Origin of the sequence: Streptomyces gobitricini, assembly GCF_039532985.1 — a bacterium.
Taxonomy (GTDB): domain Bacteria; phylum Actinomycetota; class Actinomycetes; order Streptomycetales; family Streptomycetaceae; genus Streptomyces; species Streptomyces gobitricini.
On the sequence record NZ_BAAASR010000007.1, the window covers coordinates 12,622 to 70,121 of the forward strand.

The following is a 57,500-nucleotide window of genomic DNA, read 5'->3' on the forward strand; positions in this document are numbered from 1 at the left end:
GCCGCTCCACACTCGTCACGTCCCGTGGCGACGGCACCGGGTGGATCCCGTACCGCGCACGGCTGCGCGGGCGGCCACTCCGGGCCGTTCGGCCCAGTAGGCGGCGGAGGACCGGCGCAGCAGCAGCATGACGCCCACGCCCGTGATCATGATGCCGAGGCCGATGACGAGGGGCGGGCCGAGGCCGAACCAGGAGACGCCGCTGTAGCTCTTCTCGGGTTCCGCCATGTCGATGACGGCCTCGACGAGCAGCCAGGTCAGCAGCAGGGAGCCGGTGACCGGCCCGGCGCCGATGAAGAGGAAACCGGGGAGGCTCCGCGTCAGGTGATGGCGGTAATAGACGGCGCAGGCCACGCCGGTGAGCGCGTAGTAGAACGCGATGAGCAGAGACAGGGCCGTCAGCGAGTCGAAGAGGGCGTTGGCACTGATCCGGTTCACCGCCAGGTACCAGGCAATGGCCACGGCGGCGACCGACCAGGTGCTGGTGTGCGGGGTGCGGAAGCGGGGATGGACGCGGGCGAGAGGGGTCGGCAGAGCCCGGCGGCGGGCCATGGACAGCACGGTGCGCGAGGCGGGGATGATCGTGGTCTGTGTCGAGGCCACCGCGGAGGTGGAGACGGCCAGGAGGACGATCCAGTCCCACCCGCCCATGACGTACCCGGCGAGCAGGGAGAAGACGTATTCCCCTTCGTCGGCGTTGTCGGCCAGAAAGGCGGTTCCGGCGTAGGCCACCACGGCGAAGGCGACCGACACGTACGTCACCAGCAGCACGACGGTCGACCAGACGCCCGCCTTGCCGGGCGCGCCGGTGGGTCCCTTCACCTCCTCGGTGAGGTTGACCGCCGACTCCCAGCCCCAGTAGGTGAACACCCCCAGCAGCAGGCCACCCGTCAGCGCCGCGCCTCCCGCACCGAACGGGTTCAGCCAGCCCGGCGCGGGCGTGAGTGACCCGAGCGTCGCGGTCCCGGCGTACACGCGGTAGAGAGCCACGACCGCGAACGCGAGGAGGCAGGCGACCTGCGCGAGGATGAGGACGTTCTGCACCCTGGCCGAGGCCTCGGTACCGACGACGCACACCCCGGTCATGGTCAGGATGAGCAGCACGGCCAGTCCCTGGCGTACCAGGTCGTTCCCCGCCAGGCCGTCGAGGCCGGCGGTGAGCAGACCGAAGGCCACCGCGACGTCGGCGAGCGACCCGATGACCAGCACACCGGTCATCGCCACGGCCCAGCCGCCGAGCCATCCGGCCCAGGGCCCCATCGCCCGGGTGACCCAGGAGAAGGTGGTGCCGCAGTCCTGGTCGGCCTTGTTGAGGTGGTGGAACGCCGACGCGATCAGGAGCATCGGTACGAAGGAGGCGACGAGGACGCCGGGGGCGTGGACACCCACGAGTGCGACGATCGGGCCGATGACCGCCGCCAGCGAGTAGGCGGGGGAAGTCGAGTTCAGCCCGATGACGAGTGCGTCGGTGAAGCCGATCGCGTCGGGCTTCAGACCGGCGGGCGGGTCGGCGCCCGCGATGTCGTCCTTCATCGTCCCTCGCTTCCGTGGAGTCGGCGCCCGGTGGTCGAATGATCCTCAGTGGGAGTACGCGGGGCACGCCATGGCCCCGGTCCGGCGCGCCGCCCCGTCCGGCGCGGGATTCGGGACAGGGGCTGGAGCGGGGGGGCCGCGTGCTGCCGGGACCGGATTCCGGAGCCGCTCCACGCGCCGTGGGCCACCGTTCCCGAGCGACGGCCGCGTCGGCGGCGGCCTGCCCGGGGGGCGGAGGCCGGTGGGGCGCCATGAGCTGCTGCTCCGTGCAGGGGCCAACCGGCCGTCGTACCGCGCGGGTTGCAGGACCGCCCGCCGCTACCGCGCTGGATCGAACAGGACGTCAAACCGTGACCGGATGTCCTCGGCGCTCCCTGCCCGTACTTTCGTCCTCGTGGCTCCGCGTGACCAGCGGCGCCGCAGGAGGAACGACAAACGGGAGGAAAGAGCGCGAACGGCAAGTCCTACTACGGCAGCTTCTGAGGCGACTTCTACGACCACGCGAAGGACAAGAAGTGGGTGATCCTTCAGGCGAAGTGGAAGAACAAGAACTGGGGTCCCATCCGTACCGCCGCCAACGGTGGCTCGTTCGCGGGCGACTACAGCGGCCTCAACGGCCTCAACTTCCGGGTCTGCCTGACCGGCGGCCACTGCGGCAAGGGGGCGTGGTGACGCCCGCGCCGCGGGTGTGACCGAGCTCCCAGGAGCCTGGCCGAGCACGAGCGCGCGGGGGCCGCAGCACGGTCGCGGTGTCGCGGTCCCGTGCGGCACGCGCCGCAGGCTGCGGACCGGGAGCCGGGCCGTGCTCGGGCTTCTGGTCATGGTCCGCGCGGCACCGGTACCGGCTGGGACGGTGCCGATCGTCCCGGCTCCGGTCGCGTACCGGGGCGGGTCAGCCGAGCAGCAGGACCACGTCCAGCGAGCGCGGGCCGTGGACGCCCTCGACCCGGTCCAGCTCGATGTCGCTGGTGGCCGACGGCCCGGAGGTCCAGGTGAGCGGCCGGGTCACGGAGAGGCGTTCGAGTGCCCGGGGCACGGACGACACGACCTGCGCCGGGACCTCGACCACACAGATGTGGTGGTCGGGGATGAGCGTGATCCGCCTGCGCCCCTGCCCGGGACCGCCGTCCAGCACGATGGTGCCGGTCTCGGCGATGGCGACGGCGCAACCGGTGATGACACTGTCCACCCGGTCGAGGTCGTGCGGCGTGCTGTCCGCGGTGTCCCGCCGCACGATGATGCCTCCCGGCAGCCAGGCGTCGGGCAGACCCGGCGGGACGAGGACGGTGCGGGCGCCCCGGGCGGCCAGCAGTGCCCCGACCGTGTCGGCCACATCGGCCCGTGCGCAGCGGTGCACCCTGGCCCGGTAGTCCGTCAGGTTGCCGGCGAGCAGGTCCACCGTCTCCTCGGCCCCGCGTACGCCGTGCTCCCGCAGGTAGCTGCGCGGGACAGCAGGCTCGTACGGCGCCGGTGCCGGTGCCGGCATCGCGTCCGGAGCAACGCCCAACGCCTGTCGTACGCGGGCCAGGACGAGGTCTCGGCTGTTCGTCACGTCGTGTCCTTTCCGCCGTTCGTGCGCAGCCACCAGTCGCGGAAGGGCTCCGCCGGTACGGGTGGCAGGTCGCGAGTGGCGGTCCAGGCGCGGCCGGGGCCGGGCAGGCGGGCGGGATGGAGTCGCCGGGTGCGGCAGACGAGGCGCTGGCCCGCACGCAGGGCGCCGGGGTGGGTCAGCGCCCAGCGGGCGGCCCGCAGGGCGGCGCGTTCGGCCGCGCGCCCCTTCGCGGGCTTGAGGACGACTTCGGCGCCCGCTCGGGTGGCCGCGCCACCCTGGGCCGTACGTTCCCGCAGATGCACCAGGACCTCGGGGATGTCGATGGCGACGGGGCACACCTCGTAGCAGGCGCCGCACAGCGAGGAGGCGTACGGGAGGGAGGCGTCGATGTCGCTGTCCGTGCCGCGCAGTTGCGGGGTGAGGATCGCGCCGATGGGCCCCGGGTACACCGAGCCGTAGGCGTGCCCGCCGGCCCGCTCGTAGACGGGGCAGACGTTGAGGCACGCCGAGCAGCGGATGCAGCGCAGTGCCTGCCGGCCGACCTCGTCGGCGAGGGTGTCGGTGCGTCCGTTGTCCAGCAGGACGAGGTGGAAGGCGCTCGGGCCGTCGTCGTCGGTCGTCCCCGTCCACATGCTGGTGTAGGGGTTCATCCGTTCGGCGGTGGACGAGCGGGGCAGCGTCTGGAGGAAGACCTCCAGGTCCTGTGCCGTGGGCACGATCTTCTCGATGCCGACGACCGAGATGAGGGTCTCGGGCAGGGTCAGGCACATGCGCCCGTTGCCCTCCGACTCCACGACGACCAGCGTGCCGGTCTCCGCGACCATGAAGTTCGCCCCGGAGACGGCGACCTTGGCGGTCAGGAACTTCTCACGGAGGTGGAGCCGCGCCGCCTCGGCGAGGTCCGCGGGCCGGTCGGAGAGGTCCGCGGGCGCGGGCCTGCCCCAGTGGCCCATCTCGGAGCGGAAGAGGTCGCGGATCTCGCCGCGGTTGCGGTGGATGGCGGGCACGAGGATGTGCGAGGGGCGGTCCTCGCCGAGCTGGACGATGAGTTCGGCGAGGTCCGTCTCGTACGCCCGGATGCCCTCGGTGGCGAGTGCCTCGTTGAGCCCGATCTCCTGCGTGGCCATCGACTTGACCTTGACGACCTCCCGCTCACCGGTGGCCTTCACCAGGTCGGTGACGATGCGGTTGGCCTCCGCCGCGTCCACCGCCCAGTGCACGGTGCCGCCCGCCGCCGTGACGGCCCGCTCCAGCTGCAGCAGGTAGTGGTCGAGGTGGCGCAGCGTGTGGTCCTTGATGCGGCGGCCCGCCTCGCGCAGCTCCGCCCAGTCGGACAGCTCCGCCACCGCCGCGGCGCGCTTGGTGCGGATGGTGCGGGTGGCGTGCCGGAGGTTGCCGCGCAGGGTGGTGTCCCGCACGGCCTCACGGGCAGCCTCGGGGAAGGCCGGCATGCCGACGAAGGTTCCGCTCATGACAGGACCTCACCTTCCGCGCCCGCCGGGACATCGTCCTCCGTGCTCGCCAGGATCTCGGCGATGTGCACCGCCTTCATACCCGCGCCCTGACGGGTCATCGTGCCCCCGATGTGCATCAGGCAGGAGTTGTCCGCCGCGCACAGGACCCGCGCGCCGGTGGCGGCGGCGTTCGCGACCTTGTCGGCGCCCATGGCGGCCGACACGTCGGGGTTCTTCACGGCGAAGGTCCCGCCGAACCCGCAGCACTCGTCCGCGCCCGGCAGTTCGAGCAGCTCCAGCCCCCTGACCGCACGGAGGAGGCGGTAGGGGCGGTCGCCCAGGCCGAGCGAGCGAAGACCGTGACAGGTGGGGTGGTAGGTGACCGTGTGCGGGTAACAGGCCCCGACGTCGGTCCTGCCCAGGACGTCGACCAGGAACTCCGTCAGTTCGTACGTCTTCGGTACGACGGGGGCGACGGCCCGGGCCAGCGCGTCGCCGTGGCCCTCGGCCCGCGCACGCTCTCCCATGCGGGGATACAGCTCCCTGACCATGGCGGCGCAGGAACCGGACGGGGTCACGACGGCATCGTAGCCGCCGAACACCTGCGCGAAACGGCGGGCCAGCGGCTCGGCCTGGTGGCGGTAGCCGGTGTTGTAATGCGCCTGTCCGCAACACGTCTGGGCGGTCGGGAAATCGACGTCGACGCCCAGTCTGGTGAGCAGTTTCACGACGGCGCGCCCGGTGTCCGGATAGAGGGTGTCGTTGACACAGGTGAGGAAGAGGGCGACACGCATCGCGGCTCCTAGCTGTCGGTCGGTGGGCTCCGGGCGGGCGTGGCCGTCAGGTTCCACGCCCACCCGGAGGGTCAGCGCCGGGTGATCCGGCAGGCGGCCGCGTCCCAGGCCGCCCGGTCACCCGTCGGCTCGTAACGCTTGAGCGGCTGTGTCCCGGCGACCAGGCGGCGCATCGAGGCCAGGTCGCCGACCAGACCCCCCGCTCTCGCCTGCACCAGGACGTTACCCAGTGCGGCGGCTTCGGCCGGCCCCGCGACCACGGGCAGGCCGCAGGCGTCGGCGGTGAGCCGGCACAGGAGCGCGTTGCGGGCCCCGCCGCCCACCACGTGCACGGCGTCCACGGGATGGTCCGCGAGCCGCTGCGCGTCCTCGACCGCCCGCCGGTGGGCCAGCGCCAGGGAGTCGAGGATGCAGCGCGTGACCTCCGCGGGGGTGGAGGGCACGGGCTGGCCCGTCGCACGGCACGCGTCCGCGACGCGCCGTGGCATCCGGCCGGGCGCGAGGAACCCCGGGTCGCCCGCGTCGACCACCGACCGCAGCGGCGGCACCCCGGCCGCCTCGCGCAGCAGGGGCGCCAGATCAGGTGAGCCCCAGTCCCGCAGGCACTCCTGGAGCAGCCACAGCCCCATGATGTTGCGCAGGTAGCGGACGGTGCCGTCGAGCCCCAGCTCGTTGGTGAAGTTGGCGGCGCGGCTCGCCTCGGTGAGAACCGGGGCGTCCAGCTCCAGGCCCGCGAGCGACCAGGTGCCCGTGCAGATGTACGCGAACCGCTCCCCGTCCGCCGCGGGTACCGCGGCGACCGCCGAAGCGGTGTCGTGCGAGCCGACGGTGGTCACCGGCACGGGGCCGGCCAGCCCGGTCTCCTCCCGCACATGGGGCAGGAGGGTGCCCGCCGGGTCCCCCGGGCGCCGCAGCGGCGCGAACAGGGAGAGGTCGATGCCCAGCCGGCCGGCCACGTCCCGGGCCCAGTCGCCGGTGCGCGGGTCGATCAGCTGGGTGGTCGAGGCGTTGGTGAGCTCGGTGCCCTGGCGCCCGGTGAGCCAGTACGCGATCAGGTCGGGGATCAGCAGCAGGCGCCGGGCGGCGGTGAACGGCACGGTGCCCCGGGCCGCCACCAGCTGGTAGAGCGTGTTGAACGGCGCGTACTGGAGCCCGGTCGCCGCGTACAGCTCGGCCGCCGGCATCCGCTCCCACACCCGCGCGGCCACGCCCTCGGTGCGGCCGTCCCGGTAGTGCACCGGGTTGCCGAGGAGTGCCCCGTCCGCGTCGAGCAGGCCGTAGTCGACGGCCCAGCTGTCGATACCGATCGAATCGACCGGCCCGGCCGCGCGGAGCCCCGCGACGACCCCGGCGTAGAGCCCGAGAGCGTCCCACCGCAGCCCTTCGGCGAGCCGCACCGGCCGGTTGGGGAAGCGGTGCGCCTCCGTCAGGTCCAGTGACGCGTCCCCGGCGCGGCCGGTCGCGACCCGGCCGACGATGACGCGCCCGCTGGACGCGCCGAGGTCGACGGCCGCGTACGACCGCACCGGACTCCTCGTGCTCATCGCAGGAACGCGGCGGCCACGCCGGCGTCGACCGGGATGTGCAGCCCGGTCGTGTGCGTGAGGTCACCGCCGGTCAGGGCGAACACCGCGCTCGCCACGTGCTCCGGCAGGACCTCGCGCTTCAGCAGGGTCCGCTGGGCGTAGAACTCGCCGAGCCTGTCCTCCTCCACCCCGTACACCGCCGCGCGCTGCGCACCCCAGCCGCCGGCGAAGATGCCCGAACCGCGCACCACACCGTCCGGGTTGACGCCGTTGACGCGGATGCCGTGCTCGCCGAGCTCGGCCGCCAGCAGACGGACCTGATGGGCCTGGTCGGCCTTGGTCGCCGAGTACGCGATGTTGTTGGGCCCCGCGAAGACGGCGTTCTTGGAGGCGATGTACACCAGGTCGCCGCCCAGCCGCTGCGCGATCATGACGCGGGCGGCCTCCCGGGAGACCAGGAAGGAGCCACGCGCCATGATGTCGTGCTGGAGGTCCCAGTCCTTCGCCGTGGTCTCCAGCAGCGGCTTGGAGATGGAGATGCCCGCGTTGTTGACGACCAGGTCCACCCCGCCGAAGGCCAGCACCGCGGCCTTGAACGCCTCGGTGATCTGCTCCTCGGAGGTGACGTCCATGGTGACGGCGACGGCCCGGTCCGGGCCGCCGAGCTCGTCGGCCACCGCCCGCGCGCCGTCGGCGGCGATGTCCGCGATGACGACGCACGCCCCTTCGGCCGCCAGCCGCCGCGCGATGGCCTTGCCGATGCCGCTGCCGGCACCCGTCACCAGCGCCACCCGCGAGGCCAGCGGCTTGGGCCGCGGCATGCGCCGGAGCTTGGCCTCCTCCAGGGCCCAGTACTCGATGCGGAACTTCTCCGCCTCCTCGATCGGGGCGTACGCGGAGACCGCCTCGGCGCCGCGCATGACGTTGATCGCGTTGACGTAGAACTCGCCGGCCACACGCGCCGTCTGCTTGTCCTTGCCGAAGCTGAACATGCCCACACCCGGCACGAGGACGATCGCCGGGTCCGCTCCGCGCATCGCTGGCGAGCCGGGGGTCGCGTGCCGCGCGTAGTAGGCCGAGTACTCCTCGCGGTAGGCGGCGTGCAGTTCCTCCAGGCGCGCCGTCGCCTCCTCCAGCGGGGCTCCGGGAGGCACGTCCAGGACCAGTGGCCTGACCTTCGTGCGGAGGAAGTGGTCGGGGCAGGACGTGCCGAGAGCCGCCAGGCGCGGGTGCTCGGCGCGGGAGAGGAAGTCGAGGACGGTGTCGGAGTCGGTGAAGTGGCCGACCTGCGGCCGGTCTCGCGACGCCACGGCCCGGACGTGGGGCGCGAGCGCCGCGGCCCGTTCCCGGCGCTCGGCCGGCGGCAGCGCCTCGTACCCCTCGATCACCGGACCGAAGGGCTCGGGCCGGCCCTTGTCGGCGAGGAACGCCTCCGCGGTGCGGATGATGTGCAGCGAGTTGCGCTCGCACTCCTCGGACGTCCCGCCCCAGGCGGTGATGCCGTGACCGCCCAGGACGCAGCCGATGGCCCGGGGGTTGGCCGCCTTGACGGCGGCGATGTCGAGGCCGAGCTGGAAGCCGGGGCGGCGCCAGGGCACCCACACCACCGTGTCGCCGAAGCACTCGGCGGTCAGCTTCTCACCGTCGGCCGCGCAGGCGAGGGCGATGCCCGAGTCGGGGTGGAGGTGGTCGACGTGCGGAGCGTCCACCAGGCCGTGCATCGCGGTGTCGATGGAGGGGGCGGCACCGCCCTTGCCGTGCAGGCAGTAGTCGAACGCGGCGACCATCTCGTCCTCGCGCTCCACACCCGGATACACGTCCTTCAGCGCCCGCAGGCGGTCCACACGCAGGACGGCGAGCCCGGACTCGGTGAGCGTGCCGAGGTCGCCGCCCGAGCCCTTGACCCACATCAGCTCGACGTCGCCACCGGTCACGGGGTCCGTGGCGGTCCCCTTCGCGGAGGCGTTGCCGCCGGCGTAGTTGGTGTTGCGGGGGTCCGCGCCCAGGCGGTGCGAGCGCGCCAGGAGCGCCGCGGGCGCGGGATGGAGTGCGGAAGACATGTGGTCCGTCCTTCGAGCGGTGGGGAGGGTAGGGGTGGGGAAGGAGGGTGCGGAGGCGGGAACGCGGGGGAGGGAGCGCGGGGGAGGGGCGCCCGCCCGTGACGAGCGCGCCGCTCAGGCGCCCCAGCCGGCCTGTTCGCCGCCGACGCGTTCCTCGGCGGTCTTCCGCGCCCAGCCCGAGCGGTGGTAGGCGGCGACGGGGTCCGGGTCGAGCCCCGACTCCTCCCGCAGCTCGGCCAGCAGCGGGCGTACGTCCGTGTTGTAGGCGTCCATCAGCACCGCGTTCGCCCCCAGTACGTCGCCGGCCCGCTGAGCCGTGGTCAGCGCCTCGCGGTCCACCAGGAGCGCCTTGGCCGTGGCCTCCTGGACGTTCATCACCGAGCGGATGATGGCGGGGATCTTCGCCTCGATGTTGTGGCACTGGTCGAGCATGAAGGCGACGTCGGACGGGAGGGCCCCGCCCCGGACCACCTCGTACATGATCCGGAACAGCTGGAAGGGGTCCGCAGCGCCCACCATGAGGTCGTCGTCGGCGTAGAAACGGGAGTTGAAGTCGAAGCCGCCGAGCCTCCCCTCGCGCAACAGCGTCGCGACGATGAACTCGATGTTCGTGCCCGGAGCGTGGTGCCCGGTGTCCACCACGACCTGGGCCCGGGGGCCGAGCTTCAGGCAGTGGGCGTAGGCGGTGCCCCAGTCGGGGACGTCGGTGGTGTAGAACGCGGGCTCGAAGAACTTGTACTCCAGCAGCATCCGTCGACCGTCGCCCAGCCGGTCGTACACCTCCCGCAGCGCGTCGGACAGCCGGTCCTGACGCTCGCGGACATCGTCCTGCCCGGGGTAGTTGGTGCCGTCCGCGAACCACAGCTTCAGGTCCCGGGAGCCGGTCGCCTCCATGATGTCCACGCACGCCAGCAGGTGGTCCACGGCCTTGCGACGGACCCTGGCGTCCGGGTGGCACACGCTGCCGAGCCGGTAGTCGTCGTCCTGGAAGGTGTTGGAGTTGATCGTGCCCAGGCGCAGGCCCCGCTCCTCGGCGTAGGCGGCCAGTGCGGCGTAGTCGTCGACGCGGTCCCACGGGATGTGCAACGCGACCGTCGGGGCGGCCCCGGTGTACTCGTGCACCTTCGCCGCGTCGTCGAGTTTCTCCCACGGGGTGCGGGGCACTCCCGGCCGGGCGAACACCTTGAAGCGTGTGCCGGAGTTGCCGTAGGCCCAGGAGGGCGTCTCGACGGCCTGGGCCTTGAGGGCTGCCTTCACGGCCGCCTGCATGTCAGTCATGGTCACCTCGGAGGACCGGGCCGTGGGCGGGTGAGCGCGACAGCGGCAGCGGTGTGAATCGTTTCATTGAAGGGTAGGTTTACGGATGTTCCGTGGTCAAGGCGTCAGCGCCCTGTTCCTGAATGCATTCAATCGTTGCGCGGAGGCTCGCGGAGGCTCACGGAGACCCGTCCGGTCCGCGGTCCGTGGGGGCAGGGCGGGGAACCTCCGGGGGCCTGGGGGCCGCCGCCCCCGTCGAGCGGTTCGCCCACCAGGGACGCGATCCCGCGGGGTGTGGAGACGGAGTCCTCGCCCGGCCGGCCGTCGCCGGTCCCACAGGCACTGGCGCCGCGGCCCCGGGGGCGCGGCCGCTCACCGGCCGCTCACCGCCGCTTCCGGTCACGGCGCCGGCCGGCGGGCAGGGGCCCGGGATCGGCGCCCGGGGCGACGGTGTCGGAGACGGTGCCGATGCCCTCGACGGAGAGGGTGACGGCGTCACCGGGCTCCAGCGGCGGCGGGTTCCGCTCGCCGCCGAGTCCCGTGGTCTTCGGGGATTCCGCTTCGACGGGAGGGCTTCTGTTGAATCGGTAATCCAGATGCGTGGAATGGGCCCGCTCCGGGTTCGGCGAGGTGACGGCTCCGCGGAGCGGTGGGCGGCAGGACGACTGGGTGGCGCGGCCGAGAATGCGCTGGGCGCGGGGCCGTACCTGCTTTTCGGCTTCGGCGATCTGCCGCTGGCTGTATATGCGGCGGCTGTTCGTCGTGCCGTGGATGAGCGTGCCGGAGAGACGGAAGCCGAGGTGGCGTTCGTACCACCGGCGCGTGCGGTTCAGGTGCGGGGGAGTTGAGGACGGCGTGGCTCAGCTTGACCGGGACCGCCTCCTTCTCCTCGATCCTGTGGTGCCGACGGACCCCGGCATCCGCGGAGACCTCGACGGTGCGGCCGGCCGGGATATGCACCGCGTGTCGCATACCGCGTGTGGTGCGCGGCAGCGACGTGCCGCGCACCGCTGAGCGTGACAGCCGGGGCACCCGGGGGGACCTGCCCTTGACCACGGTCCGTCCACCGTCCTGGGGACCGCCACCGGAGCGGCCCGGCCTGTGACGCCCCTTCCGAGGGGAACGTCACGCGTCCCCCGCCCGCCGCCACGCCGCGCGAGGTGGTCCTCGCCATGTGTCCGGGCGCCGACTCGGCTTCCGCCGGCGTCCGGCGCCATCACGCCCTCCCGGCTGCCGTTCCGTACGGTTCCCCGCTGGAGGGCGGCACCGTGGGCTACAGCGCTTGCGGCGGTGAGACGGTGAGATGGTGAGGGGTGGTCAGCGGGAGAAGGCCAGGAGCACCGACAGCGTGGTCACCGCCACCAACCAGGTGATCATGACCGCCAGCACGGCGGGGGCCGTGTCACCGGTGAACGTCCCGGCCGCCCCCTGCCGCGCGGCGGACAGTCGGTCGTCCGCCTCGCCCGCCTGGTCGCTCCGATCACCACAGGACAGCAGGCTGGTGCAGTACGAGCACGCGGGTTCGTCGGCATCGAGCCAGTAGGCCTCGTCCAGTACCGCGTAGTGAGGAGTCCACATGCGTGGTTCAACCCCGTGACCGGGCCTTGAGCAATGCGATGTCGCCACCTCGACACCCAATCGCTACCTTGCCCATACCCCCGGCATAACCAGGTCGCGGGGACGGGGACACGGGCCCTCGGGCGTCGCGGCCCCATGCGCCGCAGCGGTGCCGAGGACGGCTGCCGGGCTCAGCCGCCGCACTCCACACGGACCGGGTGCGAAGGTAACGGGCCGACAGGCGACAGCCGACAGCCGGCAGCGGACGGCCGACCGCCGGAAGCAGCGGCAGCCGCGTCCTGGGCAGGTGTACGGGCCTCCGCCGCCCCTACCGTCCGCCACGTCCGCGTTCCTGGGGCGCTTCGGAGGCAGTCGGCGCGCTTGAAGGGCCGGTCGCAGCGGCGCCGGGCGGCGACGCATGGGCCGCTGTCGCGTTCGGAGCGGTCCGGTGGTCGTGCGTGGTGCGGGTGTTCGACGCGAGGGCGTCGAAGAGGCGACGGCGTCGGCGCAGTTCGATGACGTCGACCGTCCGCAGCCTGCTGGTCGGTGACGGCAAGAAGACGGAGAGCACCGTACAGGTCGATCCGCAGGCAAGCAGAAGCCAGAGTGTCGCGTGCACAACGAGGTCCTTCCCACGCTGGAAAATGTGACAACCAGGCAGGTCACGGCCGGCCCGGTCGACGGGCGAGGTGACAGCGGTCGACCACATAACGCCATGGCATATGCCTGGTAATGGCGGGACCGGACGGCTTGGGCTGGATGGGTGGCGCGGACGCGACCGGGCCCCAAGCACGCGCCTTCGGCGCGTCGATGGGGGAGGGGGCCGGGCAGGCACGACGCCGACGCGCAGCGGAGCCCACCACACCGAAGAACCCGAAGCGGACAGCCCAGAACCCGCCGGGTGACGTCGGCTCGCCGGCCGGGTGCGCTGCCCGCCGGGCGACGGGCGTGCCGACCGCCGACCGGACCGCTGCTCCTGGCGAGCCGTACCCGGCTGCCCGCCCGCGCCGTCGCGGGCCGGCGTACGGGGAACATCCCGATCGGTTGCGTCGTTGACCTCAAGCCCACTGCTGCCGACCGCGAACCGAGGAGTGCGTTGTCCAAGACCTCGTCCACCACCGCCGCCGTGACGCCCCTCCCGCCGCTGGCCGCGCAGGCGGAGCACCTGATCGCTCTCGGGGTGCACGAGTCGGCGGGGATACCCGCCGACGAATTGCGCAGGTTCGCCAAGGAAGCGGGCGGCGATGACGGTGACGCCCTGCTGGCCGTCCACCCGGACCGCGCGCCGGCCTCCGTCCTCGCACCCCTCCTCCGTCATGACGGCAAGCCCGGCTTCGTCGTCACCGACATGCCCGACGTCGACGGCTTCGTCCCCTGCACCGTCGAGCTCTCCGATGCCCCGCTCTACGTCGTCACCGGCCTCGACCGCGGCGACCACATGGCCAACTGGAGCCCGGAGGAGGCGCTGCCCGCCCTCACCGAGCAGAATCGCACCCCGCTGCTGCTCACCGAAGGCATCCACTGGGTGCTCCAGCAGCCGGCGGTACTCGAGCGCAACCGCTGCTTCATGACGATCGGCTCCCGGCTGCGCAAGGCAAACGGCGCACTCGACGCCCGCACTCCGGCGATCTGGATCAGCAACGGCACGGGACGGGACGGCCGCGAACGACGCAACGCCCCGAAGGTCGGTTGGTGCTGGTGGGGTAACCGCCACACCTGGCTGGGGTTCGCCTCCGCCGGGGGCCGCGGGTAGGGCTCCCCGGCGGAGGGCGTCCGTCCTCGGGGCGGGGCGGGGCGGGGCGGGGCGGGGCGGGGCGGGGCGGGGGGGGCGGTCCGGCGCCCCGCCCCACGTGTCGGCGAGCCCTGCCGCCGCGGCCGCCCTCCCCGTGGCGCGGTCCCGGAACCCTGCCACGGTCGCAACGGAGCGGCCGGTGGGGTGGGGCCGGCCGGAGCCGGTGGATTCACGAGGGCGGGCGTTCCTCGTGTGGGGGTACGAACGGTGAGTAGGGGCCGGGGGCGGGGGCGGGGGCGGAGGAGCGTCCAGCACGGTGGCGGGGCAGTGCCTTACGGGGCGGTTTGGTGAGAGTGATGGAGCGGGCCAGCTGCTGGAAGCACGTCAGTGACGCCGCGGTGGGCAAGGTGGCCGCCGCTACGCCGGCGTAAGTCCGGTCGGCCTGTGCCGCGCAGAGCAGTATCGCCATGAACGAGAAGAACAGAATGACGAGCCAGGAGTGCGTGGCGCGGCGCCGCTGGAAGGCGGCACGCAGGACGGACAGGGACGCCGCGACCCAAGGTCCGTAGACGAGAAGCGGCCACCATGCCACCGTGCTGTCAGGGGCCCTGTTCTCGGCGATACGCAGCAGAGGGTCGTACGCGATCACACCGCTGAAAACGCTGACACCGCAGGCGAGCCCCGCCCCGAGCGAGGTCACGACAGAGCCTGCCACCCGCGCCCAGGGCAGCGCGGTGTGACGAGCCTTGCGGTGACCGTTCCGAGCGGGACGCGCAGGTGGCGGGCCGGCTGTGACGTCGGCGAGTCCTTCGGCGCGCGGGGAGCGGTGTGCGCGGTTATCGCTGTCCGGCGACGGAACGGGTGAGGGCGCCGGACCGGCCCGCATGGCCTCCTGGAGGAGGAAACCAAGCTCTTCGGCCGGGTCCCACCCGGCCACCGGCGACCCGTCCGGGGCGTCCGGCGAATGGGAAGCGCCCTGTGGCACCGACCGCACCGCGGACCGGTCCCAAGGCCGGTCCTCCGCCTGGTGATGGAAGCCACGAGCCGGGCCCGGCGCTTGTCCGGCCCGCCGTTCACGCATGACCGCGGTCCGTTCGCCCCGGGGTCAGTATCGGAAGGCCGGCCTCCCGCCAAGCGCTGAGGAACTCTCGCTCCAGGTGAGCCATGGCGGCCACGAACTCCTCCAGAGCCGGCGCCGAGCACGTCAGGGCGACCGCCCCGCCGGTCCCCCGGAGACTCCCGTTGGTCCCCCCGGAAGGCGAGGAACCCGGCACGAAGAGAAAGTGCCCCATGGCGACGGAATCATCTGCCCATGAAGGGACATTGTCCGGCTTGCGGGTGATGTGGTCCGGAGGACGCTTGGCTGTCATATCCGGGCTAACGGATATCCGAATCCCCCGGATGTGAGGCATCCGGGTGGCCGTGACCCTCCATCCGGGGGACCCTTGGGCGTTTTATCGGTTCTGCACGTCCCTCCGTGTGCAACCGGAAAACGCGCTCTGCGCGACAACCCCCGGCAAATGCGACAGGGTTTGTCGACTCATGGACTTGTTCACTTCAGAGGTGGCCCGTGACGATCACCGGGCCTCGGTTCGGTGCTCTCTCCGGCGGAGGTAAGTGGACCACCCTTGTCGACGGCCACCCTTGGTGAGCGAGTCGGCGCTCCGCTCATCGCCGCGCCGCTGGCCGGCTCGCGCACCGTCCGCTGCCCCCGTCCGCCCGGCGGAGCCTCCTGCCGGCTTGCCGCCGCGGCTCCGGGCCGGGGTCGGCCCCGCGGTGCCCGCTCCATGCCCCGGCGCGGCCCCGTGGTGACACTGGGAACGACCCGTCGCCCTGCCACTCCCTCGCTCGATGGAGACGGAGACCCGTTTAGGCGCACCACCGGTGATGGCCGGGTCACCGGCGTCTCGGCGGCATCAGGAAGCATGTCAGGAGCGATCCTGAAATCCTCCCCGCCCCCGAATCCTGAGATCTTGAATTCGCCACAGGTGAATGGAAAGGGGGGGCCGTGCGAATGGCGTGAAAAAGGACTCCGGGCCGACTCGTCCTCCGTCACCAGGACGAAGGCCGGGGCTCTCGCGCGGCGGGCCCGGCGAGGATCTCGTCGCCCCAGGGGCCCTGCGCCGAGTCATTCCGTATCCATGCCGTCGGCAGCGCCACTGAGCCCGAGGGCATTCCCCGATGCCGAACGGCCGGGCGGCCTCGGGGAGTGTGGCTCCGGCGAACGGGGGCGAGGTGCGGCACGAACTGCGTGAGAGTGGGGGGCATGGGTGTGGGGAGCCTGGGTAGGCGCGGCTCATCGGCTTGTCGGGGGACGACGGCGGAGGTCGAGAAATGTGGGAGGGAAGCATGACGGTGATGTCGACGACTCAGCACGTGAAAGCCCCTGGGAGCCGTACCGCGGCCCTGCCGGAGATCCCGAACCCGCGGCGGGTGGCCCCCAAGGACGCCCGGGCGCTGTCGAAGGCGTTCTTCGATCGGCTCGCCGTGCTGGAGGAGGGCACTGCCGAGTACCAGGACGTCCGCAACACGCTGATCGAGATGAACATGTCCCTCGTCCGGTACGCGGCCGGCCGGTTCCGGAGCCGCGGCGCGGACGAGATGGAGGACATCGTCCAGGTCGGCATGATCGGCCTGATCAAGGCGATCGACCGTTTCGAGCTGACGCGCGAGGTGGAGTTCACCACCTTCGCCGTGCCGTACATCGTCGGCGAGATCAAGCGGTTCTTCCGTGACACCTCCTGGGCCGTGCACGTGCCCCGGCGCCTTCAGGAAGCGCGCGTCGAGCTGGCCCGCGCCACCGAGGAACTGCGGACCCGGCTGGGACGCACGCCCACGGTCAAGGAGCTGGCGACCCTGATGAACCTCACGGAGGAAGAGGTCGTCGAAGCCCGCCTGGCTTCCAACGGCTACAACTCCAGCTCGCTGGACGCCGCCATCAACAGCGACAGCGACGACGGAGAAGCCGCCCTCGCGAACTTCATCGGCGCCGAGGACCCCGCCATGGAACTCGTGGAGGACTTCCACGCCCTGGCCCCGTTGCTCGCCGAGCTGGACGACCGTGACCGGCAGATCATCCACATGCGGTTCGTCGAGGAGCTCACCCAGTCCCAGATCGGCGAGCGTCTCGGTTGCTCGCAGATGCATGTGTCCCGGCTCCTGTCCCGCACGCTGAAGCGGCTGCGCGAAGGAATGCTCACCACCCGCTGAACCGTTCCGCGCCGACGAGGGCATAGCGCCCGGCAGTGCGGCGTGACGAGGGTGGCGGTGTCGTCGACGTCCGGCCTTGGAGAGCGTGTTGTTCTCTCCAAGGCCGTCGCGCGTCGTCGGCTGGCGCGCCCGCCGACGACAGCCGGGGCGGACAGCGGTCAGGGGCGCGATGGCGCCGGGAGTCCGGCGGAGACGGACGCTTGACCTCAAGCGGACTTGAGGGTCCACGGTTGAGCCATGACCACACATGACGACGGAATTCTCCTCTTCCGCAACACCATGCGCATCACCGACGGCCACCTGGAAGGCTTCCGCGGTGCCATCGCGCGGGCGGTGGAGTTCGCGCGACAGCACGGGCCGCAGCTGATGGTGCAGACCTTCATCGACGAGGAGCGGATGCTCGCGCACAGCTTCCAGCTGTTTCGGGACTCCGACGCGGTACGCGCGCACTGGAGGCTCGCCGACCCGCACATCCAGGAAGTGATGGAGCACTGCGCGGTGGAGCGCTTCGAGGTGTTCGGCGAGCCGGACGCCGAAGTGGCGGCAGCCGTGCGCTCGGCGGTCGGCGAGCAGTGCTCGCTCACGATCTCCCCCCGTGCCGCCGGCTTCGTCCGCTTCGCCACGGGAACCGCGGCGTAGCCACCTCGGTCCGCCGGCGGCACCGCCCACCTTCCAGGGCGCGCGTCAGCCGCCCCTGGCCGTCACGCCCCTCCGGCCCGTTCCGCCCGTTCCGCCCGTTCCGCCCGTTCCGCCCGTTCGCTCGTTCCGCGTGGTGGCGCTCCCGGGCCGCGGGGGCCCGCCGCCGTCCCCCGACGCTGCCGAGCAGACCGAGCAGGAACGCCACGGGCAGCGATACCAGGACGACCGTCTGGAGGGGGAACCAGTCGAAGTGCCGGTCCGGGAAGAGCGCCGCGGCCGAGCCGGAGAACACCGGGCTGGAGAGCTGGAGCCCGACGGCGCACCCCAGGCCGCCGTACAGGGACCACAGCAGCCCGGTGCGGTTGAAGCCCCGCCAGAACAGCGAGTACACCAGCGCCGGCAGCAGGCTGGAGGCCGCCACCGCCAGCGAGAGGACCGACAGGAACTGCACGTTCCACCCCTGTACCGCGACCGCCAGGGCGATGCTCAGCGCCCCCACCCCGGCGGACGACCAGCGGGCGGCGGCCACCTCGCGACCTTCCGTGGTGCGCCCCTGGCGCAGCGCCTGCGTGTACAGGTCGTGCGCGATGGCCCCGGCAGCCGCGAGGGTGACGCTCGCGACCACGGCCAGGGTGGTGAGGAAGACCGCGGAGGAGACCAGCGCGACGAGCAGCGCGCCGCTCGTGCCGGTGGCCGAGCCGCCGGCGAGTACCGCCGTGAGCAGCAACAGCGCACTGTTGCCGCCGGGATCGGCCTCCACGATGGCAGGCGCGCCGACCAGCGCGGCGGCCCCGAGCCCCATCAGGACCGCGGCGACGCAGAAGGCGCCGACGATGCCGATGGTGTGGCGCACGGTGCGGCGCGCGGCCGCCGCGTCGCGGGCCGCGCCGAGCTGCATCGTCACGTGGGGCAGGCAGGCCACCCCCAGCACGATGGTGACCATCAGACCGATGAGGTCCAGCGTGCCCTGCGGACCGGAGCCGGTGGCGAACCGCAGGCCGGGGCGCAGGTAGGCGTCGGGTCGGCCGCTGCCCTGAGCGGCGGCGCCGATCAGGGAGTCGGTGTCCCAGCCGAAGCGGTGCAGGAGCACGGCCGTCAAGGCCGCCGCGGCGCCCAGCAGCACCACCGTCTTGATCACCTGGATGACGATGGTGCCCCGCATACCGCCGAAGACGGTGGCGCAGACGACGAGCGCACCGATCATGACGATGGCCGTCTGTTCGACGCCGGGGCCGGACAGGCCCAGCAGGGCCGTGGTGGTCACCCCGGCACCCGAGAGCTGGACGACCAGGTAGGGGACGCAGATGCTCAGGGTGACGACGGCGACCGCGATCCGGACCGCGGGCCCGGGGGCGCGCAGGGCGAGCGTGTCGCCCAGGGTGTAGCCGGCGCGCCGGCGCAGGGGAGCGGCCAGCAGGAGGAGCACTCCGAGGGACAGCACGGTGCACAGGGCGATGAGCAGGCCGTCGTAGCCGTAGACCGCGACGCTTCCGGTGGTGCCCAGCACCGTGGCCGCGGACAGGTAGACGCCCGCGAGGACGAGCGCCCCGCGCAAAGGCCGCAGTGTGCGGCCCGCCGTGTAGAAGTCGTCGACACGGTCCCGCTCGGTTCCGCTGAGGACACAGATGAACAGGATGGGGACGATGAAGGCCAGGAAGCTGATGAGAACCAGCTCGCGCGCGTCCCGGTCGAGGGCGCCGGACGCGGCGAGGAGGAGCTCCGTGTCCGGACGCGTGGGTGAGTTCATCGGTCGTACCGCACCGCCGTCCACACCAGCAGGAGGACCTGGAGGAACAGCACCGGCACGCCGGCGGGGGTCTCGCCCGAGACACGAGTGGCCAGGACGCCGGGGGCGGCGCAGGCGAGGACCAGGTGGACGGTGAACGCGGCCGCGTTGACGACGGCGAAGACCGTGCCGGGGCGGTGGCGCCGCTCTTGGGCGGGCGGGTGGGCATGCGGGTACGGGTCGGCCATGGCGTCTCCTGGCGGGGGAGGGGCTGCGAGCGGGGCGGCTCCGGGGCGGACCGCCCTTCGGTGCGGCCCCCAGAGCAGCCGACGTGGCCCCGCCCGTCCAGATGTCCGGCCGACGGCGTTGCACGGTCACAACGCCGGGCGGTTCCCGCTGTGCTGACTCCCAAGCAGGTCGGCGGCCGGCCCGAGGAGCCGGTGGGGCGTCGGGCGCGAGCGTCGGGCGCGACAGGCCGCGGCGGGCGGGGGGCGGGTCAGCGACGGCGTCCCCCGCCCAGCGCGTCCGGCGGCGGAAGCCCCGGCCCGGCCGGGTGCTCGGGCCGGGGACCACGTGGACGGCCGGGCCGGTCTCGCCCGCCGCCCGGCCGTTCGCGCCCCCGCTGGTACTCCGGTGTACCCGCCGGGGTGAGGCCGAGCCGAAGACGCCGGCCGGGGCGGGGGCGGCCGGTGCCGCTCCATCGCCGCGACCGCCTCCGCCATGTCCCCCGCCCGGCCTCCCGTCACGCGCTTGCCCGGAAGGCCTTCCATGGCCGGGCCGGGCGGCTCCACCAGTGCGGGAGGTCATGGAAGACGGCAAGGGGTGCGCGGCGCGAAGCCGTTGGCTCAGGTATCGAGCGGGTGCCCGGTCGTCGCATCCACGTGGTCCGGGATCTCTTCGTGGCGATCGCCCACGGTCGGTGTCCCGGCGGGCTCGAACATGAGGATCGCGGAGCCGGCCGGAGCGTACGGCTTGTGCTCCGTGCCCCGGGGGACGGTGAAGACCGCCCCCTGTGGGAGCCGGACCGTGCGCTCCCCGCCGGACTCCCGCAAGGAGATGTGCAGTTCTCCGTCGAGCACCAGGAAGAACTCGTCGGTGTCGTCGTGGACGTGCCAGACATGTTCGCCCTCGACCCTGGCGACGCGGACGTCGTAGTCGTTGACGCGCGTGACGATACGGGGGCTCCACAGGCCGTCGCAGGAGGCCAGAGCCTTGCTGAGGGGGATGGGTTCGTTGCTCATGGGCTCATCCTGGGCCGTTTCGCACGGCCGGTGTGAGTGCTAGGAATTGCACATGGCGAAAGAATCATCGCACGCGACGTGCGCGGCCCACACGGAACACGCGCGTCACCCGGCGGGCGCGGTGGGCGCGCACCGGGTCGTCGTGATCGTGGACGAGAACTCCAACCCCTTCGAACTCGGCTGCGCGACCGAGGTCTTCGGCCTGCGCCGACCCGAGATCGGCCGTGATCTCTACGACTTCAGGCTCTGCTCCCCCGAGCCCCGCACCCTGATGCGCGACGGATTCTTCACGCTCACGGGAGTCGCCGGCCTGGAAGCGGCCGATGCGGCGGACACCCTGATCGTCCCCAACCGCCCGGACATCGAGGCGCCCCGCTCTCTCGCCGTGCTCGATGCCGTCCGGCGGGCGCACGCCCGCGGTGCGCGCCTGGTCGGCTTCTGCAGCGGCGCCTTCACCCTGGCCGAGGCCGGAGTCCTCGACGGACGCAGGGCCACCGCACACTGGCAGTGGGCGGATTCCTTCCGGGCCCGCTTCCCCTCCGTCACGCTCGAATCAGATGTGCTGTTCGTCGATGACGGTGACATCCTCACCGCCGCCGGGAGCGCGGCTGCGCTCGATCTCGGATTGCATGTGGTCCGCCGCGACTACGGCGCGGAGGTCGCCAACTCCGTGAGCCGGCGCTTGGTCTTCGCGGCACACCGGGACGGTGGGCAGCGGCAGTTTGTGGAGCGCCCCATGCCCGACCCGCCGGACGAGTCTCTGGCGTCCGTCCTGGCCTGGGCCGAGGAACGGCTGGACTCACCGCTGACTGTGTCCGACCTCGCGGCGCGTGCGGTGGTCAGCCCGGCGACGCTGCATCGCCGCTTCCGGGCACAACTGGGCACGACGCCGTTGGCGTGGCTCACGGGGCGGCGTCTAGCCCTGGCGTGCCGGTTGATAGAGCGCGGTGAGCCCCGTTTCGAGGTGGTCGCGCGGCGCAGTGGGCTTGGCACCGCCGCCAATTTGCGCGCGTTGATGCGCCGCGAGACCGGCATCACCCCGTCGGCGTACAAGCGCCGGTTCGGGCCGGAAGTGAACTGACCGCGGACATCCCTTCCGGTGAACCACGGGAAGTGTTTCGCCTGCGGCCACCCGCGAGCGCGCTGCGGGTGATCAGCGCCTGATCCGGCCCCGGAATCATGATCAGTACCAGCGAGGCGGCCGCGAAGGTCAGCACGGCCGGTCTGCTCACGATGGTGGGCGGCGTCCTCGGCCTGGTCGTCCACGTCGCGGCCGCCGTACTCGGCATCTCGGCCGTGCTGCTCGCCTCGTCGACGGCGTTCACCGTGCTGAAGGTCGTCGGAGCGGTGTACCTGGTGTGGATGGGCGTCGCGACACCGCGCGGCGCCCGCCGGACGCTGCGCGAACGCCCCGAGGGGGAAGGTTCGCATCCGGACGCTGCCGTCGGCAGGTACGTCCGGTACGGCTTCCTCTCCAACGCCCTCAATCCGAAGGTCGCGCTGTTCTTCGTGACGTTCCTGCCGCAGTTCCTGCCCACGGCGGGCAACGTACTGCCGCGGGCGATGGCGCTGTCGGTGGTCTTCGCCGCGTTGTACCTGTCCTGGTTCGGTCTGTACGTCGTCACGGTGGACCGGCTCGGGAAGGCGCTGCGCCGGCCCGGGTGCGGGCCCGCATCGAACAGGTCACCGGCGTGCTGCTGATCGGCTTCGCGGTACGGCTGGCCCTCCAGCCCTCCTGAACGGGCCCGCCCGGCCCGGTCCTCCACCGGCCGCAGGCGCCCGGGATGACCCTCCGCACCACGCCCGCGGTCCGGCCGCGCCTTCGACGGCCGTCCACCGCCATCGCCCCGCCCGCCGCCCCGGCCACGTACCCGACGCCGCCCCCCGTCCCGGCACCGTCCCTCAACCCGTAGGCTCCCGTGCGGCGTTCCCGGTGGCACGGGGCGCCGCCGGAGTGCCCGCTCCACGCCTCCCGCCCACGGCCGCGACCCACCGGCCCCCGCTCCGGCGACCGAACCGGTCGGGCGCCCCGCCCCGCGCGGCGCCCGCCGCCTCGCCCCAAGCCCCCAACACCCCTGGCCACCCCGCTCTCCTCCCGTCCGCGCGAGACGGACCGGGAGGAGCGAAAGTGCGGCCGGGGCACGTGCCACAGCGGTGGAAACCCGATGGCGGCGGTGTCAGTGGGGCCGCTTATGCTGCACCGGACTCATAGGCGGGACCAGGGAGGACGCGGCGATGTTCGGCAAGCTGTTCGGCAGGGATGCCCAGAGACCGGCGGCGGATCCGCACGCCCTTCCCGTCCCGCGCAGGCGGAAGAACGGCGTGTACACGTTGCGCGCGCTCGGGGACACGCGGGTGCTCGCGCTGGTGGAGGCGGTCGACGCGGGTGACTGGGAGGCGGCGAGGACGGCGCTGGCCCCCTTCGACCTCGGCCGCGACCACCTGGTCCTGGACGAGCTCGCCGACGTGGACGGCGTGCAGGACTGGATCGGCCGGGTCATCGAGGAGGACAAGGAGAACCGGGCGACGGCCCTGCTGATATCCGGGACGCGCCACGTCATGTGGGGCTGGGAGGCGCGCACCGCCGCGCGTGCCGTCGACGTCACGCAGGAGCAGTGGCGGGTCTTCCACGAGCGGCTCCACATCGCCGAGGAGCACCTGCTCGAGGCCGCCGAGCTGCGGCCGGAATGGGTCACGCCGTGGCGCCGCCTCCTCACCTCCGGCCGCGGCATGTCGCTGGGCCCCGCCGTCAACGAGACCCGGCTCGACGCCGCCCTGCGCCGCGACCCGCTGGACCTGGAGACCCACGTGGAGTGGGTGTCGCAGTCGCAGCCCCGCTGGGGCGGCGAGCCCGGCCAGGCCCTGGCGTTCGCCCGTGACGCGCTCGCCCGCGCCCCGCAGGGCCACCGGCTCGGCTGCGTGATCGCCATGGCCCACATCGAGGACTGGGTCGAGTCCGACCGTGGGGACTGCCTCGTGGACCCGGCGATCCAGGCCGAGTTGCGGGACGCGGCCGACCACACCATCCTCCACCCCGCCTACGTACGGCGCCCGGGCTGGCAGCACGACTTCAACATGTTCGCCATGGCGCTGTCGCTGGCGGGGGAGCGGCACACGGTCCGGCGGGTCTTCCAGGCGCTCGACGGGGCCTGCACCAGCTGGCCCTGGACCTACTTCGCGGACCCCGAGGGCGAGTTCGCCCGCCACCACCGCCGCGCCTGAGCGCACCGCGAACCCGCCCCCGGCACCACCCGCCACGTCCCTCTCACCCCGGACTGCACGATGACTCTCCCCGACCCCGCCGTGAAACCGGCCGGCGGCGACCGCACCTTCCAGGTGGATCTGCGCGGCCTCGTCGACCTCCTCTCCCACCACCTGTACTCCAGCCCCCGCGTCTACCTGCGAGAACTCCTGCAGAACGCGGTGGACGCGCTGACCGCCCGGCACGGCCTCGAACCGACCGCCCCCGCCGACACCTTCGGCATCCGCCTGTACGCCGACGGTTCGGTGGTACGCGTCGAGGACGACGGCGTCGGTCTCACCGAAGCCGACGTGCACACCTTCCTCGCCACGATCGGCCGCAGCAGCAAGCGTGCCGACCGGATCGCCGAACAACGCGGCGACTTCATCGGCCAGTTCGGCATCGGCCTGCTCTCCTGCTTCCTGGTCGCCGACGAGATCCACGTCCTGAGCCGCTCCGCCCGCACCCCCGGCGCACCCGTCGTGGAGTGGCGGGGACGCGGCGACGGCAGCTACACCGTCCGCACCCTGCCCGCGTCCGCCCGACCCCGCCCCGGCACCACCGTCACGCTGACGCCACGCGCCGACGCGGACGAGTGGACCCGTCCGGCGCGGGTGCACGTCCTGGCCCGGCACTTCGGCTCCCTGCTGCGCCACCCGGTGACCTTCGACGACGGCACGGGCGGCCCGGGTGCCCCCGTCAACCCCGAGCCCGCCCCCTGGGCGCGTACGTACCCCACACCCGGGGCCCGTTCCCGCGCGCTGGCCGCGTACGGCGAGGAGGTTTTCGGCTTCACCCCCCTGGACACCATCGAGCTGAACCTGCCGGCCGTGGGCCTGAAGGGCATCGCGTGCGTACTGCCCGAGGCGGTTCCGGCCGGGCGCCGCCACGGCCACCGCGTGCACGTCAAGGGCATGCTGCTGTCCGAGCAGGCCGAGGAGATCCTGCCCGAGTGGGCGTTCTTCGTCCGCTGCGTCGTCGACGCCGAGAGTCTGCGCCCGACGGCCTCCCGCGAGTCGCTGTACGAGGACGACACCCTCGCCGCAGTCCGCGACGCCCTCGCCGAGCGGCTGCGCGCGTGGATCGCCCGGGCCGCCGCCAGCGACCCGGACCTGCTCGCCCGCTTCCTCCAGGCCCACCACCTGGCCGTGAAGTCACTCGCGGTGCACGACGACGAGATCCTGCGGATGCTGCTGCCCTGGCTGCCGTTCGAGACCACCGACGGGCACAGCACCCTCGACGAGTTCGCGCGCACCCACCGCACGGTGCTCGTGACGTCGAGCGTCGAGGAGTTCCGGCAGGTCGCGGCGATCGCCTCGGCCGCCGGGCTCGGCGTCGTCAACGGCGGCTACACCTACGACCGCGAACTGGTCCACCGGCTGCCCGAGATCAGGCCGGAGAACAGCGTCGCCGACCTCGACCCGGCGACCCTCACCGCCCACCTCGACCCCGTCGACCGGGAGACGGAACTGGCCGCCGCGGCCTACCTCGCCCTCGCCCGCGACGCCCTCGCCGTCTTCGACTGCGACGTCGCGCTGCGCACCTTCCAGCCCGGCTCCGCCCCCGCCCTCCTCATCGACAGCCGCGAGGCCCGGCACGAGCGCACCCGCTCCCAGCTCGCCCGCGAGCAGGAGGGCGGTCTGTGGGGCGACATCCTCGGCGCCCTGCGCCAGGAGGCACCACGGGCCCAGCTGATCCTCAACCAGCTCAACCCGCTGGTCCGCACCGCCGTCGCCATCGACGAGCCCGAGCTGGCCCGCACCAGCGCCGAAGCCCTCTACGGCCAGGCCGCGCTGCTGTCCCGGCGCCCGCTGAGGCCCGCCGAATCAAGCCTCATCAACCGCTCGTTCCTCGACCTTCTCGCCCACGCCCTCCGCAAGGACAGCTGACGATGCCCACCGCACCCCACCCCCAGAGCACGGACGAGCTGTACCGGGCGCTCCAGGAGAACGACCGGCGCCCCTACGGCCGCACCCGCACCGTCGCCGCCGAGGAACTGGCCGCCGCCGCCGAGCAGTTCGAGGAGCCCGTCCCTCTCGTCCACGCGCTTTTCGAACTCCAGGAGGCCTATACCTACGGCTCCGAACCCCGTAAGTCTCCCGTCGTCTTCGCCCGCCTGCTCACCCTCTTCGACGAGCAGCCCGACGTCTTCGACGAGCGCCTTCGCCACATGCTGTTCTGGCGGTTCAAGTGGGTGTCCAACGCCCTGCGCGCGCTGCCCGAGATACCCCTGACCAGCCTGCGCCAGTGGCTCACCGAGATGCGCGACCGGTACGAGAGGGCCGGGTTCGGCCTCCAGCCCTACTACGGGCAGGCGTACCAGCTCGCCGCCCACCTCGGCGAGGACACGACCCTCGCCTACGAGCTGTGGGCGGCCCGCACCCGCACCCGGCTGAGCGACTGCGAGGCCTGCGAGATCTGCGAGCGAGCCCTGTACCACCTCGTGGCGGGTGACGACGAACGGGCGCTGCGCACCTGGGAGCCCGTACTGGCCGGGAAGGAGTCCTGCCAGGAGGAACCGGCCCGCTCCGTCTCGTACGCGCTGCTGCCCCTGCTGCGCACCGGCCGCACCGACCGTGCCCGCGAGCTGCACCTCGCCGGCTACCGCGCCTGTCGCCGCAACCCCTCGATGTCCGGGGAGGTCGGCCGGCACCTGGAGTTCTCCGCGCTGACCGGCAACGAGGCACGCGGCCTGGAACTGCTCGCCGAGAACCGGAACCTGTTCGACGAGGTGGACTCGCCGCTGGACCTGCTCGACTTCCTCACCGGCGTGGAGGTCCTCCTGCGGCGCGTCGAGTTCCTCGGCCACGGCGACCTGCCGGCCGCCGGATACGCGGGCCGCACCTGGACGGTGGCCGGCCTGCGCGCCGAGGTGCGGGGCCGTGCCGACGACCTCGCCGCCCGGTTCGACGCCCGCAACGGAACCACCGCCCACACCGACCGCCGCAGGGAGCGCCTCGACCGTGCCCCGCTCCTGGACGCGCTGGAACTGACCCTGCGCACCCGCGGCCTCGACGACGTCGCCCCGGCCACCCCGGTGGCCGCGCCGACCGCCCGCACGGCCACCGCGGTGCCCGAACCGCTGCCCGAACTCATCCTCCGGGCAAGGGAACTGGACGCCGAGGGGCACCCGGACGCGCAGGCCTGCTGGGCACGCCTGCGCACCCTCGTCGCCGCCCGCGACTACGTCCACCCCGACGACCCGGCCGTCGGCCCGCTCGTGCGGCTCCGTGCCGACCTGCTGGCCGACGAGGCGAGTCGGGCGGGAGACGACGAGTACGCCGTCGCCGCCGGCCTCTACGAGGAGGCCGCGGGGCTGTACGACGACGCCGGGGAGCCGGGTCACGCGGCGCTCGCCGGCGCCTGCGCCCTGCTCGCCGCCGCCGAGACCCCCGCGGAGGGCGCCGACGGACCCGAGACGAAGGCGGCCGCGCTCACCGCCGCCCACGCGGCCATGGTCCGACTGCACGAGGAGACGCCCGGCCTCGCCCCGTACCAGGAAGCCCGCCTGCTGCGCATGCGGGCGACCGCGCTCGGCCTGCGTCTCCAGACGTCGGGCAGCGAGGAGCACGTCGCGCCGGTCCTCGCCGAGGTGGACCTGCTCGACGCGTTCGCCACCCGGCACGACGTCGCCGGACAGATCTCCGGCGCCCTGCTGCTGCGGGCGAGCACCTACGCCATCTCCGGCGACCTGCCCGCCGCGGTCACCGAGGCCGACGCCCTCCTCGACCGGCTGAAGGCGCACGGCCCCGCCTGGCATCTGCCCCGCACGCTCGGGCTGCGCGGCCGGCTCCGGCTCGGCCTCCAGGACGCCCCGGCCGCGCACGCGGACCTGTCCGAGGCCCTGCGCCTGGCCGCCGACTGGCCGGCGGAGGCGGTCGACACCGTCCGCCTCCACGGTGATCTGGCCGAGGCCTGCATGCACCTCGGGCGCCCCGACGAGGCGCTGCGGCACCTGACGCGCTCGGCGGAACTGGACCTCCGCCGCGGCAACCGGACGGACGCGTTCTGCACCTACAGCAACGCGGCCCAGCTCAGCCTCGACCTCGGCCGGGTCGAGGACTGCATCGCCCTGCTCGACTCCCTCCTGGCCGAACCGGACGCCGTCGCGGGCGAGCTGGACGACCGGCTCGTCGCCCAACTGCGCCTGACCCGCGCCCGCGCACTGCACACGGGGGAGGACCTCAAGGCCGCCACGGCCGAGTTCGTCGCCCTCGCCTCCGAGTCGGCCGCCTGGGACGACGACCCGGGAAGCCACGCCATGATCGCGGCCGAGACGGCCGTACTCCTCGGGGAAGCCGGTGACTTCGGCCGGGCCCGCGAGGCCGCGGACCAGGCACTCGCCGCCCACGCCCGCGCCCCGCGCTACGAGCAGCTGAGCAACTGCGTGCGCGAACTCGCCCGCCTCCAGGCACAGCAGCAGGGCCCCGACGGCCTGCCCGGCGCCCTCGCCTACCTCGCCGACGCCGGCCGGATCGCCGACGAGGCCCGCGCCGCGGAGTACCGGGCACATGGCCGCTCCCTGGACACCGCGCTGGCCTACGAACACGGACGGGTGAACGCCTACGCCGGTGAGTACGAGGACGCCCTGGCCGCCCTGGAGAAAGCCCTCGCCCTGCTCGGCGAGCCCGGACCGGGGGAGGATCACGCGGGCGAGTGGGCCGAGTGCGTCCGTCTCGCGGGCGCCGTGGAGGGGATCTACCTGGAACGCCCCGCCCCCGCCCTGACCCGCCTCGACGCCGCGGTCTCCCGCCTGACCGCCCTGGGCCACACCGAGGAGGCCGAGCCGCTGGTCTCCCTGGCCGCCCGGCTGCGCGACGAGGAGTGACGAGGCGGGCCGCGGTGCCGGACTCTCCGGCACCGCGGAGGCGTACGCCGCGCCCCGGCCCTCCCCGGCTCCCTCCCAGCCGCCGGCGGGGCGCCCCCGCCACCCGGCCCCGTCCAGCCGCCGGCCGGGCGCCGCGAGCGCACCCGGGGACGGGGGCACGGCGGACGGCCGCACGAGACCGTGGCGCCCGCACGCCACGCCACGCCACGCCTCGCCGCCGAAGCCGGCCGGCCTCCGGCGCGTCCCGATTCAGACGGCGACCCTCGGTCGGCCGCCGTGGATGTGGTCCCGGACGGGGCCGGCCCCCACCCTGGTCGGCAGCCGGCGCGGACGACTCGCGTCCCTTGGGTGATTGGAGGATCACCCGACGAACTTCTCTGTGTCATCCGCCAGTACGGTGGCCCGGCAGGGCGGGGGAGACTGCCTGCTACGACAGCGACCCGGCGGTCCTCCGCATCCGGAGGGGCCCGGCGTGGCCACGTACAGGACGAAGCAGGAGGGGGCGCACATGAGCGTGCAGCAGTACGACCGGATCGGCGAGGCGTTCGAGGGGTTCAAGTCCTTGCCGCTGATGCGTTACGGGGAGGTGCCGAGCTTCCTGGACATGGTCGGGGACGTCAACGGCAAGTCGATCATCGATCTTGCGTGCGGAACCGGCTTCTACAGCAGGGAGTTCAAGCGGCGCGGAGCCGCGGACGTCTTCGGTGTCGACATCTCCGTCGAGATGATCGCCGCCGCGCGGGAGTTCGAGCAGCGAGACCCGATGGGTGTGCGCTACGAGGTCGGTGACGTGGCGGAGCTGCGGCCCCTCGACCGGCGTTTCGACATCGCGCTGGGGGCGCAGTGCCTCAACTACGCGGAGGACGTCGCGGCGATGGAGCGGATGTGCCGCAACATCCACCGCAGCCTGGTGCCGGGCGGTGAGTTCTTCGTGCTCGCCCAGAAGCCCGACTACCGGTTCGACTGTCAGTCCCTGGACAAGTACGGGTTCCTCTGCGAGCCGACCGGCGAGGAGACCGAGACGGGTCCGCGGGCGCGGGTCACTGCCCTTCTCGACCCGCAGCCGATCAGCATCGTCGTCTCGGCCCCGCGCCGCGAGGTCTACGAGGAGTGCCTGCGGGCGGCCGGGTTCGGTGAGGTGAAGTGGGTTCCGCTGCAGGTGTCCGACGCCGGTATCCGCGAGTTCGGCGAGGACTTCTGGGCGGACCTCCTCGCGCATCCGCCGCTGGAGATGATGCGCTGCCGCGCCTGACCGGCCGCCTGGCCGGGCCCTGAGTGCGGCTCCGCCCCGCCGCCGGTCCGCCGCTGCCCTGCCGGCGGCCTCCGCCCCTGCGGTCGGCGGGGCCTGCCCGCGCGCCGCCCCGCTTCTGCCCGGGGGGCGCTGCCGTGCCGGCGCCTCCCGCGGGTGGGGCGGGAGGCCGCCGTCCTCCTGGCCGCTGCCGGTCCCGGGGCCGTACCGCCGGCCGTCGTTGTCTCGGCCTCCGGTCACTTCCACCGGTCCGCCTGTGGTTTCCCGCCCCCCCCCGCGTCCCGCCGCCGCGTCCCGCGCAGGGGCGGCCGGGGCGGCGGGAGATCACCCCCGTCACGACCCCGGCCGGGCTGCCGGCTCGTCGTCGACGGGGATGCCCAGTCGCTGGGCCACGGTGGTAAGGGCCGTACCCAGGGGGAGCGCGACCCTGGGGAGGGCGTGCGGGTCGCCCCGGGTCGGGGCCTGGTTGACGATCAGGACCGGTTTTCCCGCCTGGGCTGCCTGGCGGACGAAACGGAGCCCGGACATCACCGTCAACGAGGAGCCCAGGACCAGCAGCGCGCCCGCCTCGCGGACCAGCCCGCGACAGTGCTCGATCCGCCGCGGTGGAACGGCTTCCCCGAAGAACACCACGTCCGGTTTGAGGATGCCGCCGCAGACCGTGCACGGCACCACACGGAAATCACCGACCTGCTCGTCGGTGAGGTCGGCGTCACCGTCCGGATTGACGCCGGCGGCCACCGGCTCGAAGCCCTGGTTGGCCTCCTCCAGCCGTCGGGCCAGTTCGCGGCGTGAACCCGAGGCGCCGCAGGAAAGGCAGACGACCCGCCCCAGGCTCCCGTGCAGTTCCACGACGCCCTCGCTGCCGGCGGCCTGGTGCAGCCCGTCGACGTTCTGCGTGATCACACCCGAGAGCAGCCCGTGACGCCCGAACGCGGCCACGGCCCGGTGCCCGGCGTTCGGCAGCGCACGGCCGAAGGTGCGCCAGCCGAGGTGGCTGCGCGCCCAGTACCGGCGCCGCGCCCGGGCGTCGGCTGTGAAGTCCTGGTAGGTCATGGGGGTGTGCCGGCTCAGGCTCCCGCCCACGCCCCGGTAGTCGGGGATGCCCGACTCCGTGGAGATACCCGCGCCGCTGAGCACCAGCACACCGCCGGCGCCGAGCGCGTCCGCGACCGGCCGCAGATCCGTGGTGGACGACGGCCAGTCGTCGGTAGGGGTCCAGCTCAAGGTGGGGCGCACGCGCATGCCGCCAGGGTACGGAACCGCGTCAGCGAGCCGAGGATCGGCCGGGACCAGGCGGTGGCCGGCGTCCTGGTTCCCGTCGCCGTCGCCGTCGCCGTTGCCGTCGTCGCGGATACTGGTGGGGTGACGGACATCGAACGGCAGATGGACCGGCGCCTGGAACGAGCCATCCTGGAGCTGCTGGAGCGCCGTGGCCCGGCCGCGACGATCTGTCCCTCCGACGCCGCGCGAGCGGTGTACGGAGGGGACGACGACGGCTGGCGCGCGCTCATGGAACCCGCCCGCCGCGCGGCCCGGCGGCTGGTCACGGCCGGAGAGGTGGAAATCACCCAGGGCGGCCGCCCCGTCGAGCCGGCGGAGGCCCGTGGTCCGATCCGGGTCCGCCGCGCCCGCTGACGCACCTCGGCAGGGTCCGCAGCGGTGGGACGACCGGGCCGGCGGGCGCGGTGGCCGCCGTGTAACCAGCGGCAGGAGCGCCGCCGGGGGCCCGCCGTAGCGGACGGCGACGGCGTCCACCACACCGTGGCACGCGCGGCACCGCCCGCCTGCGCGGCCTCGCCCCGGTCGGGTGACGAGGGATCCGACGATCCCCCCGGCCCGTCGTAGATCATTCACGGGAGGGCCCCGGCTGCCGGGCGTTGGCCTCACCCGTTCCACATGCTGCCGGGGGCGCGATGCCGGACACTCCTCTATAGAGGCCGACCTGTTTCACCTGGGCCGAAGTGAGGGTGTTCGGTGTGCTTGAGGTCCCGCTGTGGCTGTGGGGGGCGTTCGCCGCGACGGTGGTCGTGTCGCTGGCGGTGGACCTGCTGTCCCACCGGACCGCGCACGTCATCCGCTTCAAGGAGGCAGCCGCCTGGAGCGGCCTGTGGGTGAGCCTCGCTCTGGTCTTCGGCGCGGTCGTCTTCCTGGTCCTCGGGACCACCGCCGGCACGGAGTACACGACGGCCTGGCTGCTGGAGAAAAGCCTGTCGGTCGACAACCTGTTCGTTTTCGCCGTGATCTTCTCGTACTTCAAGGTGCCCCGCGCCTACCAGCACCGGGTGCTGTTCCTCGGCGTCATCGGCGCGCTCGTCTTCCGTGGGATCTTCCTCTCCCTGGGCGTGGCCGTGGTGAGCCGTTTCACCGCGGTGCTGTTCGGCTTCGCGGCCGTGCTCTTCTACAGCACCTACAAGCTCCTCAGGGACGAGGAGGAGAGCTTCGACCCGGGCAAGAGCTTCGCGGTGAGGATGCTCCGCAGGGTCATCCCGGTCCGGGACGAATACGCGGGGACGAAGTTCTTCGTCAGGGAAGCGGGCAGGAGGACGGCGACCCCGCTGCTCGCGGTGGTCGCCGCGATCGAAGCCGCCGACCTGATCTTCGCCGTTGACAGTGTCCCCGCCGTGCTCGCGGTCAGCGACGACGCGTTCATCGTCTATACGAGCAACGCGTTCGCCATCCTCGGCCTGCGGGCCCTCTATTTCATGCTCGCCGGCCTCCTGGACCGCTTCCACTATCTGAGCAAGGGCCTGGCGATCATTCTCGCCTTCATCGGCGTCAAGCTCATCCTCCAGGCTTCCCACAAGATGATCAGCCCTGCCGTGCCGGAAATCCCCTCACCGGTCAGCCTCGCGGTCATCGTCATCGTCCTGACGCTTTCCGTGGTGCTCAGTCTCAGGAGGCCGGCTCCGCCAGGCGCTCCGGAAGGGAGCGACGAACAGAAGGACACCTCGGCCGCCGGACTCGTCGAGGAGCCGGGCGGCCGTACGCCCACGCCGGGCGGCCTGCCCCCGCCGGCGATGGAGGACCCCAAGCCCCCCACCGGCTCACCGGGTCGCGACGGTGAAGTCAGCTCGGTGCCGGGCCGGCCGGGAGACAGCGCCCTTCCCGACCCGCCAGTAGGGGCATATCGTAAAAAAATGGTCAAGATGAAGCGTGAGTCCGAGACGTACGTATGTCCGACCTGCCAGGAGTCCGTGCCCGTCGCGCTGCACCGGCACAAGACCCTCGGGGTGTTCGTCCCCGTGCGGGGCCCGGGGGCGTGCCAGAACCGCGACTGTCCCGACTACCGGCTGGAACCCGACCGCAAACCACCTCGGTCCCGGTAGCGGGACCGGCAGCGCCCGGAACAGCCACTCGCCCGTACCGCTGGGGCGGCCCGCCCGCACCCGCGGCGGTCCTCCCGCGCAGCAGCAGCCGGCCGTATCGCCAGGGCGCCCAGGACGCTCGGCCGCGCCCACGGCCGCCTCTCCCACTCCGGACCCGGCTCTCACCACGCGCGGCACCCCCACGCTGCCTGCCCCTGCCCCTGCCCCTGCTCCTGCCGACCGGGCCCCGGCCGGGCACGGCCGCGGTCCGCGCCACCGGGCAGTGGCCGCGCGTCGGCCGCCGCACCGGGCGGACCCAGTTCGTGAACGCCTGTCTCCCCCGGCACTGCGCCTCACGAGGGCGCGGCGGCGTCGATCACCTGCCGGGTGGACGGGCCCCCTCCGGGCTGGCCGTGCCAGTGCCAGTGCCAGTGCCAGTGCCCGTGCCAGTGCCCGTGCCCGTGCTGTGCCCGTGTCCCATGGGCCCCGGGACGGCGGTGTTCGGCGCGTGTGGTGCCCTCGATCAGGGGGATCACAGGACCGGTCGTCCCAGGGGAGTCCGCACCGCGCCGGGCTGCGACGGCCCCCTGGCTGGTGACATCTCCCGGGCTGTGGCGCCCCCGGGTGGCGTGCGTGCGGACCGCCGGCGCCGGGGGCCTCAGTCGGAAACGTCGCCCCCGTCCCGGTGCGGTGCCATGCCGTCCAGCAGGTGGCCGAGCGCGCTCACCACCAGGCGGCTCACCTCGTCCGCGTCCGCGTCCGCCAAGGGCTGCTTTCCGACGACCACCCGCATGAGGCCGATGCCGACGAGCCAGGACAGGGCGAGGTCCGCGCGGAGTGCGCTGTCGTCGGCGTCGCTCAAGGTGGCCAGGGCGCGGGCGTAGTCGTCCCCGAGCGCGGTGACCGCCGCGGACACCTCGTCCCCCGCCCCCACCGACCGCAGCAGCGTCTCAAGGGAGCGGCTGGAACCGGCGCTGCCGCCGCTGACCGCGGGCGGGGCGAGCATGCTCGCCAGTACCGTCTCCACCAGCCGTTCCGGGGGGGTGTTCCGCAGTTGTTCCGTTCCGTCGCGTGACACCACCTCCCCGAACAGGGCCCGTTTCGAGCCGAAGTGACGGAAGAGGAGCGCCTGGTTGACCTGGGCCCGGGCGGCGATGTCCCGTACGGTGGCCCGCTCGTACCCGCGCTCCGCGAACAGATAGGACGCCGCCGCGAGCAGCCGCTCCCGGGTCGACGCGCCGTCCCGTACTCCGTCACCGTCCTGGGCCGGCGGAGGAGCCGACCGCGCCGGCGGTCGTCCGTGAGACGGCCCTGCCTCGGCGTCCGTCTTCCTGGCCACCACCCGCCACCCCCTGTTCGTCCGGCGCACCGCTCCAAGTCCGCGCGAGGCGCCGTTGACCCGCCGGAAGCCCAACTCTAGGTTGGTAAGCAGACGCTTACACCAGGGAGGTTTCCCATGACCGCCACGCATGAACAGGCGCCGCTGACCTACCCGTTCAACGAACCCGAGGGGCTCGGGCTGGCCGACGCCTACGCCCAGGCGCTGGAGCACCCCGGGCTCTTACGCGTACGCATGGCCTACGGCGAGCCCGCCTGGCTGGCCACCCGGTACGCCGACGCCCGGCTCGTCCTCGGTGACCGGCGCTTCAGCCGGGCCGACGCGCTGGAGCACGACGAGCCCCGCCAGTCCGAAGGGCAGCAGGACGCCGGCATCCTCAGCATGGACCCGCCCGAGCACACCCGGCTGCGCACTCTCGTGGCCAAGGCCTTCACCGTGCACCAGGTGGAGAGGCAGCGCCCCCAGGTGCGGGAACTGGCGAACGGATTCCTCGACCGGATGGAGGCCATGGGGCCGCCGGTCGATCTCGTGGAGCACTACGCGCTGCCCATTCCGGTGGCCGTGATCTGCCGGATGCTGGGCGTGCCGGAGGAGGACCGACCGAAGTTCCGGGTCTGGAGCGACGCCGCCCTGTCGACCAGCTCCCTGAGCGCCGAGGAAGCGGTCCGCAACCGCGAGGAACTCCGCGCCTACATGAGCGAGTTGATCAAGGACCACCGGGGCCGCCCCCGCCCCGACCTGATGACCGGCCTGATCGAGGCCCGTGACACGGGTGACCGGCTGACCGAGCGGGAACTGGTCGACCTGTGCGTGGGGATCCTCGTCGCCGGCCACGAGACCACGGCGAGCCAGATCCCCAACTTCCTGTACGCCCTGCTCGACCACCCCGACCAGCTGGCCCTGCTGCGCGAACGGCCGGAGCTCATCGCCGGTGCCGTCGAGGAGCTGCTGCGCTTCGTGCCGCTGGGCAGCGCGGCCGCCTTCCCCCGTTACGCCAAGGAGGACGTCGAGGTGGGCGGTACCTTGGTACGCGCCGGGGAGCCGGTGCTCGTCGCGGTCGGAGCCGCCAACCGCGACGCGCTGAAGTTCGGCGCGCCGGGCACGCTCGACATCACGCGCACCGGAGTGCAGCACCTCGGATTCGGCCACGGCGTCCACCACTGCCTCGGCGCGCCTCTCGCTCGTCTCGAACTCCAGGAGGCGCTGAGCGCCCTGATCGCCCGGTTCCCGACGCTCCACCTCGCCGGTGACGTGGTGTGGAAGAACCAGATGCTGGTCCGGGGACCGCGCGAGATGCCGGTGGGGTGGTGACCGCGATGTCGTGGACGACCCGGATCGATCAGGCGCAGTGCCTGGGCTCGGGGATGTGCGCCGCTCTCGCCCCCGACCTGTACCGCCTGGAGGGGGAGCGCGCCGAACCGGTGCGTGAGGAGATCGGTGCGGACGAGCGCGCCCTCGACGCCGCCGACTCCTGCCCGGCGTCGGCCATCACCGTGCTCGACGGGGCGCGCACCATCGGGCCCCGTCCCTAGCGGGCCCCGTCCCTAGCGGGCCCCGTCCCTAGCGGGTCCCAGGATGCCGGTCCTTCGAGCCGAGGAGCCTGCCAGGTCCGGGCCGCCGGGCGTCTCGGCGCCGGTGCCGGACCGGGCGGGCTCGACGGGCGCCCCGGCAGCGGCGCCAAGCGCCGTCCCGGGTGCGGCGGCAGGGCGCCGGTCCTTCCGGGCTGTCGGAGGGCAGGAAGGCGTTACGCGCCTGACGGGTTCCCGCTGCTCACGTCCTCCGGCGTGGAAAGGTCGAGCGGCTCGTCCCCCGTGGTGCCGGGGGAGCCCCCCGGCCTGCCGGGACAGCCGTGTCGCGGGGGACCGGCCGTCGGGATGCGCCACCGCTCGGCAGCGCCGGTCAGCGCCCTGCTGGTGCCTCCCGCGCCGAGCGGTGCCGTGGCAGGACACCGGCCCCACCCCGGCCCTGCCTCCCCGATCCGATCCTTCACCTCGTCAGGACCAGCGGCCTCGGCGCCGAAGGCGGTGCCTGGCCGGATCCGCTGTTGGCCTCGCCGGCCGGTTGCCGTCGCCCTCGCGAAGGCCGGAACGGCCACGGCAGCCCAGAGGAGGGGAAGCGACGGAGACGTCGGCCACGGCAACACCGGCGGCTGACACTGCGCGGGCGGAGCCGTGCACGAACGGAAGCCGCCGTCCGGAGAACAACCGACCGCTCCCCGGCGTGTGATCAGCGAGGGGCTGGGCCGTCGCGCAGCCAGGCCAGGTCTTCCTCGGCGGCCCGCAGACGGGGGTGCCCGGGGCCGTAGATGCGGTGGTAATCGCGTACACAGCGGTCGAGCAGCTCCGTGGCCTCCGCGTGCCGGCCCACGTCGATCAGCACGTTGGCGAGGTTGTTCCGGGTGCCGACCGTCGTCGGGTGCTCGTCGCCGTGGAGTGCGACGTGGCCGTCCAGGACCGCCCGCAGGATGGGCACGGCGTCCTCGTAGCGCTGCATGGCGTGCAGGACGGCGGCGAGGTTGTTGCGCGCGGTGAAGGTGGAATCGTGGTGCGGCCCCACCGTCGCCTCCAGCGACTGCACGACGGCACGGATGTGCTCTTCCGCCTCGGCGTGCCGGTCCAGCCGGACCAGGACGGCGCCGAGGTTGCTCCGGGTCGCGATCGTGGCCTCGTGATCGCGACCGTACCGGTTCTCCAGCCGGGGCACGAGGGCGCGTAAAGAGTGTTCCGCCTCGCTGTGGCGGCCGCACTTGAGCAGCGAGGCGGCGTGGGCGTTGGCGGAGGAGAGGGCGTCGGGGTGGTCGCGGCCGAGCAGCCGGACACGGCGCTCCAGGACGTCCCGCAGCAGCGGCTCGGCCTCGGGGGCACGGCCGAGGTCCTCCAGGACCGCGGCGAGCCCGGCGGCGCTGCGCAGTGCGTCGGGATGGTCGCGGCCGAGCGTGTCCGCCTGGGCGCGGAAGGTGTCGCGCCACGCCGTCTCGGAGAGGCGCAGCTGACCGGTGTCGCGGAGGACGCCGGCCAGTTCGGCAGAGGTGCGCAGGGTTTCCTCGTGACGGTCACCGAGCACGGCCCACTGGGTGCGCGCCACGTGCTGGTAGAGCTCGACGGCTTCCTCGCCCCGCCCCGGGGCCGACGCGAGGACCCGGGCGAGTTCGCGCATGGCGGTGAGGGCGTCGGGATGCTCGGGGCCCAGCCTGGCGATGGCGGACCGGGCCCGCAGGGCGTGGGCCTCTTCGGGGGAGATCTCGACGCTGACGATCTCCTGCTCCGGCCGGCCCTCCGTCACCTCCGTGATGGTGATGCGTCCCCCGGCCGGCCGCCAGGTGTTCCCGGATCCCGCTGAGGGCGGCGGCGCGTGCGGGTCCGGCCGGGACCGCCCGTCCGCGGGCTCCGGTTGTTCCCAACGGCTCTCCTGCTCCCGCCGGCTCCCCTCTTCCTGTCGGGGCGCCGGCTGCGCGTCGGCTCCCCGCCCGTCCCGCCCGGCTCGTCGCCGCCACCATCGGGTCATCGTCTCCGCCTCCTCGTCGCTGCCGGTGTCGTGTCGTCAGGCGCCCGCGTGCACATGCGCCGCCCACAGGCTGGGACTGGCCCGGAAGGCGGCGCGGCACCGCAGGACCGCCTGGTGCAGGGCGTCGGCCGTCCTCGTCTCGTCCAGCTCCGGTATGCCGCCGGCTCCGTCGGTGCACAGCTCCCGGTAGAGGAGGCGTGTGACGCGGACGGCCACCGCGTCGTGCACCGGCCAGAGTGTTCCGACGGCGTTGGGGTAGCCCGCGAGCTGGAAGGCGGAGGTGATGTGGATCGCCTCGTCGGCCAGTTCCCCGCCTCCCCGCGCCGTCTCGCAGGCGGACAGCACCGCGAGCCGCGCCGCCGGCAGTTCCAGGCGGGAGATCTCCCGGACCGTCAGCGGCCGGGCCCTATGGTCGTGCACCAGGAGCCGGCCGCTCGAGGGGTCAGCGGGCTCGCTGACCCCGTGGCAGGCGAAGTGCACGCAGGGGTGACGAGGCAGGGCGTCCATCACCTGCTCGAAGGTGGCCTGCTCCCCGTACAGCACCTCGGTCGGCAGCAGGCCGCGCAGCATCTCCACCTCGCGCCGCGCGCCACCGAGCGGCCGGGCACCGGGAGTGTCGGGTAGCGCCACGGCGAGCAGCGCGCCGCGCGGCCGGGGGGCGGCGGCCCGGGCCCGGGCGTACCGGAGAGCTCCGACCGTCGGCGTGTACGAGGAGACCACCCGGTCCAGCACCGTCCGGGGCCCCGGCCCGGCCGCCGCCGGGGCGGGTACGGCTCCGTCGTCCGGTACCGCGCCCGTGGTCCCGCCGTGGTGACCGGCCGCGTGCAGCGGCAGAGAGGCCAGCGCGCCCCCCGGCGACCACCACAGCCGGTGCCGCCCACCGGCGGGCGTGGGCCCGTACAGCCCCAGCCGGTCGAGCACCGGGCCCGTGACGTGGTCCCAGGTCCAGGCCAGTATCTCGCTGATCGTCTGCTGGGCCGCCCGGTCGCGGACGGGGTCGGCCGCGTCGGCGAGCGCCCGCTCGAGGCGGTCCGCCTGCTCGCCGACCGCCCGCGGGGTGGCACCCGGCAGTGGGACGAGGAGGACCCCGCCGTCCCGCAGCACCAGGGCGTCACTGCGGTACGCGCTGCAGTAGGCGAGCACCACCGGGCCCCTGTCGGCACAGGCCAGCAGCGCCTCGATGGCCGGCGCGCCCAGGAAGTCGGCGAAGCCGGGCTGTGCGCGGACCTCGGCCACCAGGCGCTCCAGCTCGGCCGCGAGGGTGTGGCGCAGGTCGGTGGTGTCGGCCGGCCGCCGGCCCTGAGCGGTGTCCGCGGCGCCGGCGGCCTCGAGCGCGTCGAGCCTTTCCCGCAGGCGGGCGAAGCGCTCGGCTAGAGCGGGGTGAGCGCCGCGCAGCCGTCCCAGCCCGTCGCGGGTGGCCATGGTGCGGCTCAGCAGGACGCCCCGGCCCTGTTCCAGCAGGAGCACCGCGCGCTCCGGCCGCCCGGCGTTGACCGCGCACGCGGCGGCCTCGGCGGCCAGGCCCCTCACCCGGGACAGGCCGCGTTCCTGGTCGCTGCGGTCCAGCCGGCCGGACGCGGCGAACGGCAGCAACTCCAGGGCCAGTTCGTAACCCGGCAGGGCCTCGTCCCAACGGTCGCCGTCCGCGGCGGCGGCGCCCCATTCCCAGGCCGCGAGGACCCGTTCGTAGGCGGGCAGGGCGGTGGTTTCGGCGGCCTGCCGATAGGCGTCCTCCGCGGCGCGGAGCACTCCGGGGTCGCCGTCCCGGTGGTGGATGGCGCGCAGCGCGTCGCCGTACCCCTTCAGATAGGTGCCGTGGGACGAGGTCCGCTCGGTGACCGCCCACACGGCACGGCCCAGTTCACTGACGGCTTGCTCCAGCTCGCCGGGCGCTCCGGTGGCGTGGTGCTTGGTGAGCCGGGCGGAGCCGAGGTTGGAGAGGACCAGCGCGAGCGCCGGATCCCCGTAGGGGAGCTGCCGGGCGGCTTCCTCCAGCAGTCCGACGGCCTCGTCGAGGTCCGCCACGTCGGCGGTGGCCCCGAACCGGGCCCGCAGGGCGTTGGCCAGGTGGTTCAGCCGGTCGGCGCGCGGCAGTCCGGCCGCGGGAGCCAGAGCGAGGGCCTGACGGGCCGCGTCGATCGCCTCGTCGGCGGCCGCGGTGTCCCCGGTCGCGCCGTGCCAGCTCTGCAGGACCACTCCCAGGTTGCCGAGCCGCACGACCTGGGCGGCGGGAGATGCCTGTGAGGCGTGGAGCGCTTCCCTGGCCAGTCGGGCGGCCTCCCGCAGGGAGGTCAGATCGTCGGTCTGAAGGGCACGTTCGCGCAGGGTGACGGCGAGGTTGACCAGGGTCCCGGCGTACGTGTCCGTACCCGGTGCGTGCTCGGCGAGAGCGGCGCGCAGGGTGGCGACGGCCTCGTCCAGCAGCGCTGGGTCACCGGTCCACTGCCCCAGCCTGTGCAGGGTGTTCCCGAGGCTGTTCATCCCCATGGCGCGCTCCGGGGCGCCGGGGCGGAACCGTGTCAGGGCCTCGCGCAGCGTGGCAGCGGACTCCTCGAGCAGCACCAGCTCGTCGGTGGCTTCGGCGACCAGCCGCAGAGCGACGCCGAGCCCGGCGAGCAGCTTGGCGCGGTCCGGATGGCCGTGCGGGCATTCGGCCAGGGCCATGCGGTGGATCCGCAGCATCTCCGACCGATCGGGCTCGCCGGGTGTGTGCTCGTGCCATTGGCGCAGCATCTGGGCGAGGTTCCCCAGGACGACCTGGCGGCCGGGGCTGCCCGGGGGGACGGCTTCCAGCGCGGCCCGGCACAGGTCGAGTGCCTCGCGCAGCGCGCCGACGTCCCCGTCGAACAGGTACGCGCTGTGCCGGAGCGAGGCGAGGTTGCTCAGGAAGCCGGGCCGGTCGTCCGATCCGCCGGGCAGCACGTGGAGCGCGCGCCGTTGGGCGTCCGTCGCGCGACGGAGGTCCTCCGCGGGGCCGTCGGCGCCCCCGGCCCGGGACTCCGTGGCCCGGGCCCCCGGCCGGGCCGTGCCGTGGCCGACGGCGATCTTGTGCCGCAGGTGCAGCACCTCCCCGAGTGAGCCCAGCGACTGCGCCGTGGTCTCGGCCTCCTGGGGGAGGAGGGCCGCCCGCTCGAACGTCTCCGCCGCCCGGTCGAGGTCGCCGGGCTCCCCGCGCAGCTCGAACCTCTGCTGGTACGCGAGGGCCAGGAGCCGTACGTCCTGTGGGCGGACCGGTTCGCGGGCCGCCCGCTCACGGCCCAGGCCGACCAGTGCCTCCAAGTCGTCCGGGCACCCCAGTGATTGGTAACGGGTCTGGAGGGCGACCATCAGGTTGCCGGCCCGGGCGGCAGCCGGTGCGGCGTCCGGCGTCGCCGTTGAGGCGAGTACCTGCCGGTAGAGGGCGATCGCCTGGTCGAGGGCCTGCCGGTCGCCCGTGCGGAGGTGGTGGACCAGGAGACGGTCGGCGCGCGATCCCGCGTCCGGTCCGTCCGCCGCTCGCGCCTTGAACACGCCCACCCCCCGGTGTAACGCCGCAGCGACCGCGGCGCGGCCCCTCGGCACCGCGCGGCCCGTGCCCACGATAGCGAACGCGCCGTCGGACCGCCGACGGACAGCGGATCACGGCCGGGGCGGAGGGGCACACGTCCTACGTCCCACGGCATACGGCTGACGCTGACGGAATCCGAGGCAGGCCGAGGCAGTTGGACACAGGCGGAACCCAGGGAGACACGGGCGTACGGGGACGCGGGCGGACGTACAATCGCGGCGAACCGACATCCGGCGTCCGAGGGGGAACGGTGGAGATCGAGACCGGTGGGCGAAGCGGGCCGCGAGGCGGACACGCCCGGCTGGGGCAGCTTTGCCGGCGGCTGGCGGACGCCTCCGGATCGTTGGCTCTCGGTGAACGGGGACTGCGGCTCGTCGAGTCCGTCACCTGCGAACTGCGTGCCGGCCGGGCCCCCGAGGAACTCGACGACACCTTCGACGAGTTGGAGGAGGAGCTCCTCGCAGCCGGGCACAGCGCCGGCCTGGGCTCCTACCGCACCACACCGACGCCGCCCACGCCCGGTTACCCGCAACTCCCGGTCGCCGGGCCGGTCCACCCGCCGCTGCGTGTGCTGGCCTGTCCGCGGGGTCACTGCGGGCGTGTGGAGGCGCCCGACGACGATGCCCCGCACCCCGGCTGCCGGATCTTCGACCAGCCGCTGCGCACGGTCCCCCTCCGGTGACCAGCGCCTTTCTCAGCGCGCTGGGTGGCCGGATCGCCGAGCGGTGGCTGACCCTGCTGGCCCTGCCGGGGTTGCTCTTCCTCGCCGCCCTCACCACGGCCACGGTCCTCGGCCACGAACACTGGTCCGACATCGAGCGGTTGCGGGCCTGGCTCGACACGCTCGCCGCCTCCCCGGCGTCCCGCAGCGCCGGCACCGTCGCCCTGGTGGCGCTGGGCGTGCTGGCCGGTGCCGCCGTGACCGGGGCGGCCGCCCAGTCCCTGGGCGCGGGCGTGGAACTGCTGTGGTACGCGGAGCCGCACGGGCCGCTGCTGCGGTACCTCGCCGACCGCCGGTTGCGCCGCTGGCGCGCGGCCGACGCGGTCCTCCGCACCGCGCTGGTGGCGGCGGGCCGGGCCCGTATCGAGGGAGCGGACGACGCCGATCGGCTGGTCGCCGTCGCGGAGCGCCACCACGCCGACCGCGGCCGCATCGCCGCGGCGGTGCCCCGTCACCCCTTCGGGATGGGGGACCGTCTCGCCGCGCCCGGACAACGGCTCTGGCGCGCCCACCGGTTGGAGCTGGGAGCCGCCTGGCCCCATCTGTGGCTCCTGGCCGGCGACGGCACGCGTGCCGAACTGCAGGCCGCCCGCCTCAGGTTGAGCGCGTCGGCGCGGCTGTGCGCCTGGGGCGGTGGGTACCTGGTGCTCGGGCTCTGGTGGTGGCCGGCGGCACTCGTCGGCGGCGTCGCCGTGGCCTCGGGCGTGCGGCGCGGGCGGGCGGCCGCGGAGGCCTTCGCCGAACTCACCGAGGCCCTGGCCGACCTGCACGTGCGTGACCTGGCGGCCGCGCTGGGAGTCCAGTGCGAGGGGGGCGTCGACCGGGTGGTCGGCGAACGCATCACACGGGTGCTGCGGAAGGAGACGGAAGTGGCGTAGCGCGGTTCCTGCTACGCCGCCGCTGCTGTCCGGCGTCCCGCCGTGTGGCGCCGCTTCTGGCCCAGTGCTCCCGCCATGCCGTGGGCCGCCTCCTTAGCGCCCGCCCCGCCCCGTCCCGTCCCGGTCTCCGGCTCCGCCGCGCCGCCGTCGGCCGCACCCTCGCCTCGGTGACGCCGGCACAGCTTCCGGCACCTGCGGAGGCAGACAAGTGGCTCTCATCGATGTAGGAAAATCTGTCTCGGCGAGAGTAGACATGGTTGGTGTGAGGGTCTATGGTTTTGCTCGAAGCTACGAGATCGAGCGACGCGGCAGAGGACGAACTGCCGTGCATGCACGTCAGAGCAGGAGCGGCACGGCGGCGGAGTGGTGGGGCCGGAAGTACACGGGGTCCCCTCACTGGCCGCCGGGCCGGGCGGCCCGCGGGGCCGTGAGCAGTACCGCAGTTCCAGCAGCACGAAGAAAGAGGAGGCAGACGCCATCAGAGGATCGCCCGGGTGAGGAAGCCGTACCGCCCGGGTACCGCAAGACCCCGGATTGGAAGGTGGTCCCCGGTCAAGCAACCGCGATCCCCGCGATCCCGGCCTCCCAGGCCGAGCCGCGGAACAAGAAGGCCGGCCGAGCAGTAAGCCGGCAGATGGTGTTGTAATCCCTCGGGGCCCTGGTAGCCGCACGGCGACCAGGGCCCCTCGACCGCGTTCTTAAGGAAGGTGCAGATGACCGAACAAGACCCGCTCGACCGTCTCAACGACGACGACTACCCCGCCTACACCATGGGCCGCGCCGCCGAACTCCTCGGCACCACACCCGCCTTCTTGCGAGCCATCGGCGAAGCCCGCCTGATCACCCCGCTCCGCTCCGAAGGCGGACACCGCCGCTTCTCCCGCTACCAGCTGCGTATCGCCGCCCGCGCCCGCGAGCTGGTCGACCAGGGAACCCCCGTCGAAGCCGCCTGCCGCATCGTCATCCTCGAGGACCAGCTCGAAGAAGCCCAGCGCATCAACGAGGAACTGCGTCACGCCGCGGCCCGCCAGCACCATCACACCGCCGACGCCTGAGGCCCACGGCCTGCCGACGGATCCGGCGGCAGGCCGGACCGACCACCGGCCGGCCGCGAGCCCTCCGCCTCCGTCTCCACGGACATACCAAAGGCCTTTGCCTGTCGCCGACCCGTAGAGCGGCCGGTGTCCTCCCGCCCCACCGCCGCGCCGACGACACCGCCCACACAAGCCCTGGCCCAGCACCGGACGCTTCACCCCGCCCCACTCAAGCGGCCAGGCAACCGCTGCCGGCCTCCACGCTGAGGGGCCCGTCAACCGACGAAGTCGCCGCTCCGCGGGGTGATGGCGGGGCGGAGCGCTCGCTGATTTCTGAGGCGACCCGCGGGCGTGGAAGTCGGTTCCGGTGCGCGACTCGACGGCGTCGCCGACATCAGGGCGGCCACGGCCCCGCCGCGCATCGCCCTCGACGCGGGCACGCGGGTGCCCTCAGTCCGTCGGGTGGGAGCCCGGCGTGTGGCCGAAGGTGCGGCGGAAGACGTCGATGAAGGCGCTGGCGGACGACCAGCCGCATTGGTGTGCCACCGCAGTCACCGGCGTCCGTCCGGTCAGGAGGACCAGTGCGTGGTGGAGGCGGAGCTGTGTGCGCCACTGCGGGAAGGTCATGCCGAGATCACTGCGGAACAGCCGGGACAGGGTGCGGTCGCTCGCCCCGACCTGGCGGCCGAGTTCGGCGAGCGTACGGCCATCGCCCGGATCGGCTCGCAGGATGCCGCACAGGGTGCGCAGCAGGGGGGCGGTGGGGGTGGGCAGGTGCAGCGGCTGCTGGGTAGAGGCCCGCAGCTGGTCGAGGAGCACCGCGCGAAGGCGGGCCCGTTCGGGACTGTCGTCGTCCTCGGCGCGTGTGTAAGCGATGATCAGCTCGCGGAGCAGCGGGCTGACGGCCAGCACGGTCGGCGCGTTGAGTCCGAGCGGGTTCTCGGTGGCGGGCAGCCCCACCAGGTGCAGGTCGAGTTCGCCGTAGGCCCGGTGCGCGTGGACGGTGCCGGCGGGCACCCAGATGGCGCGCGTGCCCGGGGCGACCCACGATCCCTCGCTGGTCGTGATGGCCAGCACCCCGCGGCCTGCGTAGACGATCTGGTGGTCGTCGTGCCGGTGGGCGTCGATCGAGCCGCCGGATGCCAGCCATTGGGTGCGGGTCGGGGCTACGGGATCGTGGCGGCTTTCCGTCATCATGTGGGCAGTTTATCGGAAGCGCGACAGAGCGCCAGGCTCGGAACATGACGGGATGCGAAGGAACACATCGATCGTTCTTCTGTCCGTGGGCCATGCCTGTGTCGACATCTACCAAGGCGCGGTGGCGGCCCTGGTGCCGTTCTTCATCGCCGAGCGTGCCTACTCCTTCGCGGTCGCCTCGGGGGTCGTACTGGCCGCCTCGCTGCTCTCCTCGGTGGTGCAACCGGTGTTCGGCGCACTCACCGACCGCCATGCCATGCCCTGGCTGCTGCCGGTCAGCACGCTGCTCGGCGGTGTCGGCATCGCGCTGAGCGGCCTGAGCGGCTCCTACCCGCTCACTCTTGTGTTCGTCGCGATATCGGGGATCGGCGTGGCCGCCTACCACCCCGAATCCGCCCGTGTCGCCCGCATCGCCGGCCAGGGCAGCCACCGGGCCATGGGGTGGTTCTCCACGGGCGGCAATATCGGCTTCGCGCTGGCCCCGTCCATGGTCGCCGCCGTGGTGGGCGCCGGAGGACTGCGCTGGACACCGCTGCTGGTGCTGCCGGCCCTCGCCGGTGCCGTGTTGTGCCTGCCCGTGGTGCGCGGCCTGCAGCGGATGGAGGCCGCCGCACCCCGTAGGACGGTGCCGGCCGGGAGCGACGACACCGCCGCTTTCCTGAAGCTGTCGCTGGCTGTGGTCTTCCGGTCGATCGCGTTCATCGGTCTGAGCACCTTCATCTCGCTGTACGCCCGGCAGCGTCTGGGCGGCAGCCAGGCCGCGGGCACCGCGGCTCTGTCCGTGCTCTACCTCGGCGGTGCGATCGGCTCGGTACTCGGCGGGTCCCTGGCCACCCGGTGGGACCGGGTGACGGTCTCGCGCTGGTCATACCTGATCACGACCACGGCCATCGCGGGCGTGGTGTGGGTACCGGGCCCCGTCATCTACCTTTTCGTGGCGCTGACCTCGGTCGGCTTGTACGTGCCCTTCTCGCTGCAGGTCACGCTCGGCCAGGACTGCCCTCCCGTGTCGGCACCGCCGGCGGGGTCACCCTCGGCCTCACCGTCGGCATCGGCGGCCTGGCCGGCCCCGCCATCGGCGGCCTCGCCGACGCCACCTCCCTGCGCACCGCCCTGGCGCCTCTCGTGCTGATGCCCGTGATGAGTTGGCTGCTCTTCCGCACCCTGCCCGAACCGAGCGTGCCGCGACCCGAGTTCGCGGTGCCTGCGAGGGGAGACGGCACCAGGTCCGCCTCCGGCCCCGCCCACGCCGATCCCCGATGACCAGTCCCCCCGACGGGGCGGTCGTACTGTCGCTGTGGTGACCCCGCGGCCTCGGATGCCCAGGACCGCTGTCCGGGCCGCCCTGCATCCAACTGCCGGACTCCACGAGGCAATTCTTCCGAGATGATCAGTTGGGCGACGTGAGGACTTCGGCCCCGGACTCGGTGATCGCGATCGTGTGCTCACTGTGGGCCGTCCGGCAGCCTGTCGCGCTGCGGAGCGTCCATCCGTCGGCGTCCGTGACGAGTTGGTCGGTGTCCGCCATCACCCACGGTTCCAGGGCGAGCAGTAGCCCGGCGCGCAGTCTGTACCCACGGCCCGGCCGTCCGGTGTTCGGAACATGAGGATCCTGGTGCATCGTCGATCCGATGCCATGACCTCCGAACTCCGTGTTGATCACGTACCCCGCCTCGCTGAGGACCGTACCGATGGCGTGGGAGAGGTCGCCGATCCGAGCTCCGGGCCCGGCGGCGGCGATCCCCGCGGCCAGCGCACGTTCGGTGGTTTCGATCATCGCGACGCTCTCCGGAGCCTTGGTGTCGCCGACGATGAAACTGATGGCGGCGTCCGCGGCGACTCCCCTCTTGGAGACGGCGAGGTCGAGCGTCAGCAGATCTCCGTCGGCGAGTGCGTAGTCGTGGGGCAGTCCGTGGAGCACCGCGTCGTTGACGGCCGTGCAGATGTAGTGGCCGAACGGGCCGCGCCCGAAGGAGGGCGCGTAGTCGACGTAGCAGGACTGTGCTCCCGCCTCGGCGATCATCTTCTCCGCCCACCGGTCGATGTCGAGCAGGTTCGTACCGACGACGGTGCGGCTCTTCAGCGTGTGCAGGATGTCCGCGACCAGGGCGCCTGAGTCCTTTGCGCGGGCCAGCAGGGTGGGGTTCAGAATCTCGATCACGCGCAGCTCTTCTCGTCGTCCAATAACTATGCCGGTCAAACTATCCCGGTCAAACTATACCGGTCTAGAATCGGGGGCATGGTCAGGTTGCCGCTCACCCCCGCTGAAGTCGCACGCGGTCAGCGCCTCGGCGCCCTCCTGCGTCGGGCCCGGGGGGAACGTTCGATGCTCGAGGTCGCGCTCGACGCCCACGTCTCACCCGAGACACTCAGGAAGATCGAGTCCGGCCGCGTGGCCACCCCCGCCTTCCCGACCATCGCGGCGATCGCCGGTACCCTCGGCCTCTCCCTCGATGCGGTGTGGGCCGAGATCAGCCGGCCCGATCACGGCGCAGGGCCGGCGACCGGTCGCGGCGCACGTGAACGGCTCAGTGCTTGATTGATCGTTTCGGATCGAGCCGGCTCGTGGGGTTTGGCAGGGATGGCTGCGGGACGGCCGGGTGCCGGAGGATGTCATGCCTGATACCTGTGGGGACGCATGCCCCCGTTGCCGCTGCCTCGGCCGCCGAGGCACCGGAGGTGCCCGGGCCGGTCGCCCGTGGACGACCGGGCTGCCCTGCGGGGGACCGTTCACGTGCTGTGCTGCGCTGTGCTGCGCGAGGGCGCGAGCCGGGCGGATGTGCCCGCGGAGAGGAGCGGCTGCGGTGGTGTGACCGCCTGGTGGGGGCTGAGCGACCGGACGGAGGCCGACGTCCGGCCCCGGCATCCGTCACGACGGTTCAGCGGAGCAGCGCTGCGCGCAGGGTGATGCCGTGCCGCGTAGCAGCCGCCGCAGTTCCCACATCGCCATGGCGGTGACGGTCAGCGGGGCCCCCAGGACGAAGACCACGCGCACTGCGAACGGCACCCCTTCGTAGGCGCCCCGGAACAGGTCGAAGAGGGCGACTTCCCAGACGAGCAGCGTCGCGAGCAGTGGTGGGAGCGTCTCGTGGAGGTCCGCTGCCCGGAAGACGTGCACGAGTGACTGCGCGATGCCGTAGAGGGCGAAGGGGGCGAGCCACAGCAGGAAGGCGGCCAGGGCGAACAGCAGCACCACCGGCCCTGCCGATGCCGTCCAGTTCGTCTCCTCGTCCACGTAACCCAGCCCCGTGACCAGCCGTGGCGCGGCGAGCGTGACGACCAGTGCGAGCAGCGCTCCGGCGGGCTTGCCCACGCGGCGCAGGAACAGGCGCCGGTTGGGCGGGCGGGCCGCCGCGATGAAGGCGGCGACGGCGACCGGGAGCGTCACCCCCAACGTGATGAGGGTGGTACGGATCTGGCCGAAGCGGTCGTCCACCACGGCGTCGGCGTCCGGTGCCAGCCCGTAGGACAGGAGCAACCACGTGACAGCGACCAGGCCGACGACCGTCCGGAGGACCTGCACCCTCTTCACCACCGGGTCGTGCACACGGTCCGGCCGGGACGGCGTGAACACCACACGCCCCACAGCGATCGGATTGAACAGGCGCCCGAAGGTCAGGCGGCGCGCCGGATCCGGCGGCCAGGCGCTCGCCGGCGGCACGGGTGGCGAACCCGGCCCCGGTGCCTGCCCTCCCTCGTACGGATTCCACGGCGCCCCGCCCCCGTCCGCGCTCATCCTCGTCCCCTCACTGTCATCGTTTCGGACGTCACAGGGAGAATCGCAGATCTCAGCACGTGAGAACGCCTGGTTCCCCAAGCAGTCGCACCGCGGTCGTGTGCCACCGGCCACCGACCACCTGCCGCCGGGCCGCCACCTGCCGCCGGGGCACTCGGACGTACCACGCTTCGGCTCACCGACTGCCGCCGTCTCCACCGACGTTACGAGCACAAGGCCGACGGGCATGCCCGGCTCTCCGGCCGATCGCCGGCGCGGCGGCCAGGCACGCGCACAGCCGGCGTCGTACGCGGTGGGGAAGCCGCCGGTGAGGGGCGGGCGAGGCGAACGAGGCCGCGCCGGGCTGAGGGGGCGTGGGCGCTTGTGCCGTCGGCGACGAGTTGTGTCCCCCGGCGGGGGAGCCGACGGAGTCCCCGCGCACACGTCTCGCTTCACCGTCGTCACAGCTCCTACACTCACCGTCACATACGCGCTGACGCGAGGGGGATCAGGTGGCGGGGGACGGATCGCCTGAACAGGGGCACGCCGCCGCACCGGGGCCGACGCTGGAGCGTCTGCTGTCGGTGATGGGGGCCGGTGCGCTGGAACTGTGCGTGGCTCCAGGTGGCCTGGGAGGCACGGTCGAGGGCGTGACGGTGCTGGACCCTCTGGACCCGGGGCTGCCAAGGGGACAAGTGCTGCTGGCGGTGGGTGTCGATCCACGGTCGGCTGCCGCCGTCGACGTCATGCGCGATGCCGCCGGATCGGGAGCGGTGGCGGTGGTCTTCGGGCAGGGCGGGACGGGTCGGGCGCCCGAAGCGTTGCGGGCGGCTGCCGAGGGCGCGGGCACGGCGCTGCTCTTCCGGACGGCGTGGTTCGGGTGGACGGAGCTGGTCGGCGCGTTGCGGGCGGGCCTGGTTCTGTCCGGCGTTCCCGCCGATCCGGCTGTGGCGGCTGTGACGTTGGGCGACCTGAACGGGCTGGCCGACGCGGTGGCGGTGCTGGTCGGCGGCGCGGTGACGATCGAGGACGTGGAGTCCCGGGTCCTGGCGTACTCGTCCACGCAGGACGACGTGGACGAGGTGCGTCGACTGACCATCCTCGGCCGTCGGGTGCCGGAATGGCGGGTTGCCGCGATGCGGGAGGCAGGGTTCTTCCGGGCGCTGTGGGGCACGGGGGACGTCCTCCACCGGCCGGCGCACGGGGAGAATCCCGAGCGCCTGGTGGTGGCTGTCCGGGCGGGCGGAGAGATCCTGGGGTCGATCTGGGTGGCGGCCGCGGGCCGCTCCCTGGCACCACATGCCTCCGAGGCGCTGCGGTCGGCGGCGCGGGTGGCCGCTGCGCACCTGGTCCACCACCGGTCGCACCGGACACACGCTCGGTTGGTCGAGGACGCGGCCCGTGCGCTGCTCGACGGGCGGGGGTCCGCCGAGATGCTCGGGGAACGCGCCGGGATTCCGACGCACGGACACTGCGCTGTCCTGGCGGTACGCCCCGGGGCCGGGGCGTTTGAGGGTGGCGGTGAAAGCGGGAAGCTGCGTGGCCTGCTGGCGGTGCGTTGCGGCACGTTCGGCCTCACATCGGTGGTGCTGCCGGTCGACCGGGGGGCCTTGGTGCTGCTGGGCGCTCTGCACCGGAACAGGCAGCGGGCCGTCGAGCAGGTCGCACAACTGGGCAATGCGCTGGTCCGGCAGGTGGCCGACGCGTCCGGGCCGGGAGCGAGAATCGGCCTGGGCACGGTGGCCGGGACTCTGGCGGACCTGCCCGCGTCACGCCGGTCGGCCGACTTGGCACTCAGAGCCCTGCTCTCCCCGGGAGAGCACCGCGCCGTCGCGTTCGCGAGCGAGGTGGCCGAGACGGTCGCCCTGAACCAGATCATGGACGCGCTGACGGGTCTGGTCCTGGCGCCGGAGACTCCGGTGGCACGCCTGGTGGCCCACGACGCCGGGCACGGCGGGGGCACCATGGTGCAGACGTTGAGGGCGTACCTCGACCACTTCGGCCACGTGCCGGCCACCGCCAAGGCGCTCGGAGTGCACCCGAACAGCCTGAGGCACCGGATCGGCCGGCTCACCGAAGTGTCCGGACTCGACCTCCGCAGCCCGGAGGGCCGGCTCCTCGCCCAGCTGCAACTGCGCCTCCTCGAACACGACGGCCGGGAGGCGTGAGCTTTCGGGCGCCGCCACGAAGAGATGGCGGCGCCTTCGTGCACCGGCACAACGGGGGCGGTGTCCAACCCGCCGGCCCACCCCCCGGCGAGAACCACGCGCCGCAACACCGGAACTCGCGACGAAGACACCACCACCGCCCCGGCGGGAGCCTGGTGGTCCGCCCCACGGCATCCGGGGGCGGCCGAGACCCCGGCTCCGGGAAGGTGCACGATGCGTGGTTATGGCAAGGAGCGGCGCGAGCGGATCCTGCGAGCAGCCGTACGGCAGGGACTCCTGCAGCCCGAGACGGCCGTCCTGGCAGGTTTCGTCGACCTGGACGGCGTCGGCGAGACCGTCGCGTCCCTGCGGGGCGCGTTCCCCGACTCGCTCCGCGTCCTGCACGCGTTCGCGGCCAAGGCGAACTGTCTCGTCCCCGTACTGGAGGAACTCCGGCGCAGCGGCATGGGCTGCGAGGTCGCCAGCGCCGGTGAACTCGCCCAGGCGCTGGACGCGGACTTCGAGCCCGCACAGATCGTTTTCGACTCCCCGGCCAAGACACGGGCCGAACTGGCCCTGGCCCTGGAGCTGGGGATCACGGTGAACGTGGACGGCTTCCAGGAACTCGCGCGGCTGGACGAGATCCTGAAGACCCGCCGCTCCGGCTCGAGGATCGGCATCCGCGTCAACCCGCAGGTCGGCGCGGGCGCGATCACCGCGATGAGCACGGCCACCGCCACGTCGAAGTTCGGCATCCCCCTCGGGGACGAGGGCAACCGGCGGCGGCTGCTCCAGGCGTACCGGGACCGTCCCTGGCTCACCTGGGTGCACACGCACGTCGGTTCGCAGGGCTGCCCCCTGGACCTGATCGCCCGGGGCATCGCGGAGGCAGTGGCCTTCGCCGAGGAGGTCAACGCCCGCCTCGGCCGCCGGCAGGTGACCGGCATCGACATCGGTGGAGGGCTGCCCGTCAACTTCGCCAGCGACGAGACGACCCCCGGCTTCGACACCTACGTGGCCCGTCTGCGCGAGTACGCGCCGGCTCTGTTCTCCGGCGAGTACGAGATCATCACCGAGTTCGGGCGCTCCGTCCTGGCCAAGAACGGGTTCACCGCCGCCTACGTCGAGTACACCAAGACCGTCGGCGGCCGGCCCATCGCGATCACCCACGCCGGCGCCCAGGTCGCCACACGGACGGTGTTCGCCCCCGACGCATGGCCGCTGCGGATCGAAACCCACGACCCGCAGGGCCGCGCCAAGCACGGCCGGCCCGTACGGCAGGACGTCGCGGGCCCGTGCTGCTTCGCCGGCGACCTGCTGGCACGCGACCGGGCGCTGCCCCGCCTCGACGCCGGTGACATCGTCGTCGTTCCCGACACCGGCGCCTACTACTTCTCCACCCCCTTCCACTACAACAGCCTTCCGGAACCCGCCGTCCACGGCGCCCGCGTCGACGCCGACGGCCGGGTCACCTTCCAGCTGCTCCGCCCCGCGCGGGGCGTGCAGCCGGTCCCGGCCCTTGCCGAGAGGTGATCCCGCTCTCCGGTACGACCGGCCCTCGGCCCGAACCGCCGGGGACGCCGACCGCTGACCAAGGCCAGGGCGGCCCGAGCGGAGAACGCCTGGGCGCCTGGAGAGAACCACATCGCGAAGGAAGCAGGTATGACCGCCATGAAAGCAGGGCGCGCCCGGTCGGGGTGCTCCATGGAGAAGACGACGGCCCCGGCCCGACGGGGAACCATCGCACGACGGCTGTCGGCCGTCGGAGCAGGCTGCGGTCGGACGGCGCGTGATTACGCGCGCTGGATCTCACGGCGCCGGCGGGTCGCGGCCGACCAGTTCCTGCGGGGCGCCTGCTACGGGGCGGGCACGGCAGCGGCGGGCCTGCTGGTGGTGTGGGCGCAGACCCGTTGAGCGAACGCCACCAGCCCGGCGACCGCCCGGCCTGCCGGGCCCGGGGTGGGTGAACCCTGTTCCCGTGGATGTCGGACCGCGTCCAGGACCTACGTCCAGGACCTCCACGACCTATGTCCAGAACCTGCGTCCACGACGTGCGTCCACGACGTGCGTCGACGCGTGCGGTCCGGCGCCATCGCGGCAGCGAACGAGCACGGCCGGCCCGGAGACGCGGGGTCCTGATGCCGTCGCTATTCGGACAACTTCCCACACCCCGGAACCGTCCATCGCCGGCCGCCCGTCTGCCCCAACGGTGTGTCACAGGGGCGGACTTGTCACGGGGAGCGTGAGGTCGTGCTGCGTATCGGCTTCGGCACGGACGACCTGAACCGGCTGCGGGTGGCGGCGGGCGGTGACTTCATGTGGGAGGTGGTCCTCAGCCTGCAACTGCTCCAGAACCGGCACGCGGCCCTGGTCTTCGACCCATGGCGGAGGCAGGTGCGCGAGGGGCTCGCGCGAGCGGGGCTGATCCGGACGACCCGGGCACTGATGGAGGTGAGCCCGTTCGCCTCCTACTTCCCGGACTTCCTCACCCCCGGACTCGGCAGCCCCGACCCGGACACCGGACTGGACGCGGTGCTCTCCACACCCCGCAGACGCTTACGGCACGAACTCGCCCGGCTCTACCGGGACCGACCGATGCCGCCGGGCGCCCGACGGCTCGCCGAGGGAGGCAGCGAGGTGCTGCACCGGCTGGGGACGGCGGTGCGCGCTTATCACGCGGTGGCTGTGGCGCCGTACAAGACGGTCATCGACCGGGCCGTCGGCGCGGACCTGGCCAGACGCGCCGACTCGGCGCTGACGGCGGGCGCGGAGGGGCTGCTGGGCAGCTACCAGCCGGAGCTGCTGTCGTGGCGGGACGGCCGGCTCGAATGCGGCTACCCCTTCGACCGGGACCTTGAGCTGGACGGCCGCCCGCTGACCCTGATCCCGTGCTTCTTCTGCACCCGGCAGCCTGTTGCCCTCGCCGCCCGCGAACTGCCTCCCGTACTGGTGTATCCGCTTCCGCTCCCTCCGGGCTGCCTGACGGTGGCCGGGCCCGGCGGCGCACCCGGCTCGGGCCCGGGCTCTGCGGAGCATCTGTACCGGCTGCTGGGCCCCACCCGGGCCCGAGTACTGGAGCTGCTCGGCCGCCCGATGTCCACCAGCGGCATCGCCGCCGCTCTCCACCTGTCCCCAGCCAACGCCAGCCGCCATGCCGCGGTACTGCGGGAGGCGGGGCTGGTCGGTTCGTTCCGGGACGGGCACCGGGTGCTGCATCGGCGGACGGGGCTGGGGGAGGCGTTGCTGAACGGGAAGTGAGGGACGCGGGGGCGCGGGCAGGTGCGGTGGCGAGTCACGCGGGAGAGCGCCCGCCTCCGCCGAGGTGCGGCCGTGAGGCGGGCGCTGTGTGGTGCGGCGCGTGGGTCAGCAGTTCTTGATTTTCCAGATCGGGTCCCAGTTCCACCCCGAGGGGGCTGTGCTGCGCGCGATCGAGGTGTGGACGGCTGTGCCGCTCGAGTTGTAGAACCTGGCCACCGTGCCGTCGGTCTGGTAGTTGTAGAAGCCACCGCGGCCGCCCCAGTAGGACAGCGAGTAGGTGTTGCAGTAGTACAGGTCGAACACCTTGTACGTGCTGCGGGTCGGATCCCACACGCGGGCGCACAACCGTCCGGTCGGGCAGCTGTAGGTGGTGCCGGATATGTACCTGACGCGTTCGGCGGCCGGCGAGATCCCCGGCGAGTTCGCCAGCACACCCGCCTCCGCGTGCGCGCCCACCTGCTGCTCAGTGGAACCGACTGCCCGGGGAGCCGGGTCTGCCGCCTGCGCCGGCGCCGCGCCCAGCAGCGTGGTGAGCATCAGACCCGCCCCCGCGACGAGTCCCGCCGGCTTTCGAGTTCTCAGATGTGTCCTAGGTGACTGCATCGTGCTGTCCTCCGTGTCCCGTTTCCGTCCTGGTTCCGCTCTGCGAAGCGAAGGGTCATCCGCTCGCGCCCCATGGTGGGACGGTTCGCGCCGGGCGGACGGAACATTCGACGGATACGCAATCAAGGCGGCGGACACGTGGCGGACCCGAGGTCGTCGAGGACGGTGTGTTCCGGTTTCCGACCCGTTGTCGGGGCTCCGCGAGATGCCGTGGATCGGGGCGCATCCGGTGCTGGACCTCGGCAACACCGTTGTGTTCGGCGCCGGACCCGCCCGAGGGGACGTCGACCCGCCGGCCGATCCTGAGCCGCGGGCGTCCTGGCGCGGCCACGCCGCCGACCGGGCACTGGCGGACCTGTCTCTGGAGGAACTGACGGAACTGCGAGATCCGGTCAGGGCCGTACTGGACGCGGCTGCGCGACAGACGCCCCTGCCCGAGGCCGCGCGGAGACGGCTCAACGACCTCGCCGCTTGGCGCCCCTGCCACCTTCCAAGTGGGGGAGAACGGCCGGCTCGTGGAGAGGGAGGCAGCGGTCCAGCCGCCGGCGCGACGACCCGGCAGGCCCTCGTCCTGGCCGCCGGTCCGGAGCGGAGCACGCTGCGGCGCTGTCCCGCGCCCGGCTGCGGCATGTTCTTCCTGCCGCGCCGTCGTGATCAGACATGGTGCTCGACCAGCTGCGGCGACAGGGCTTCGCCAGCCCGGCGCCAGCACCCGCGCACGGACTGACGAGGGAACTCTTGGGCGACGGTGCGGTCCTGCGTACCTGCAAGGACACCAGCTGGACGGACAGGTGAGGGCTCGACCGGGCGGGCGGGGCTGTTCAGGACGGCCCGGGAGTGGTCATCACACCACACCCCGCGAGATCTTTCTCGCGTCACCGGGTGTCCCGTGCACTGCGGCGCTGGATGGTCTCACCGGACCTTGAGCGCCGGGGTGGCGGCCGCTCCTCACAGGCTCCGGCGGTCTGAGTCAGTCGAAGAGGGAAACGAGTCCGTACACCCAGACCGCGAGGAACACAAGGGCCGCCGCCAGGCAGCCGACGCCCGCCAGCACATCGCTGACCGTCCACGGCTCGGAGGGCGCCACGCCCTCCCCTTCCGGCTCGTCCCGGTAGGAGGCGGGGTCGTCCCAGTCGACGGGGTGCCCCAACTCCTCGGCGCAGGCGGTCCGCACCGCGACCAGCTGCGCCTCCGCGAAGGCGGTGGCGGCCTTCGCCTCGGGGCCGTGCCAGGCGAGGGCCCTCATCCGCCACCCGAAAGACCCGTACCGCGCCTCGAAGGCGGCGGTCTCGTCGGCGTTCCGGTCCTCTTCGAGGTACATCCAGCGTCCCGCCTCGGCGGCGTCGCCGTACAGCCGGTACACCTCGGCCAGACGACGGCGGAGCGTCAGATCGTGCGGAAAGGACGAGACGAGACCGCGCAGCCTCTGGCGCGCGACGGGAACCCGGCCGGCGGCCAGGTCGGCATCGACTCGGGCAAGGGTTTCTGTCGGGGGCATGAACACATGATCGGGTACCGCGCTGACCTACGTCGACCTGGTTTCATGCCCTCCGACGAGCCGCGCCGGGGGACGCGTTCGCCCGGTGGCGGACGGTTCGCCTGGCGGTGGACGGTTCGCCTGGCGGTGGACGGCCTCGGTCCGCTCCCGCCGTCGTCCGTACGCGGCCGCTGGAGAGCCGCGACGGGGAGTGCTGGACACCCGGCGCCCGCCCGGAGCCCGCTGTGCGTGGGCTCCGGCCGCCCCTTCTCCGGTCAGGTCATGGTGCTCTCCCCCACGTTCTCCATCCGCGCGTAGAGGACCACCTCGTTCACCTCCAGGTTGTTGATCAGTCGTAGGCAGGCAACGATGCCGTGGCCGACGAATTCGTCGGCGACCTCGCCGTACTCGACCTGGAACAGCGTGTTCGGAGCCTGTTCGTCGTGCGCGGCGCCACGAGGGTCGCGCCATGTGCCGCCGGCGCCGATCTCGGTGGCGGTACGCAGCACGGAGGCAATCGCGTGGGCCTTGTGCCTCGGCATGGTCAGCATGGGCAACTCCCGTTCGGCGCGCTCCAGTCGGACGCGAGGGTTTCGTCACCGAACAACAGGGCGTAGAGGAGGTCCTTCGCCTCAGTCAGCAGCGCCTCGCCTTCCGGTGAGCTGTCAGCGGTGTGCCGGGCCGAGCGTCCTGGCGCCTTTCTCGGGTGGGTCCAGGACCAAGCCGCGGTCGACCAGGACGTCCCGGTCGAGCGCGCGGTACTCCTCGACGTAGCGCCGCAGGACATCCGGATCGAGCGCCAGGGCACACACGCGACCGGCCCGTGCCCCTCGATCCTCCTGCGTATCCTCCGCGGGCGCACAGGCGCCCGCGGGCGCTCAGGCGCCGTTGGACATTGCCGGATCGCCCCCACGCCGGGGACGACGAGCCGGGCGACGGCAGCAGTCACGCGACCGACCCGCCGGGCGCCGCCCAGTGGCCGGTCGTGAGCGGCGAGGACCACGAAGCCCGGTCGCGCCATGACTGTGAGGATGTGGAGGCGCCGCCCCGGGTGGTGGTCTCGCCCGCGACACGACGTGCCCCGGTTCCGGCCACCGCGGCGCCGGGTCGGCCATGGTCCGCGTCTTGCACGTTTGCCCGGGGAGCGCGGTGGAAGAGTTGACCCCGACGACC

45 protein-coding genes and 4 pseudogenes are annotated in these 57,500 nt (G+C 73.0%); 24 read left to right on the forward strand and 25 right to left on the reverse strand.

The genetic code is table 11. The features are described from left to right. Nucleotides 1-15: 15 nt before the first annotated feature. Nucleotides 16-1,533, reverse strand: a complete 1,518-nt coding sequence (locus tag ABD347_RS07255) for an APC family permease (protein ID WP_344357954.1) — start codon at nucleotides 1,531-1,533, stop codon at nucleotides 16-18. Between the two features lie 519 nt (nucleotides 1,534-2,052). Between ABD347_RS07255 and ABD347_RS07260 the strand changes: the two genes are divergently transcribed. Further along, the gene (locus tag ABD347_RS07260; RefSeq protein ID WP_344357957.1) at nucleotides 2,053-2,205 is read left to right on the forward strand and encodes a hypothetical protein; all 153 of its coding nucleotides are present in this window, start codon (nucleotides 2,053-2,055) and stop codon (nucleotides 2,203-2,205) included. Nucleotides 2,206-2,425: 220 nt separating this feature from the next. On the opposite strand, the gene ABD347_RS07265 is transcribed toward ABD347_RS07260, so the two are convergent. The 9 genes and pseudogenes from ABD347_RS07265 to ABD347_RS07305 form a co-directional block, all read right to left on the reverse strand. Further along, the gene (locus ABD347_RS07265; RefSeq protein ID WP_344358263.1) at nucleotides 2,426-3,019 is read right to left on the reverse strand and encodes a LutC/YkgG family protein; all 594 of its coding nucleotides are present in this window, start codon (nucleotides 3,017-3,019) and stop codon (nucleotides 2,426-2,428) included. Nucleotides 3,020-3,081: 62 nt separating this feature from the next. Beyond that, complete coding sequence (locus tag ABD347_RS07270; protein ID WP_344357960.1) at nucleotides 3,082-4,557, reverse strand: lactate utilization protein B; 1,476 nt, start codon at nucleotides 4,555-4,557, stop codon at nucleotides 3,082-3,084. Further along, nucleotides 4,554-5,333: a (Fe-S)-binding protein gene (locus ABD347_RS07275; RefSeq protein ID WP_344357963.1), complete on the reverse strand. Its 780-nt coding sequence runs from the start codon at nucleotides 5,331-5,333 to the stop codon at nucleotides 4,554-4,556. The genes ABD347_RS07270 and ABD347_RS07275 overlap by 4 nt, the downstream gene beginning before the upstream one ends. Before the next feature lie 71 nt (nucleotides 5,334-5,404). Continuing rightward, on the reverse strand, nucleotides 5,405-6,877 hold the full coding sequence (locus tag ABD347_RS07280) for a rhamnulokinase (protein WP_344357965.1): 1,473 nt from the start codon (nucleotides 6,875-6,877) through the stop codon (nucleotides 5,405-5,407). Then, nucleotides 6,874-8,919, reverse strand: a complete 2,046-nt coding sequence (locus ABD347_RS07285) for a bifunctional aldolase/short-chain dehydrogenase (protein ID WP_344357966.1) — start codon at nucleotides 8,917-8,919, stop codon at nucleotides 6,874-6,876. Before ABD347_RS07285 ends, ABD347_RS07280 begins: the two co-directional genes overlap by 4 nt. Nucleotides 8,920-9,033: 114 nt before the next feature. Continuing rightward, on the reverse strand, nucleotides 9,034-10,197 hold the full coding sequence (rhaI, locus tag ABD347_RS07290) for an L-rhamnose isomerase (RefSeq protein WP_344357968.1): 1,164 nt from the start codon (nucleotides 10,195-10,197) through the stop codon (nucleotides 9,034-9,036). 362 nt (nucleotides 10,198-10,559) lie between these two features. Beyond that, nucleotides 10,560-10,715, reverse strand: a pseudogene (locus tag ABD347_RS07295) (fumarylacetoacetate hydrolase family protein); the annotation flags it as partial. 234 nt (nucleotides 10,716-10,949) lie between these two features. After that, nucleotides 10,950-11,121 (reverse strand): annotated as a pseudogene (locus ABD347_RS07300) (VOC family protein); the annotation flags it as partial. Nucleotides 11,122-11,493: 372 nt separating this feature from the next. Then, the gene (locus ABD347_RS07305) at nucleotides 11,494-11,754 is read right to left on the reverse strand and encodes a hypothetical protein (protein WP_344357971.1); all 261 of its coding nucleotides are present in this window, start codon (nucleotides 11,752-11,754) and stop codon (nucleotides 11,494-11,496) included. Nucleotides 11,755-12,829: 1,075 nt separating this feature from the next. On the opposite strand from ABD347_RS07305, the gene ABD347_RS07310 reads away from it, so the two are divergent. Then, complete coding sequence (locus ABD347_RS07310) at nucleotides 12,830-13,486, forward strand: DUF5701 family protein (protein ID WP_344357974.1); 657 nt, start codon at nucleotides 12,830-12,832, stop codon at nucleotides 13,484-13,486. A 208-nt stretch (nucleotides 13,487-13,694) separates the two neighbouring features. Here ABD347_RS07310 and ABD347_RS07315 read toward each other — a convergent pair whose 3' ends face one another. Continuing rightward, nucleotides 13,695-14,165: a DUF2637 domain-containing protein gene (locus ABD347_RS07315; protein ID WP_344357977.1), complete on the reverse strand. Its 471-nt coding sequence runs from the start codon at nucleotides 14,163-14,165 to the stop codon at nucleotides 13,695-13,697. 1,649 nt (nucleotides 14,166-15,814) lie between these two features. Here ABD347_RS07315 and ABD347_RS07320 point away from each other — a divergent pair. Then, nucleotides 15,815-16,675, forward strand: coding sequence for an RNA polymerase sigma factor SigF (locus ABD347_RS07320; RefSeq protein ID WP_344357979.1), 861 nt, complete (start codon nucleotides 15,815-15,817; stop codon nucleotides 16,673-16,675). Nucleotides 16,676-16,912: 237 nt separating this feature from the next. Then, entirely contained in the window at nucleotides 16,913-17,314 is a 402-nt protein-coding gene (locus ABD347_RS07325) for a hypothetical protein (RefSeq protein WP_344357982.1), read from the forward strand. Here ABD347_RS07325 and ABD347_RS07330 read toward each other — a convergent pair. The 3 genes from ABD347_RS07330 to ABD347_RS07340 form a co-directional block, all read right to left on the reverse strand. Further along, complete coding sequence (locus ABD347_RS07330) at nucleotides 17,256-19,061, reverse strand: sodium/solute symporter (protein WP_344357984.1); 1,806 nt, start codon at nucleotides 19,059-19,061, stop codon at nucleotides 17,256-17,258. The genes ABD347_RS07325 and ABD347_RS07330 overlap by 59 nt on opposite strands. Next, nucleotides 19,058-19,288 (reverse strand): hypothetical protein, encoded by a 231-nt coding sequence (locus ABD347_RS07335; RefSeq protein ID WP_344357986.1) that lies wholly within the window; start codon nucleotides 19,286-19,288, stop codon nucleotides 19,058-19,060. Before ABD347_RS07335 ends, ABD347_RS07330 begins: the two co-directional genes overlap by 4 nt. A gap of 597 nt (nucleotides 19,289-19,885) precedes the next feature. Then, nucleotides 19,886-20,281: a cupin domain-containing protein gene (locus ABD347_RS07340; protein ID WP_344357989.1), complete on the reverse strand. Its 396-nt coding sequence runs from the start codon at nucleotides 20,279-20,281 to the stop codon at nucleotides 19,886-19,888. 52 nt (nucleotides 20,282-20,333) lie between these two features. Between ABD347_RS07340 and ABD347_RS07345 the strand changes: the two genes are divergently transcribed. The 6 genes from ABD347_RS07345 (at nucleotide 20,334) to ABD347_RS07370 (ending at nucleotide 29,602) form a co-directional block, all read left to right on the forward strand. Next, nucleotides 20,334-21,362: a GlxA family transcriptional regulator gene (locus ABD347_RS07345; RefSeq protein ID WP_425575594.1), complete on the forward strand. Its 1,029-nt coding sequence runs from the start codon at nucleotides 20,334-20,336 to the stop codon at nucleotides 21,360-21,362. A 98-nt stretch (nucleotides 21,363-21,460) separates the two neighbouring features. Then, entirely contained in the window at nucleotides 21,461-21,982 is a 522-nt protein-coding gene (locus ABD347_RS07350; RefSeq protein WP_344357994.1) for a LysE family translocator, read from the forward strand. Nucleotides 21,983-22,516: 534 nt separating this feature from the next. Next, nucleotides 22,517-23,503 carry a hypothetical protein gene (locus ABD347_RS07355; protein WP_344357997.1) on the forward strand — a complete coding sequence of 329 codons (987 nt, stop codon included), beginning with the start codon at nucleotides 22,517-22,519 and terminating at the stop codon, nucleotides 23,501-23,503. 60 nt (nucleotides 23,504-23,563) lie between these two features. Next, the gene (locus ABD347_RS07360; RefSeq protein ID WP_344358000.1) at nucleotides 23,564-25,411 is read left to right on the forward strand and encodes an HSP90 family protein; all 1,848 of its coding nucleotides are present in this window, start codon (nucleotides 23,564-23,566) and stop codon (nucleotides 25,409-25,411) included. A 2-nt stretch (nucleotides 25,412-25,413) separates the two neighbouring features. Next, on the forward strand, nucleotides 25,414-28,350 hold the full coding sequence (locus tag ABD347_RS07365) for a hypothetical protein (protein WP_344358002.1): 2,937 nt from the start codon (nucleotides 25,414-25,416) through the stop codon (nucleotides 28,348-28,350). Nucleotides 28,351-28,858: 508 nt separating this feature from the next. Beyond that, the gene (locus ABD347_RS07370; RefSeq protein WP_344358008.1) at nucleotides 28,859-29,602 is read left to right on the forward strand and encodes a class I SAM-dependent methyltransferase; all 744 of its coding nucleotides are present in this window, start codon (nucleotides 28,859-28,861) and stop codon (nucleotides 29,600-29,602) included. Nucleotides 29,603-29,932: 330 nt separating this feature from the next. Here ABD347_RS07370 and ABD347_RS07375 read toward each other — a convergent pair whose 3' ends face one another. Next, nucleotides 29,933-30,844, reverse strand: a complete 912-nt coding sequence (locus ABD347_RS07375) for an NAD-dependent protein deacetylase (RefSeq protein WP_344358010.1) — start codon at nucleotides 30,842-30,844, stop codon at nucleotides 29,933-29,935. Nucleotides 30,845-30,964: 120 nt separating this feature from the next. Here ABD347_RS07375 and ABD347_RS07380 point away from each other — a divergent pair, with 120 nt between their 5' ends. Next, nucleotides 30,965-31,237, forward strand: a complete 273-nt coding sequence (locus tag ABD347_RS07380; RefSeq protein ID WP_344358011.1) for a DUF3253 domain-containing protein — start codon at nucleotides 30,965-30,967, stop codon at nucleotides 31,235-31,237. Nucleotides 31,238-31,578: 341 nt separating this feature from the next. After that, a pseudogene (locus ABD347_RS07385) lies at nucleotides 31,579-32,526 on the forward strand (TerC family protein); the annotation flags it as partial. A gap of 1,039 nt (nucleotides 32,527-33,565) precedes the next feature. Here ABD347_RS07385 and ABD347_RS07390 read toward each other — a convergent pair. After that, nucleotides 33,566-34,246 (reverse strand): TetR/AcrR family transcriptional regulator, encoded by a 681-nt coding sequence (locus tag ABD347_RS07390; RefSeq protein ID WP_425575595.1) that lies wholly within the window; start codon nucleotides 34,244-34,246, stop codon nucleotides 33,566-33,568. 117 nt (nucleotides 34,247-34,363) lie between these two features. On the opposite strand from ABD347_RS07390, the gene ABD347_RS07395 reads away from it, so the two are divergent. After that, on the forward strand, nucleotides 34,364-35,557 hold the full coding sequence (locus tag ABD347_RS07395; protein ID WP_344358013.1) for a cytochrome P450: 1,194 nt from the start codon (nucleotides 34,364-34,366) through the stop codon (nucleotides 35,555-35,557). 5 nt (nucleotides 35,558-35,562) lie between these two features. Then, a complete protein-coding gene (locus ABD347_RS07400; protein ID WP_344358015.1) occupies nucleotides 35,563-35,778 on the forward strand; it encodes a ferredoxin in 216 nt (71 codons plus the stop codon). Nucleotides 35,779-36,472: 694 nt separating this feature from the next. On the opposite strand, the gene ABD347_RS07405 is transcribed toward ABD347_RS07400, so the two are convergent. Together ABD347_RS07405 and ABD347_RS07410 are read right to left on the reverse strand one after the other, a co-directional pair. Then, entirely contained in the window at nucleotides 36,473-37,528 is a 1,056-nt protein-coding gene (locus tag ABD347_RS07405) for a tetratricopeptide repeat protein (RefSeq protein ID WP_344358018.1), read from the reverse strand. Nucleotides 37,529-37,786: 258 nt separating this feature from the next. Continuing rightward, complete coding sequence (locus ABD347_RS07410; RefSeq protein ID WP_344358021.1) at nucleotides 37,787-41,260, reverse strand: CHAT domain-containing tetratricopeptide repeat protein; 3,474 nt, start codon at nucleotides 41,258-41,260, stop codon at nucleotides 37,787-37,789. 380 nt (nucleotides 41,261-41,640) lie between these two features. Here ABD347_RS07410 and ABD347_RS07415 point away from each other — a divergent pair, with 380 nt between their 5' ends. From ABD347_RS07415 to ABD347_RS07425, 3 genes are all read left to right on the forward strand, one after another. Further along, nucleotides 41,641-41,979, forward strand: coding sequence for a hypothetical protein (locus tag ABD347_RS07415; protein WP_344358024.1), 339 nt, complete (start codon nucleotides 41,641-41,643; stop codon nucleotides 41,977-41,979). Then, a complete protein-coding gene (locus tag ABD347_RS07420) occupies nucleotides 41,976-42,896 on the forward strand; it encodes a hypothetical protein (protein ID WP_344358027.1) in 921 nt (306 codons plus the stop codon). Before ABD347_RS07415 ends, ABD347_RS07420 begins: the two co-directional genes overlap by 4 nt. Before the next feature lie 713 nt (nucleotides 42,897-43,609). Continuing rightward, nucleotides 43,610-43,951, forward strand: a complete 342-nt coding sequence (locus tag ABD347_RS07425; protein WP_344358029.1) for a MerR family transcriptional regulator — start codon at nucleotides 43,610-43,612, stop codon at nucleotides 43,949-43,951. Between the two features lie 429 nt (nucleotides 43,952-44,380). Here ABD347_RS07425 and ABD347_RS07430 read toward each other — a convergent pair whose 3' ends face one another. Beyond that, nucleotides 44,381-45,127: an AraC family transcriptional regulator gene (locus ABD347_RS07430; RefSeq protein ID WP_344358032.1), complete on the reverse strand. Its 747-nt coding sequence runs from the start codon at nucleotides 45,125-45,127 to the stop codon at nucleotides 44,381-44,383. Nucleotides 45,128-45,179: 52 nt separating this feature from the next. On the opposite strand from ABD347_RS07430, the pseudogene ABD347_RS07435 reads away from it, so the two are divergent. Next, nucleotides 45,180-46,390: pseudogene (locus tag ABD347_RS07435) on the forward strand (MFS transporter). A 127-nt stretch (nucleotides 46,391-46,517) separates the two neighbouring features. Here ABD347_RS07435 and map read toward each other — a convergent pair. Beyond that, a complete protein-coding gene (gene map / locus ABD347_RS07440; protein WP_344358034.1) occupies nucleotides 46,518-47,288 on the reverse strand; it encodes a type I methionyl aminopeptidase in 771 nt (256 codons plus the stop codon). 78 nt (nucleotides 47,289-47,366) lie between these two features. Between map and ABD347_RS07445 the strand changes: the two genes are divergently transcribed. Continuing rightward, nucleotides 47,367-47,666, forward strand: a complete 300-nt coding sequence (locus tag ABD347_RS07445; RefSeq protein WP_344358037.1) for a helix-turn-helix transcriptional regulator — start codon at nucleotides 47,367-47,369, stop codon at nucleotides 47,664-47,666. Between the two features lie 330 nt (nucleotides 47,667-47,996). Here the strand turns inward: ABD347_RS07445 and ABD347_RS07450 are convergent, their stop codons facing one another. Then, on the reverse strand, nucleotides 47,997-48,659 hold the full coding sequence (locus tag ABD347_RS07450) for a hypothetical protein (protein WP_344358039.1): 663 nt from the start codon (nucleotides 48,657-48,659) through the stop codon (nucleotides 47,997-47,999). 695 nt (nucleotides 48,660-49,354) lie between these two features. Here ABD347_RS07450 and ABD347_RS07455 point away from each other — a divergent pair. From ABD347_RS07455 to ABD347_RS07470, 4 genes are all read left to right on the forward strand, one after another. After that, nucleotides 49,355-51,010: a helix-turn-helix domain-containing protein gene (locus tag ABD347_RS07455; protein ID WP_344358042.1), complete on the forward strand. Its 1,656-nt coding sequence runs from the start codon at nucleotides 49,355-49,357 to the stop codon at nucleotides 51,008-51,010. 213 nt (nucleotides 51,011-51,223) lie between these two features. Next, on the forward strand, nucleotides 51,224-52,522 hold the full coding sequence (locus ABD347_RS07460) for a type III PLP-dependent enzyme domain-containing protein (RefSeq protein ID WP_344358044.1): 1,299 nt from the start codon (nucleotides 51,224-51,226) through the stop codon (nucleotides 52,520-52,522). Nucleotides 52,523-52,651: 129 nt separating this feature from the next. Beyond that, nucleotides 52,652-52,903 (forward strand): hypothetical protein, encoded by a 252-nt coding sequence (locus ABD347_RS07465; RefSeq protein WP_344358047.1) that lies wholly within the window; start codon nucleotides 52,652-52,654, stop codon nucleotides 52,901-52,903. Nucleotides 52,904-53,239: 336 nt separating this feature from the next. Further along, entirely contained in the window at nucleotides 53,240-54,247 is a 1,008-nt protein-coding gene (locus ABD347_RS07470) for an ArsR/SmtB family transcription factor (RefSeq protein ID WP_344358049.1), read from the forward strand. Nucleotides 54,248-54,352: 105 nt separating this feature from the next. On the opposite strand, the gene ABD347_RS07475 is transcribed toward ABD347_RS07470, so the two are convergent. Further along, nucleotides 54,353-54,850, reverse strand: a complete 498-nt coding sequence (locus ABD347_RS07475) for a hypothetical protein (protein WP_344358051.1) — start codon at nucleotides 54,848-54,850, stop codon at nucleotides 54,353-54,355. A 205-nt stretch (nucleotides 54,851-55,055) separates the two neighbouring features. Here ABD347_RS07475 and ABD347_RS07480 point away from each other — a divergent pair, with 205 nt between their 5' ends. Next, a complete protein-coding gene (locus ABD347_RS07480; protein ID WP_344358054.1) occupies nucleotides 55,056-55,577 on the forward strand; it encodes an ABATE domain-containing protein in 522 nt (173 codons plus the stop codon). A gap of 243 nt (nucleotides 55,578-55,820) precedes the next feature. Here ABD347_RS07480 and ABD347_RS07485 read toward each other — a convergent pair whose 3' ends face one another. The 3 genes from ABD347_RS07485 to ABD347_RS07495 form a co-directional block, all read right to left on the reverse strand. Further along, a complete protein-coding gene (locus ABD347_RS07485; protein ID WP_344358056.1) occupies nucleotides 55,821-56,348 on the reverse strand; it encodes a DUF6584 family protein in 528 nt (175 codons plus the stop codon). Between the two features lie 254 nt (nucleotides 56,349-56,602). Then, nucleotides 56,603-56,878, reverse strand: coding sequence for a hypothetical protein (locus ABD347_RS07490; protein ID WP_344358059.1), 276 nt, complete (start codon nucleotides 56,876-56,878; stop codon nucleotides 56,603-56,605). Nucleotides 56,879-56,992: 114 nt separating this feature from the next. Beyond that, the gene (locus tag ABD347_RS07495; RefSeq protein WP_344358062.1) at nucleotides 56,993-57,139 is read right to left on the reverse strand and encodes a hypothetical protein; all 147 of its coding nucleotides are present in this window, start codon (nucleotides 57,137-57,139) and stop codon (nucleotides 56,993-56,995) included. Nucleotides 57,140-57,500: the final 361 nt, after the last annotated feature.

Bases quoted from the DNA above. Each gene is read 5' to 3' on its own strand.
- ABD347_RS07255 (WP_344357954.1), bottom strand. From the start codon at position 1,533: ATGAAGGACGACATCGCGGGCGCCGACCCGCCCGCCGGTCTGAAGCCC.
- ABD347_RS07265 (WP_344358263.1), bottom strand. From the start codon at position 3,019: ATGCCGGCACCGGCACCGGCGCCGTACGAGCCTGCTGTCCCGCGCAGC.
- ABD347_RS07270 (WP_344357960.1), bottom strand. From the start codon at position 4,557: ATGAGCGGAACCTTCGTCGGCATGCCGGCCTTCCCCGAGGCTGCCCGT.
- ABD347_RS07275 (WP_344357963.1), bottom strand. From the start codon at position 5,333: ATGCGTGTCGCCCTCTTCCTCACCTGTGTCAACGACACCCTCTATCCG.
- ABD347_RS07280 (WP_344357965.1), bottom strand. From the start codon at position 6,877: ATGAGCACGAGGAGTCCGGTGCGGTCGTACGCGGCCGTCGACCTCGGC.
- ABD347_RS07285 (WP_344357966.1), bottom strand. From the start codon at position 8,919: ATGTCTTCCGCACTCCATCCCGCGCCCGCGGCGCTCCTGGCGCGCTCG.
- rhaI (WP_344357968.1), bottom strand. From the start codon at position 10,197: ATGACTGACATGCAGGCGGCCGTGAAGGCAGCCCTCAAGGCCCAGGCC.
- ABD347_RS07305 (WP_344357971.1), bottom strand. From the start codon at position 11,754: ATGTGGACTCCTCACTACGCGGTACTGGACGAGGCCTACTGGCTCGAT.
- ABD347_RS07320 (WP_344357979.1), top strand. From the start codon at position 15,815: ATGACGGTGATGTCGACGACTCAGCACGTGAAAGCCCCTGGGAGCCGT.
- ABD347_RS07325 (WP_344357982.1), top strand. From the start codon at position 16,913: ATGACCACACATGACGACGGAATTCTCCTCTTCCGCAACACCATGCGC.
- ABD347_RS07330 (WP_344357984.1), bottom strand. From the start codon at position 19,061: ATGAACTCACCCACGCGTCCGGACACGGAGCTCCTCCTCGCCGCGTCC.
- ABD347_RS07335 (WP_344357986.1), bottom strand. From the start codon at position 19,288: ATGGCCGACCCGTACCCGCATGCCCACCCGCCCGCCCAAGAGCGGCGC.
- ABD347_RS07340 (WP_344357989.1), bottom strand. From the start codon at position 20,281: ATGAGCAACGAACCCATCCCCCTCAGCAAGGCTCTGGCCTCCTGCGAC.
- ABD347_RS07345 (WP_425575594.1), top strand. From the start codon at position 20,334: ATGGCGAAAGAATCATCGCACGCGACGTGCGCGGCCCACACGGAACAC.
- ABD347_RS07350 (WP_344357994.1), top strand. From the start codon at position 21,461: ATGATCAGTACCAGCGAGGCGGCCGCGAAGGTCAGCACGGCCGGTCTG.
- ABD347_RS07355 (WP_344357997.1), top strand. From the start codon at position 22,517: ATGTTCGGCAAGCTGTTCGGCAGGGATGCCCAGAGACCGGCGGCGGAT.
- ABD347_RS07360 (WP_344358000.1), top strand. From the start codon at position 23,564: ATGACTCTCCCCGACCCCGCCGTGAAACCGGCCGGCGGCGACCGCACC.
- ABD347_RS07365 (WP_344358002.1), top strand. From the start codon at position 25,414: ATGCCCACCGCACCCCACCCCCAGAGCACGGACGAGCTGTACCGGGCG.
- ABD347_RS07370 (WP_344358008.1), top strand. From the start codon at position 28,859: ATGAGCGTGCAGCAGTACGACCGGATCGGCGAGGCGTTCGAGGGGTTC.
- ABD347_RS07375 (WP_344358010.1), bottom strand. From the start codon at position 30,844: ATGCGCGTGCGCCCCACCTTGAGCTGGACCCCTACCGACGACTGGCCG.
- ABD347_RS07395 (WP_344358013.1), top strand. From the start codon at position 34,364: ATGACCGCCACGCATGAACAGGCGCCGCTGACCTACCCGTTCAACGAA.
- ABD347_RS07400 (WP_344358015.1), top strand. From the start codon at position 35,563: ATGTCGTGGACGACCCGGATCGATCAGGCGCAGTGCCTGGGCTCGGGG.
- ABD347_RS07425 (WP_344358029.1), top strand. From the start codon at position 43,610: ATGACCGAACAAGACCCGCTCGACCGTCTCAACGACGACGACTACCCC.
- ABD347_RS07430 (WP_344358032.1), bottom strand. From the start codon at position 45,127: ATGATGACGGAAAGCCGCCACGATCCCGTAGCCCCGACCCGCACCCAA.
- ABD347_RS07445 (WP_344358037.1), top strand. From the start codon at position 47,367: ATGGTCAGGTTGCCGCTCACCCCCGCTGAAGTCGCACGCGGTCAGCGC.
- ABD347_RS07460 (WP_344358044.1), top strand. From the start codon at position 51,224: ATGCGTGGTTATGGCAAGGAGCGGCGCGAGCGGATCCTGCGAGCAGCC.
- ABD347_RS07465 (WP_344358047.1), top strand. From the start codon at position 52,652: ATGACCGCCATGAAAGCAGGGCGCGCCCGGTCGGGGTGCTCCATGGAG.
- ABD347_RS07475 (WP_344358051.1), bottom strand. From the start codon at position 54,850: ATGCAGTCACCTAGGACACATCTGAGAACTCGAAAGCCGGCGGGACTC.
- ABD347_RS07480 (WP_344358054.1), top strand. From the start codon at position 55,056: ATGCCGTGGATCGGGGCGCATCCGGTGCTGGACCTCGGCAACACCGTT.
- ABD347_RS07485 (WP_344358056.1), bottom strand. From the start codon at position 56,348: ATGCCCCCGACAGAAACCCTTGCCCGAGTCGATGCCGACCTGGCCGCC.
- ABD347_RS07490 (WP_344358059.1), bottom strand. From the start codon at position 56,878: ATGCTGACCATGCCGAGGCACAAGGCCCACGCGATTGCCTCCGTGCTG.